General features: G+C 61.4%; 55 protein-coding genes and 1 pseudogene (2 of these 56 cut by a window edge). 27 read left to right on the top strand and 29 right to left on the bottom strand.

The window, feature by feature from the left end:
* From L9O85_RS08685 to ilvD, 3 genes and pseudogenes are all read right to left on the bottom strand, one after another.
* Positions 1-453 carry the 5' portion of a hypothetical protein gene (locus tag L9O85_RS08685; protein WP_108981127.1) on the bottom strand. The gene continues 138 nt to the left of window position 1, outside the view, so 453 of the gene's 591 nt are visible here — the first part of the coding sequence; its start codon is at positions 451-453; its stop codon lies beyond the left edge, outside the window.
* Positions 450-926: an RNA polymerase sigma factor gene (locus L9O85_RS08680; protein ID WP_050624070.1), complete on the bottom strand. Its 477-nt coding sequence runs from the start codon at positions 924-926 to the stop codon at positions 450-452. The genes L9O85_RS08685 and L9O85_RS08680 overlap by 4 nt, the downstream gene beginning before the upstream one ends.
* Positions 927-1398: 472 nt before the next feature.
* Positions 1399-3082: pseudogene (gene ilvD / locus L9O85_RS08675) on the bottom strand (dihydroxy-acid dehydratase).
* Positions 3083-3220: 138 nt separating this feature from the next.
* On the opposite strand from ilvD, the gene L9O85_RS08670 reads away from it, so the two are divergent.
* Positions 3221-4144, top strand: a complete 924-nt coding sequence (locus L9O85_RS08670; RefSeq protein ID WP_108981129.1) for a LysR family transcriptional regulator — start codon at positions 3221-3223, stop codon at positions 4142-4144.
* Between the two features lie 331 nt (positions 4145-4475).
* On the opposite strand, the gene guaA is transcribed toward L9O85_RS08670, so the two are convergent.
* From guaA to L9O85_RS08650, 4 genes are all read right to left on the bottom strand, one after another.
* A complete protein-coding gene (gene guaA, locus L9O85_RS08665; RefSeq protein WP_301578407.1) occupies positions 4476-6017 on the bottom strand; it encodes a glutamine-hydrolyzing GMP synthase in 1542 nt (513 codons plus the stop codon).
* Between the two features lie 261 nt (positions 6018-6278).
* On the bottom strand, positions 6279-7175 hold the full coding sequence (locus L9O85_RS08660) for an immunoglobulin-like domain-containing protein (protein ID WP_301578406.1): 897 nt from the start codon (positions 7173-7175) through the stop codon (positions 6279-6281).
* A gap of 124 nt (positions 7176-7299) precedes the next feature.
* Positions 7300-10509: a carbamoyl-phosphate synthase large subunit gene (carB, locus tag L9O85_RS08655; protein ID WP_108981141.1), complete on the bottom strand. Its 3210-nt coding sequence runs from the start codon at positions 10507-10509 to the stop codon at positions 7300-7302.
* Positions 10509-11591 carry a carbamoyl phosphate synthase small subunit gene (locus tag L9O85_RS08650; protein WP_108981142.1) on the bottom strand — a complete coding sequence of 361 codons (1083 nt, stop codon included), beginning with the start codon at positions 11589-11591 and terminating at the stop codon, positions 10509-10511. Before L9O85_RS08650 ends, carB begins: the two co-directional genes overlap by 1 nt.
* A gap of 206 nt (positions 11592-11797) precedes the next feature.
* Between L9O85_RS08650 and L9O85_RS08645 the strand changes: the two genes are divergently transcribed.
* Together L9O85_RS08645 and L9O85_RS08640 are read left to right on the top strand one after the other, a co-directional pair.
* On the top strand, positions 11798-12529 hold the full coding sequence (locus L9O85_RS08645) for a YetF domain-containing protein (protein ID WP_242850353.1): 732 nt from the start codon (positions 11798-11800) through the stop codon (positions 12527-12529).
* A 3-nt stretch (positions 12530-12532) separates the two neighbouring features.
* Complete coding sequence (locus L9O85_RS08640) at positions 12533-12922, top strand: DUF4363 family protein (protein WP_050624987.1); 390 nt, start codon at positions 12533-12535, stop codon at positions 12920-12922.
* Positions 12923-12984: 62 nt separating this feature from the next.
* On the opposite strand, the gene L9O85_RS08635 is transcribed toward L9O85_RS08640, so the two are convergent.
* The 3 genes from L9O85_RS08635 to L9O85_RS08625 are packed head-to-tail and all read right to left on the bottom strand — an operon-like array spanning position 12985 to position 14211.
* Complete coding sequence (locus L9O85_RS08635) at positions 12985-13431, bottom strand: hypothetical protein (protein WP_301578405.1); 447 nt, start codon at positions 13429-13431, stop codon at positions 12985-12987.
* A 5-nt stretch (positions 13432-13436) separates the two neighbouring features.
* On the bottom strand, positions 13437-13820 hold the full coding sequence (locus tag L9O85_RS08630) for a hypothetical protein (RefSeq protein ID WP_301578404.1): 384 nt from the start codon (positions 13818-13820) through the stop codon (positions 13437-13439).
* Positions 13813-14211 carry a PadR family transcriptional regulator gene (locus L9O85_RS08625; RefSeq protein WP_301578403.1) on the bottom strand — a complete coding sequence of 133 codons (399 nt, stop codon included), beginning with the start codon at positions 14209-14211 and terminating at the stop codon, positions 13813-13815. Before L9O85_RS08625 ends, L9O85_RS08630 begins: the two co-directional genes overlap by 8 nt.
* A gap of 233 nt (positions 14212-14444) precedes the next feature.
* Here L9O85_RS08625 and L9O85_RS08620 point away from each other — a divergent pair, with 233 nt between their 5' ends.
* Together L9O85_RS08620 and L9O85_RS08615 are read left to right on the top strand one after the other, a co-directional pair.
* Entirely contained in the window at positions 14445-15071 is a 627-nt protein-coding gene (locus L9O85_RS08620; RefSeq protein WP_301578402.1) for a hypothetical protein, read from the top strand.
* A gap of 39 nt (positions 15072-15110) precedes the next feature.
* Positions 15111-15716 carry a hypothetical protein gene (locus L9O85_RS08615; protein ID WP_301578401.1) on the top strand — a complete coding sequence of 202 codons (606 nt, stop codon included), beginning with the start codon at positions 15111-15113 and terminating at the stop codon, positions 15714-15716.
* A gap of 73 nt (positions 15717-15789) precedes the next feature.
* Here the strand turns inward: L9O85_RS08615 and L9O85_RS08610 are convergent, their stop codons facing one another.
* From L9O85_RS08610 to L9O85_RS08595, 4 genes are all read right to left on the bottom strand, one after another.
* A complete protein-coding gene (locus L9O85_RS08610; protein WP_301578400.1) occupies positions 15790-17112 on the bottom strand; it encodes an MATE family efflux transporter in 1323 nt (440 codons plus the stop codon).
* 310 nt (positions 17113-17422) lie between these two features.
* Entirely contained in the window at positions 17423-18514 is a 1092-nt protein-coding gene (gene buk, locus L9O85_RS08605; RefSeq protein WP_050624986.1) for a butyrate kinase, read from the bottom strand.
* Between the two features lie 25 nt (positions 18515-18539).
* Positions 18540-19442 (bottom strand): bifunctional enoyl-CoA hydratase/phosphate acetyltransferase, encoded by a 903-nt coding sequence (locus L9O85_RS08600; RefSeq protein WP_301578399.1) that lies wholly within the window; start codon positions 19440-19442, stop codon positions 18540-18542.
* Positions 19443-19589: 147 nt separating this feature from the next.
* Positions 19590-21224 carry a class I adenylate-forming enzyme family protein gene (locus L9O85_RS08595; protein ID WP_301578398.1) on the bottom strand — a complete coding sequence of 545 codons (1635 nt, stop codon included), beginning with the start codon at positions 21222-21224 and terminating at the stop codon, positions 19590-19592.
* 650 nt (positions 21225-21874) lie between these two features.
* Between L9O85_RS08595 and L9O85_RS08590 the strand changes: the two genes are divergently transcribed.
* The 8 genes from L9O85_RS08590 to L9O85_RS08555 all read left to right on the top strand — a co-directional run bounded on the left by L9O85_RS08590 (position 21875) and on the right by L9O85_RS08555 (position 27445).
* The gene (locus L9O85_RS08590) at positions 21875-22198 is read left to right on the top strand and encodes a YerC/YecD family TrpR-related protein (protein WP_050624983.1); all 324 of its coding nucleotides are present in this window, start codon (positions 21875-21877) and stop codon (positions 22196-22198) included.
* 61 nt (positions 22199-22259) lie between these two features.
* Positions 22260-24002: an indolepyruvate ferredoxin oxidoreductase subunit alpha gene (iorA, locus tag L9O85_RS08585; protein WP_050624982.1), complete on the top strand. Its 1743-nt coding sequence runs from the start codon at positions 22260-22262 to the stop codon at positions 24000-24002.
* 3 nt (positions 24003-24005) lie between these two features.
* Positions 24006-24578 carry an indolepyruvate oxidoreductase subunit beta gene (locus tag L9O85_RS08580; RefSeq protein WP_050624981.1) on the top strand — a complete coding sequence of 191 codons (573 nt, stop codon included), beginning with the start codon at positions 24006-24008 and terminating at the stop codon, positions 24576-24578.
* A gap of 15 nt (positions 24579-24593) precedes the next feature.
* Positions 24594-25157, top strand: a complete 564-nt coding sequence (locus L9O85_RS08575; RefSeq protein ID WP_108981147.1) for a GNAT family N-acetyltransferase — start codon at positions 24594-24596, stop codon at positions 25155-25157.
* Positions 25154-25357 carry a hypothetical protein gene (locus L9O85_RS08570; protein ID WP_301578397.1) on the top strand — a complete coding sequence of 68 codons (204 nt, stop codon included), beginning with the start codon at positions 25154-25156 and terminating at the stop codon, positions 25355-25357. Before L9O85_RS08575 ends, L9O85_RS08570 begins: the two co-directional genes overlap by 4 nt.
* A gap of 45 nt (positions 25358-25402) precedes the next feature.
* Positions 25403-25615, top strand: coding sequence for a hypothetical protein (locus L9O85_RS08565; protein WP_050624978.1), 213 nt, complete (start codon positions 25403-25405; stop codon positions 25613-25615).
* A gap of 72 nt (positions 25616-25687) precedes the next feature.
* A complete protein-coding gene (locus tag L9O85_RS08560; protein ID WP_050624977.1) occupies positions 25688-26989 on the top strand; it encodes a phenylacetate--CoA ligase family protein in 1302 nt (433 codons plus the stop codon).
* Between the two features lie 24 nt (positions 26990-27013).
* Complete coding sequence (locus tag L9O85_RS08555; RefSeq protein WP_050624976.1) at positions 27014-27445, top strand: acetolactate synthase; 432 nt, start codon at positions 27014-27016, stop codon at positions 27443-27445.
* Between the two features lie 61 nt (positions 27446-27506).
* On the opposite strand, the gene L9O85_RS08550 is transcribed toward L9O85_RS08555, so the two are convergent.
* The 3 genes from L9O85_RS08550 to L9O85_RS08540 form a co-directional block, all read right to left on the bottom strand.
* On the bottom strand, positions 27507-28292 hold the full coding sequence (locus L9O85_RS08550) for an enhanced serine sensitivity protein SseB (RefSeq protein ID WP_301578396.1): 786 nt from the start codon (positions 28290-28292) through the stop codon (positions 27507-27509).
* Positions 28293-28359: 67 nt separating this feature from the next.
* Entirely contained in the window at positions 28360-28590 is a 231-nt protein-coding gene (locus tag L9O85_RS08545; RefSeq protein ID WP_256181961.1) for a DUF4177 domain-containing protein, read from the bottom strand.
* 93 nt (positions 28591-28683) lie between these two features.
* Positions 28684-29532, bottom strand: coding sequence for an amidohydrolase family protein (locus L9O85_RS08540; RefSeq protein ID WP_108981150.1), 849 nt, complete (start codon positions 29530-29532; stop codon positions 28684-28686).
* Between the two features lie 224 nt (positions 29533-29756).
* Here L9O85_RS08540 and L9O85_RS08535 point away from each other — a divergent pair, with 224 nt between their 5' ends.
* From L9O85_RS08535 to nrdR, 3 genes are all read left to right on the top strand, one after another.
* Positions 29757-30347 (top strand): hypothetical protein, encoded by a 591-nt coding sequence (locus tag L9O85_RS08535; protein ID WP_301578395.1) that lies wholly within the window; start codon positions 29757-29759, stop codon positions 30345-30347.
* A gap of 235 nt (positions 30348-30582) precedes the next feature.
* Positions 30583-32070 (top strand): glutamate--tRNA ligase, encoded by a 1488-nt coding sequence (gltX, locus tag L9O85_RS08530; protein WP_301578394.1) that lies wholly within the window; start codon positions 30583-30585, stop codon positions 32068-32070.
* A gap of 150 nt (positions 32071-32220) precedes the next feature.
* A complete protein-coding gene (gene nrdR / locus L9O85_RS08525; RefSeq protein WP_050624970.1) occupies positions 32221-32676 on the top strand; it encodes a transcriptional regulator NrdR in 456 nt (151 codons plus the stop codon).
* A 303-nt stretch (positions 32677-32979) separates the two neighbouring features.
* Here the strand turns inward: nrdR and L9O85_RS08520 are convergent, their stop codons facing one another.
* Positions 32980-33411, bottom strand: coding sequence for a hypothetical protein (locus tag L9O85_RS08520; RefSeq protein WP_276852680.1), 432 nt, complete (start codon positions 33409-33411; stop codon positions 32980-32982).
* 187 nt (positions 33412-33598) lie between these two features.
* Between L9O85_RS08520 and purF the strand changes: the two genes are divergently transcribed.
* On the top strand, positions 33599-34984 hold the full coding sequence (gene purF / locus L9O85_RS08515; RefSeq protein WP_301580130.1) for an amidophosphoribosyltransferase: 1386 nt from the start codon (positions 33599-33601) through the stop codon (positions 34982-34984).
* An 87-nt stretch (positions 34985-35071) separates the two neighbouring features.
* On the opposite strand, the gene L9O85_RS08510 is transcribed toward purF, so the two are convergent.
* The 6 genes from L9O85_RS08510 to glnA all read right to left on the bottom strand — a co-directional run bounded on the left by L9O85_RS08510 (position 35072) and on the right by glnA (position 40590).
* Entirely contained in the window at positions 35072-35611 is a 540-nt protein-coding gene (locus L9O85_RS08510) for an FUSC family protein (protein WP_050624967.1), read from the bottom strand.
* 250 nt (positions 35612-35861) lie between these two features.
* Positions 35862-36371, bottom strand: a complete 510-nt coding sequence (locus L9O85_RS08505) for a hypothetical protein (protein ID WP_277117643.1) — start codon at positions 36369-36371, stop codon at positions 35862-35864.
* A gap of 143 nt (positions 36372-36514) precedes the next feature.
* Positions 36515-37738, bottom strand: a complete 1224-nt coding sequence (locus tag L9O85_RS08500; protein WP_256181956.1) for an LL-diaminopimelate aminotransferase — start codon at positions 37736-37738, stop codon at positions 36515-36517.
* 67 nt (positions 37739-37805) lie between these two features.
* A complete protein-coding gene (gene dapF / locus L9O85_RS08495; RefSeq protein WP_276756856.1) occupies positions 37806-38600 on the bottom strand; it encodes a diaminopimelate epimerase in 795 nt (264 codons plus the stop codon).
* Positions 38601-38682: 82 nt separating this feature from the next.
* Entirely contained in the window at positions 38683-39222 is a 540-nt protein-coding gene (locus tag L9O85_RS08490) for an ANTAR domain-containing response regulator (protein ID WP_050624963.1), read from the bottom strand.
* A gap of 36 nt (positions 39223-39258) precedes the next feature.
* Positions 39259-40590, bottom strand: a complete 1332-nt coding sequence (gene glnA, locus L9O85_RS08485) for a type I glutamate--ammonia ligase (protein ID WP_050624962.1) — start codon at positions 40588-40590, stop codon at positions 39259-39261.
* 509 nt (positions 40591-41099) lie between these two features.
* Here glnA and L9O85_RS08480 point away from each other — a divergent pair.
* The 8 genes from L9O85_RS08480 (at position 41100) to L9O85_RS08445 (ending at position 50660) form a co-directional block, all read left to right on the top strand.
* Complete coding sequence (locus L9O85_RS08480; protein WP_050624961.1) at positions 41100-43208, top strand: glutamine synthetase III; 2109 nt, start codon at positions 41100-41102, stop codon at positions 43206-43208.
* A gap of 205 nt (positions 43209-43413) precedes the next feature.
* On the top strand, positions 43414-43980 hold the full coding sequence (locus L9O85_RS08475; RefSeq protein ID WP_050624960.1) for a sugar O-acetyltransferase: 567 nt from the start codon (positions 43414-43416) through the stop codon (positions 43978-43980).
* 2 nt (positions 43981-43982) lie between these two features.
* Positions 43983-44510 (top strand): GrpB family protein, encoded by a 528-nt coding sequence (locus tag L9O85_RS08470; protein WP_301578393.1) that lies wholly within the window; start codon positions 43983-43985, stop codon positions 44508-44510.
* Between the two features lie 337 nt (positions 44511-44847).
* Positions 44848-46680, top strand: a complete 1833-nt coding sequence (gene glmS, locus L9O85_RS08465) for a glutamine--fructose-6-phosphate transaminase (isomerizing) (protein WP_276852687.1) — start codon at positions 44848-44850, stop codon at positions 46678-46680.
* 89 nt (positions 46681-46769) lie between these two features.
* Entirely contained in the window at positions 46770-48215 is a 1446-nt protein-coding gene (locus tag L9O85_RS08460) for a M48 family metalloprotease (protein ID WP_301578392.1), read from the top strand.
* 24 nt (positions 48216-48239) lie between these two features.
* Complete coding sequence (locus L9O85_RS08455) at positions 48240-48890, top strand: RNA polymerase sigma factor (RefSeq protein ID WP_301578391.1); 651 nt, start codon at positions 48240-48242, stop codon at positions 48888-48890.
* 71 nt (positions 48891-48961) lie between these two features.
* Entirely contained in the window at positions 48962-49300 is a 339-nt protein-coding gene (locus L9O85_RS08450) for a PadR family transcriptional regulator (protein ID WP_301578390.1), read from the top strand.
* On the top strand, positions 49293-50660 hold the full coding sequence (locus L9O85_RS08445) for a permease prefix domain 1-containing protein (RefSeq protein WP_301578389.1): 1368 nt from the start codon (positions 49293-49295) through the stop codon (positions 50658-50660). The genes L9O85_RS08450 and L9O85_RS08445 overlap by 8 nt, the downstream gene beginning before the upstream one ends.
* 187 nt (positions 50661-50847) lie before the next feature.
* Here L9O85_RS08445 and L9O85_RS08440 read toward each other — a convergent pair whose 3' ends face one another.
* Positions 50848-52173: an Ig-like domain-containing protein gene (locus L9O85_RS08440; RefSeq protein ID WP_301578388.1), complete on the bottom strand. Its 1326-nt coding sequence runs from the start codon at positions 52171-52173 to the stop codon at positions 50848-50850.
* Positions 52174-52614: 441 nt separating this feature from the next.
* Between L9O85_RS08440 and L9O85_RS08435 the strand changes: the two genes are divergently transcribed.
* Positions 52615-53475, top strand: a complete 861-nt coding sequence (locus L9O85_RS08435; protein ID WP_050624952.1) for a patatin-like phospholipase family protein — start codon at positions 52615-52617, stop codon at positions 53473-53475.
* On the opposite strand, the gene L9O85_RS08430 is transcribed toward L9O85_RS08435, so the two are convergent.
* From L9O85_RS08430 to L9O85_RS08420, 3 genes are read right to left on the bottom strand one after another with little or no spacing between them, the layout of a single operon-like run.
* Positions 53456-53659 carry a hypothetical protein gene (locus L9O85_RS08430; RefSeq protein WP_301578387.1) on the bottom strand — a complete coding sequence of 68 codons (204 nt, stop codon included), beginning with the start codon at positions 53657-53659 and terminating at the stop codon, positions 53456-53458. The genes L9O85_RS08435 and L9O85_RS08430 overlap by 20 nt on opposite strands.
* A gap of 55 nt (positions 53660-53714) precedes the next feature.
* A complete protein-coding gene (locus L9O85_RS08425; RefSeq protein WP_301578386.1) occupies positions 53715-54149 on the bottom strand; it encodes a hypothetical protein in 435 nt (144 codons plus the stop codon).
* On the bottom strand, positions 54146-54718 hold the full coding sequence (locus tag L9O85_RS08420; protein ID WP_050624949.1) for a helix-turn-helix domain-containing protein: 573 nt from the start codon (positions 54716-54718) through the stop codon (positions 54146-54148). The genes L9O85_RS08425 and L9O85_RS08420 overlap by 4 nt, the downstream gene beginning before the upstream one ends.
* Positions 54719-54860: 142 nt before the next feature.
* Here L9O85_RS08420 and L9O85_RS08415 point away from each other — a divergent pair, with 142 nt between their 5' ends.
* Positions 54861-55568 (top strand): ClpP family protease, encoded by a 708-nt coding sequence (locus tag L9O85_RS08415; RefSeq protein WP_256181940.1) that lies wholly within the window; start codon positions 54861-54863, stop codon positions 55566-55568.
* A gap of 256 nt (positions 55569-55824) precedes the next feature.
* On the opposite strand, the gene L9O85_RS08410 is transcribed toward L9O85_RS08415, so the two are convergent.
* A protein-coding gene (locus L9O85_RS08410) for an acetyl-CoA hydrolase/transferase family protein (RefSeq protein WP_301578385.1) crosses the window boundary here: on the bottom strand, positions 55825-55976 show its 3' portion. 1177 nt of this gene lie beyond the right edge of the window; the window shows 152 of its 1329 coding nt (coding positions 1178-1329); its start codon lies off the right edge, out of view — the gene reads right to left on this strand; its stop codon occupies positions 55825-55827.

The following is a 55976-nucleotide window of genomic DNA, read 5'->3' as shown; positions in this document are numbered from 1 at the left end:
GATGTCCAGCTTCTCTCCGTAATAGTAGATCCACACCGAGCCGTCATCCTCATAGGAGACCTCCGGCGCGTTGAGATGCTCCATCAGCTCCTCCGGGGTGAGCGGCCGTTCGGTGCCGTCCGGCTCAAAGGCCACACCGCCTCCGCCGCGCTGCTGTGTCTCGCCGTTTTCATCTGTGTACTCCAGCGTATAGTGCCCCGGCTCTACTGTCATGACTGCGTCTGTCTGATCGCCGTGGAGCCAAAGCTGCACCCTGCGCTGGATGCTCCCCAGGTCGGCCGCATAAGCCGCACTTCCCGTAGCCAGCAGGAGTGCGGCCGCGAGGGCGATGACTGCGGTCCTGCGGCCGCTCTTTCTATGCGTCTGCTCTGTCATTTTCATTACCTCCGTCAGTGTGTCGGAGGGGGCATGCAGTGGGGCAAATGCCCTCTGAAACCGTTCCTGCTCTGTCATGGTGATTCCTCCTCCAAAATCGTTTTGAGTTTTGCCCTTGCCCGGAACAGCCTGGTGCTGACCGTTTTTTCCGGGATACGGAGCATGGATGCCACTTCCGCTGTGGAGTACCCCTCATAGTAAAAGAGCAGCAGCGGTACACGGTATTTCTTGTCCAGGGACATGACGCTTTTGAACAGCTCCTGGTCCCGCTCATGCTCAAATCCCAGCGTCTCGGTGTAGTCATCGATGTTCTCCAGCCTGCGCCACGGTGAGCGGAAGAGCATCTTACAGCGATTGACGGTGGCGCGGATGAGCCAGTTTTTGAGGTGGGCGTCCGATTCAAACGCCTTTTCTGTCTTGTACAGCTCGATCAGTACATCCTGCGTCACATCATTTGCGTCATCCGGATTTTTCAGCCAGCCATAGGCCACGCGATAGATGGTGTCCATGTACCGCTCCGCGGTTCGGGCAAATGCTTCGTTTGAAAACATATATGTCTCTCCTTGAAAGGCCTTACACCCTATATGTGCAGAAGGAAGCCGATTCCTTTCACTTTGGAACAAAATTTTTTGTCCCGGCTGCCGAAGCTGCGGGCAAAGCGGGACGGAAGCAGCAGAAGACCTCCCTGCGGAACAGCAGCTCCAGCAGGGAGGTCTTGTCTCGACTCTCGTGGTCATTCTTTTGTATGCGGGCCTGCGCAGGGGAGAGGGCCGCCGTCTCGTTATCTCAGGGTGGGATTGCCCCCCTGCCCGGTGGGAATGTCCAGCAGGATGTCCTTGTTCTTTCCCGCCCGCAGCACATAGCTGTCTCCCGGGTGGCCCATGGGCCCCTCAGCGCGCAGTCCCGTAGCCCTACCTCGCAAACGGTGATGCGCTCAGGCAGCTTCATACCATATCACACTCCAAATCATATCAGGCAGAATATGTTCAAACACGGATGCTTACACCGAAACAGCTGTAGCCGTCACCGCTCCCGGGGCAGCTGGAGCACCGCGCCCTGATCGGCACTGGTGACCAGGGCCGCGTAGCGCTCCAGCGCCGGGGTAGCCGGCTTGTGGATGTGCCGGACCCGCTCCAGGCGGCGCTGGATCTCCTCCTCCGGGACACAGAGGGTCAGGGTGCGGTTGGGGATATCGATGATGATTCTGTCACCCTCTTCCACTGCGGCGATGGGGCCGCCGGCGGCAGCCTCCGGGGACACGTGGCCGATACAGGGCCCCCGGGTGGAGCCGGAGAAGCGCCCGTCGGTGACCAGGGCACAGTCCTCGTCCATCCCACGGCCTACAATAAGGGAGCATGTCATGTGCATCTCCCGCATCCCAGGACCACCCTTGGGCCCCTCGTACCGGATGACCAGCACGTCCCCCTTTTGGATCTTGTCGTTGGACACCGCCCAGCTGGCCTCCTCCATGGAGGTGAAGACCCGGGCCTGCCCCTCAAAGTAGTGCATGCTGGGCTTGACCCCCGCCTGTTTCACCACTGCGCCCTTGGGGGCCAGATTGCCGTGAAGAATAGCCAGGCCGCCCTCTGGCTTCTTGGGGTGGTCCAGGGAGAAGATGACATCGTTTTCCACCAGCTCAACCCCGGCGAGATTTTCGCCCACCGTCTTTCCACTGACCGTCATCTGCTCCAGGTCCAGCTTACGCTCCAGGGCCTTCATCACCGCAGGGACCCCGCCCTGCTCCTCCAGTACACTGAGGGGGTACTGCCCGGAGGGCTTGATATTGCAGAGATAGGGGATCTCCCGGCTCAGCTCATCAAAGTCATCCAGGGTGATGTGGATGCCCGCCTCATGGGCGATGGCGGGCAGATGTAAGGTGCTGTTGGTGGATGCTCCCATGGCCATGCTTACTCTGATGGCGTTGCGCAGGGCCTCCCGGGTCATGATCTTACGGGGCGTCAGGTCCTCCTTCACCATGGCCACGATCCGACGGCCCGACTGCTTGGCGATGCGCCGTTTTTTTCGCGCTCACCGCGTGGGCCAGGCCGCAGCCGGGCAGGCTCATGCCCAGGGCCTCGGCCAGACAGCTCATGGTATTGGCTGTGCCCAACATGGCGCAGGTGCCAACGCCGGGCAGGGCGGCCTCCTCGATCTTCATCAGCTCGTCCTCGGTGAGCCTGCCGGTCTGGGTGCGGCCGATCAGCTCCCGCATGTCGGTGAGAGTGATCGCCTCCATGTCCTTGTACTTTCCAGGGAGCATGGGTCCGCCCGGGACGACGATGGCAGGGATGTTCAGCCTCATGGCGGCCATCAGCATGCCGGGGACGATCTTGTCGCAGCCGGGGAGCATCACCATGCCGTCGAACTGATGGGCCTCGATCATGTACTCGGCGGAGTCGGCGATGAGTTCCCGGCTGGGCAGGGGATAGCTCATCCCTTTGTGCCCCTGGCAGATGCCGTCGCAGATGGCGATGGTGCTGAACTCCCGGGGGATGCCCCCCGCCTCGATGATCCCCTGCTTAACGAAGTCCGCCAGCTCCCGCAGGTGAAAGTGGCCTGGTACCATCTCGGTGAAAGAGTTGACCACTGCGATCATGGGTTTGCCCAGGTCCTCCCGGTCCAGACCGGTGCTGTACAGCAGCGCCCGGTGAGCCGCCCGCTCAATCCCGTTGGTCAGCATCCCGCTTCGGTAATCCTTAAAGTGCATCTTCTCCTCTGGCATGTTCAGCGCTCCTTTCCTGTGCGGCTGTTTTCATCTAGCAGTGTACCAGCGGATTGACAAAACCGCAAACACATTTTATATTTATTTTATAAACAAAAAAGTTGTATTTAGGGAGGGAGAGCGGTGAATATCAGTCTGGAATACTTTCTGGCCGTGGCGGAAGAGGAGAGCATCAGCCGGGCTGCGGAGCGGGTCATGGTGAGCCAGCAGGATATGAGCAACCATATCCGGCGTCTGGAAAAGCAGTACGGGCTCCTGTTTGAGCGGCGGCCCAGATTTGCCCTGACCCCAGCAGGGGAGGCCGTGCTGGCCACCTACCGGCAGGTGCGGCTGCTGGAGGAGAGCCTGGAAGACCGGCTCCGGGACCTGAGGGAGGATACAGAGGGGACCATCCGCCTGGGGATGCACATCGCGCGGGCGCGCATCCTGGTCCCCCCGGCGGCGGCCAGATTCTGCCGGGAGTTCCCCCACGTGCGCCTGGAGGTGGTCCACGGGGACACGGCCGTTCTGGAAGACAAGCTGGGGCAGGGGACGCTGCACCTGTTCCTGGGTGTAGATCCGGAGGAGCGTCCCCACTTCTGCTTCACGCCGGTGGGCTCGGAGACAGTCTATCTCGTGATTGCCGGGGCCCTGCTGGACCGCTGCTTCCCTCAAGGGGGCGCGGGGGATACCATTGACGAGACGCAGCTATCGCGCTTACCGTTGATCTTCAGCCCGACCATCAGCAAGACTCAGGCCCGGATCACAGACTTTTTCCGGCAGCACGGGCTCGCCACCGCATTTCAAATCACGGCGGGGGACTATGACCTCCAGCTCCGGCTGGCGGCCCAGGGCCTGGGGGCCTGCTTCTGCCCGGCTATGCACCTGCGGGACGTCCGGCACCTTTTGGAGGGTCCGGAGCCCATTCTTCGGCGGCTGTATGTCCCGGATCTGGACGTGCGTAACGAACTGAAGCTGGTGACCAACCGGCGGATGTATCACCCCCGCTATCTGGACGTCTTTGCCGGGATATTGGAGGAGGAGGCCAGGCGCGCCCTATTGTGCTGAGCGTCCCATTCCAGGCCGGACATGGGCCAATGGGCTCCAAAGCCGCCCCCTCCGCCCGAACAGGGCGGAGGGGGCGGCTTTGGGCGTTAGAAGTATGAATAGTAAGGGGAAAAGTAGAAAAAGAAAAAATTATATGAAGTATATCACAACTTTACTTGTAAGTATACTCTTTTACCGTTCCCTTCCCAATTAACGGAACGCCTAAGTTGCTTGCCGGCCTCCCACGCCGCTTCCAGATGTTCCGGGCTAAAGACCCGCTTGACTCGCTCATAGTCGGCGGAGCATAAAAGGACCGCAAGTCCCGACAAAAGAGACTTGCGGTTATCATGATTTATTCCCACTCGATGGTGGCCGGGGGTTTACTTGTGATGTCGTAGACGATGCGGTTGATGCCCTGGACCTCATTGACGATGCGGGTAGAGATCCTGTCCAGTACGTCGTAGGGGATTCGGGCCCAGTCGGCGGTCATGAAGTCGCTGGTGGTGACGGCACGGAGGGCCAGGGTATAGTCATAGGTCCGGCCGTCACCCATGACACCCACCGAACGGGTGTTGGTGAGGACGGCAAAATACTGGTTGATGGAGGCACCCAGGCCGGCAGCGGCGATCTCCTCCCGGTAAATGGCATCGGCGTCCCGCAGGCGGTCCAGCTTGTCCTTGGTCAAGTCTCCGATGACCCGGATGGCCAGGCCGGGACCGGGGAAGGGCTGACGCATCACCAGATATTCCGGCAGCTTCAGCTCCCGACCCAGCTGACGGACCTCATCCTTGAACAGCAGACGCAGGGGCTCGATGATCTCCTTGAAGTCAACGTAGTCGGGCAGCCCTCCTACATTGTGGTGGCTCTTGATGACGGCGGCATCTCCGGCTCCCGACTCGATCACGTCTGGGTAGATGGTGCCTTGGACCAGGTAATCCACCCGGCCGATTTTCTTGGCCTCCTCCTCAAAGACCCGGATGAACTCCTCGCCGATGATCTTCCGCTTGTGCTCCGGCTCAGATACCCCGGCCAGCTTGATGAGGAAGCGCTGCTCCGCGTCCACGCGGACGAAGTTGATGTCCCACTTGGAGAAGGCGGCCTCCACCTCGTCTCCCTCATTTTTCCGCATGAGGCCGTGGTCCACAAACACGCAGGTGAGCTGACTGCCCACCGCCTCGGCCAGCAGGGCCGCGGCTACGGAGGAGTCCACTCCGCCGGACAGGGCCAGCAGCACTTTCCCGCCGCCGATCTTCTCCCGGATCTGAGCAATGGCGGTCCGGCAGTAGTCCTCCATAGTCCAGTCGCCCTTGGCGCGGCACACCTCATAGAGGAAGTTGTGGATCATGTCGATGCCGTGCTGGGTGTGGTTGACCTCGGGGTGGAACTGGACCCCATAGAAGCCCCGGGCCTCGTCCGCAATGGCCACATTGGGGCAGCTGTCGCTGTGGGCGGTGAGAGCGAAGCCGTCAGGCACCTTGGCCATGTAGTCCCCGTGGCTCATCCAGGAGATACCCTCCTGAGGCAGGCCCTTGAAGAGGGGAGAGGTGGTGTCGTAGTAGGTCTGGGTCTTGCCGTATTCGCGAGCGGAATCGTCCTGGGCCTCGGTGACCTGGCCGCCCAGGGTGTGGGCCATGAGCTGGCAGCCATAGCAGATGCCCAGGATGGGCACTCCCCAGGTGAAGATCTCCGGGTCCACGTGGGGGGAGGAATCCAGATACACACTGTTGGGGCCGCCGGTGAAGATGATGCCGATGGGGTCCATGGCTTTCAGTTGGGAAAGGGGCGTGGTGCAGGGCATGACCTCGCAGTACACATTGAACTCCCGGACCCGGCGGGCGATTAGCTGATTGTACTGGCCGCCGAAGTCCAGAACGATGACGGTCTGATGGGACATAGACTCATCCTTTCTTCAGTGAGTAGATTTTACAGAAATTTCACCAAACTTCCCTTGTATCCCCGGGAAAAGAGGAGTATGCTGAAGGCAGACAGAGGGAAAGGAGATGATCACATGATGCAATTCCAGGAAAACAGCCGGATTGACCTGGAGGACCTGCTCTACGACGGACAGGAGCCTGCGGTCAGCGAGCGGTAAAGGGGGCCCCCTGCAAGGAACCACACCACTTTGGTGTGGGTTTTTTGTTTTCAGCAGACAGACCTATGATATATCCGGACAGAAAAACAGGCTGTCCTGTATCTGAAATTCTGCCGCAGAAAATCCGGCATCCTGATATGTATCGGTTTTACGGTCATAGATGTGGTAATGCAATACGATGCGGTAACGGCCATCCGGAAAGCCGTCTCCGTAATGCTGGGGCAGCTGGGATATGGAGGTCCGGCCGCCCGGTTCTAAAGTGTAGGACTCTGCGGTGACACCGTAGTTCAAATCTGTTTTCCACGGAACGCCATACCACAGACCATCCAAAAGGACTTCTAGACCCGCGCTGCCGGAATTCCCGTGTAAAAGGGCGTCATTGCTTTGATTGGAGACGCTCCATTCCAGCGTATGGCCCGCAGGGGAAGAGAGAATCATGGGGACGTCTGCTCTGGGCGTCCCCAGGGAACCCTCCGGCAAAAACCGGCAGTCCCACTGACCTGACAGAAGGGCAAGCTCACGAAGGCAGGGGAGAGAGGACATGCCCTCCCTGGTATGGGTGTCAACAGAAAGCTGCTCCCAAAGAGAGGAAAGGTCCAAATCAGTGGAGAGGACCCGGCCGCTGTTATCGATCCAGAGACCGTCCCATACAACGGCATCAAAGTCTTTGCGGACACCAGCGACAGAGAGACCATACACGGGCTGGGAAGCATCAGCATGCTGCTGAAGCTGAGCGGGCCGAGCCCCGGCTGTCAAGAGTGTAAAATGAAATTTCAGCATGTCCTGCCATGTATAGATCAATTTCTGCTGGGTCGTTTCACCGTTGTAGGCAGTAAGAGTGACACTCTGGCCGGGCCAAATAAAGGGAAGCGCGAAAAAATGCCTCCAAATCAGAAGACTGGCCAGCAGGAGCAAGACGATTGCGGAACGAAACCGGCGCGCAGACTGAAAGAACTTCATGGCAGGCACCTCCGTTTTTGTGTTCTGTCTTATGAGACGATCCAAAAACAAAAAAGTTCCATAGGAGGCGGGGAGGTCCGTCAGGGCATCTCCCCGGGCCCAAACGGGCCCGGGGAGATGATGGTCAGATCTGCGTGATGTCGATGGGGGTAAGATCCTCGCTGCGGCTCTGCTGACGGACAGTGAGGATGGCCCGGGCGGTGTCGATGGCGGTGATGCAACCCACGGAGTGCTCCACCGCAGAGCGGCGGATGCGGAAGCCGTCGGTGTCGTGCTTGCGGCCCTTGGTGGGAGTGTTGATGATCAGGTCCACGGTGCCGGAGGCGATCATATCCAGAATGTTGGGGTGGGCCTGAGAGACGCGGTTGACCCGCTTGCACTCGATGCCCGCCTCCTGGAGCACGTCGCAGGTGCCGGAGGTGGCAAAGAGCTCGATGCCCATCTCTTCAAAGCCCCGGGCGATGCCCACGATCTCCTGTTTGTCCTCGTCCTTGACAGTGATGATGATACGGCCGCCACGCTTGGGCGCCTTCAGACCGGCCCCCTTGAAGGCCTTCAGCAGGGCCTGAGGGAAGGTCTCGGCCAGGCCCAGCACCTCGCCGGTGGACTTCATCTCCGGGCCCAGGCCGGTGTCCACGTCAGTGAGCTTTTCAAAGGAGAAAACCGGGGCTTTGACGGCGTAGTAGTCGGCTTCCCTGTAGATGCCGGTGCCGTACTCCAGGTCCTTCAGCTTCTGGCCCAGCATCACTTTAGTGGCCAGATCGATGATGGGCACGCCGGTGACCTTGGAGATATAGGGGATGGTGCGGGAGGAGCGGGGATTGACCTCGATAACATAGATGTCGTCGTTATAGAGGATGTACTGGGCGTTGATCAGTCCAATGACGCCCAAGTGCTTGGCCATGTTCTTGGTGTGCTTCAGGATCAGCTCCCGATGCTTGTCCTCCAGGTGGAGGGGGGGATAGACCGCGATGGAGTCGCCGGAGTGGACGCCGGCCCGCTCCACATGCTCCATGATGCCGGGGATGAGGATGTCCTCCCCATCGAACACGCCGTCCACCTCCAGCTCCCGGCCCATAAGGTACTTGTCGATGAGAATGGGATGCTCCTGAACGGTCAGGTTGATGATCCGCATGAACTCCTCGATGTTCCGGTCGGAGTAGGCGATCTCCATACCCTGCCCGCCCAGTACGTAGGAGGGCCGGACCAGCACGGGGTAGCCCAACTCATTGGCCGCCTGAAGGGCCTCCTGGGTGGTAAAGACGGTGCGGCCCTTGGCCCGGGGGATGGCGCACTTCTCCAAAATCTCGTCAAAACGCTCCCGGTCCTCGGCGGCGTCCACGCCGTCGGCAGAGGTGCCCAGGATCTGCACCCCCATCTCAGTCAGCGCCTTGGCCAGCTTGATGGCGGTCTGTCCGCCGAACTGGACCACGGCGCCCCAGGGCTTCTCCAGCTCCACGATGTTCTGCACATCCTCGGCGGTCAGCGGCTCGAAGTACAGCTTGTCCGCCACATCGAAGTCAGTGGAGACGGTCTCGGGGTTGTTGTTGATGATGATGGTCTCATAGCCCATGCGGCGGAAGGCCCACACAGAGTGGACAGAGCAGTAGTCGAATTCGATGCCCTGGCCGATGCGGATGGGGCCGGAGCCCAGCACCAGCACCTTCTTCTTGCCGGAGCCGTTGTCCACCGCCTCGTTCTCTCCGTCATAGGTGGAGTAGTAATAGGGGGTCTCGGCGTCGAACTCGGCGGCGCAGGTGTCCACCATCTTGAAGGAGGGGATGATGCCGTACCGCTCCCGCAGGGCCTTCACCTGGGCCTGGGTCATGCCGCACAAGGTGCCGATATAGCTGTCGGCGAAGCACATCTCCTTGGCCCGCTTCAGGGTGTCCATATCGGGCTCACCCTTACAGCGGGACAGCTCGTTCTCCATGTCGATGATCCGCTGGAAGCCGTCCAGGAACCAGATGTCCATCTTGGTGATGTGGTTGATCTTCTGGGGGGAGAAGCCGCGGCGCAGGGCCTCGGCCACCACAAAGAGACGCTCGTCGGTGACCTGGACCAGCAGGTCCTCGATCTCGTCGGTGTACAGGCCCTCCAGCTTGTCCAGCTTCAGGGCCCGCACGTTCAGCTCCAGGGAGCGGATGGCCTTCATCAGCGCGCCCTCGAAGGAGTTGGCGATGGCCATGACCTCGCCGGTGGCCTTCATCTGAGTGCCCAGGGTACGGCTGGCGGTGGTGAACTTGTCAAAGGGCAGGCGGGGGATCTTCAGCACGCAGTAGTCGATGGTGGGCTCGAAACAGGCGGTGGTCTTGCCGGTCACCGCGTTGGGGATCTCGTCCAGGGTGTAGCCCAGGGCCACCTTGGCGGCCACCTTGGCGATGGGGTAGCCAGTGGCCTTGGAGGCCAGGGCAGAAGAGCGGGACACACGGGGATTGACCTCGATGACTGCATACTCGAAGGAGTCCGGGTTCAGGGCGAACTGCACGTTGCAGCCGCCCTCGATCTCCAGGGCGGAGATGATGTCCAGGGCGGCGGAGCGGAGCATCTGGAACTCCCGGTTGGCCAGGGTCTGGGTGGGGGCCACCACGATGGAGTCGCCGGTGTGGACGCCCACGGGATCGATGTTCTCCATGGAGCAGATGGTGATGACGTTGCCGGCGGAGTCCCGCATGACCTCGAACTCGATCTCCTTCCAGCCGGCGATGCACCGCTCGATGAGCACCTCGTGGACCCGGGACAGGTTCAGGCCGCGGTCGCAGATCTCCCGCAGGGAGACCTCGTCGTAGGCGATGCCGCCGCCGGTGCCGCCCAGGGTATAGGCGGGGCGGACGATCACAGGGTAGCCGATCTCGTTGGTGAAGGAGACGGCATCCTCCACGGTGTTGACCACCTTGGAGGTGACGCAGGGCTGGCCGATGGACTCCATGCAGTCCTTGAAGCCCTGGCGGTCCTCCGCCTTGTGGATGGAGGCGGGGCTAGTGCCCAGCAGGCGCACGCCGTACTTCTCCAGGGTGCCGTTCTCATACAGCGCCATGGCCAGATTCAGGCCGGTCTGGCCGCCCATGTTGGGCAGAAGGGCGTCAGGGCGCTCCTTCTCAATGATCTGAGTGATGGAGGGCAGGTTCATGGGCTCGATATAGACGTGGTCGGCGATGTCCTTGTCCGTCATAATGGTGGCGGGGTTGGAGTTGATCAGGACGACCTCCAGGCCCTCCTCCTTCAGCGCGCGGCAGGCCTGGGTGCCGGCATAGTCGAATTCGGCGGCCTGGCCGATGACGATGGGGCCGGAACCCAGCACCAGGACCTTCTTGATATCGGTGTACTTCGGCATTACTTGGCACCTCCCATGGAGTCGATAAAGCGGTTGAAGAGGTATTCCGTATCCTTGGGGCCGGCGTTGGCCTCGGGATGGAACTGAGTGGTAAAGCAGTTGGGGCGCTTGTACTTCAGTCCCTCGCAGGTGCCGTCGTTGACGTTGATGTGGGATACCTCGGCCACGGCAGGGTCCACCGTGTCAGAGAGGACCATATAGCCGTGGTTCTGGCTGGTGATGAACACACGTTCCTTCTCCAGGTCACGGACGGGGTGGTTGCCGCCCCGGTGGCCATAGGCCAGCCGGCCTGTCTTGGCGCCGGTGGCCAGGGCCAGAAGCTGGTGGCCCATGCACACGCCGAAGATGGGGATGGTGCTGTCATAGAGCTTGCGCAGCTCTGCGATGATCTCAGTGTTCTCAGCGGGATCGCCGGGGCCGTTGGAGAGCATCACGCCGTCAAAGCCGCTGGAGAGCACCTCGCTGGCGGGGGTGTAGGCGGGCAGGGCCACGACCTTACAGCCGCGGCGGCGCAGGCACTCGATGATGTTCTGCTTCACGCCGTAGTCCATCACGGCCACCAGGTGCGTTTCCTCGCCATAGGCGTCAAACACCTCGGGCTCGGTCCGGGTCACCCTGCGGATGGTGTCTTTCACCTCATAGGAGCGCAGCCGCTCCATGACCTCGGCCACATTAAAATGCTCCGCACAGGTGAGCATACCGTTCATGCTCCCCTGACTGCGGAGTATTTTCGTCAGTGCCCGGGTATCCACGCCCTGGATGCCGGTAATGTCGTATTGTTTCAGATAGCTGTCCAGTGTGTCCTCACAGCGGAAATTACTCCCCTGGGGAGACAGATGGCGGACAACAAGGGCCTCCACCCAAGGGCGGCGGGACTCGTTGTCCTCGTGGTTGACGCCGTAATTGCCAATGAGGGGATAGGACATCACCACGCCCTGTCCAGCATAGGAGGGGTCGGTCAGGATCTCCTGATAGCCGGTCATGGAGGTGTTGAACACCATCTCACAGATCCGGTCGGAGGTGCCGCCGATGCTGGTCCCGGAAAAAACGCTTCCGTTGGCCAGGATCAAAGTCGCTTTCATCAATTCTCTCACACGCCTTCCGTTCCAGGTTCTCATACGCATTGCTTCAGGAGGGCATGACCCTCCAGTTTGCTTCTTAATATTTTATCGGAAAACGACCCGCAATGCAAGATGTCGTTTCTCCTTTTTTCGAAAAAAAACACCGGCGGCTTTTGGAGAAAACGCACCGAAGAATTAAAGAATAATAGGGCCGGAGAAGGGCAAGAATGAGAGGGATGGAACGAAGCGCCCGGCGGGCCGGGGGCGGACAGGAGGAAGCCATGTTCACCGCGCTGATCCGTACCGTGATCCTATACATCCTCATCATCGCCGGGGTGCGGCTGATGGGCAAGCGCCAGGTGGGGGAGCTGGAGCCCTCGGAGCTGGTGCTCTCCCTGCTCATCGCGGACCTGGCCTCGGTGCCCATGCAGGACCTGGGCATCCCCCTCCATGCCGGGGTGGTGCCCATCCTGGCCCTGCTGTCCCTGACCATGATCCTCTCGGTGCTGACCATGAAGAGCATCCGCTTCCGCACCCTGATGTGCGGCCGGCCCAGCATCGTGGTCCGGGACGGAAAAGTGGACCAGGGGGAGATGCGCCGCAACCGGCTGACGGTGGATGAGCTTCTGGAGGAGCTGCGGGGGCAGGGCTACACCGATCTGGCTGGGGTGAAATACGGCATCCTGGAGACCAACGGCCGGCTGTCCGTCCTGCCCTACGCCGAGCAGAGGCCGGCCACCGCCCGGCAGCTGGGGCTGGAGAGCCGGGAGACTGGGCTGCCCGTGGTCATCATCAGCGACGGGCGCATTTTGCAGGACAACCTGAAGCGGCGGGGGCTGGACCTGTCCTGGCTGGACAAGCAGCTGGCGGAGCACGGGTATCCCGACTTCCGGGACGTGTTCCTGCTGACAGTGGACGAGGCCGGGGGCGTGTATTTCGTCCCCAGGGAGGGAAAGTAGGGAATGGGAGAGATGAAGCGCCTTTGGGCGGCGGTGGGCATCCTGGCCGCTCTGCTGGCCGCCGCCCTGGGTACCGGCTGGTGGGTGGACGGACTGACTGCAGATTATGTTTCCCGGCTGGAGCAGGCCCAGGCCATGAGTGAGAGGGGCGACTGGGAGCGGGCTGCCCAGGTGACGGGAGGGGTGTACCGGAACTGGCAGGAGAGGAGCTTCTGGCTCCATGCCCTGCTGCGACACAGCGACACGGACCAGGTGCTGCTCCTGTTCCGCTCGGTGGAAGAGTACCTGAAGCTGGAAGAGATGGACCAGTACGCAGCCGCCAACGCCCAGCTCATCGCCCAGCTGGAGCTGCTGGCGGAGATGGAGGACCCCTCTCTGGAAAATGTGCTGTAAGAGAGGACCGGCCCGGACATGGCATCCATGTCCGGGCCGGTCTTGCTGCCTACAAAAGAAATTCAGCTGATTTTGCCGGAGGGAGAACAGGTCATAGAGATCTCCACAGGAATATCAGAATAGGGATATTTGGAGAGTTCCGCTGTCAGGGTCGCAGTGCCGCCGTCCTTGTCAATGGACTGTCCGCCGTAGGACCACCCCCCGCTGGTGCTTTTGGAGGCGCTGGCGCTGATTACCCAGGCCTCAGAGCCGTCATAGCCGAAGGTGGCTTTTAGGGTGACTGTGGCGATCAGATTCCCGCTTGAATATACCTTTTTCGTTTTTTCTGCGGTTCTGCTGGAACTGCGAAGAGAGTCATAGACAGTCAAAATGGTTTCCACCTGCAAGTCTCCATACTCCTCTATCCAGACCGTGGTGCTGGGGGCGCTCTGGGCCGCTGCGCCAGCCGGCAGTATCAATACAGAGGCCAATACCAGGATGGACAGGATCAAGGACATCATTCTTTTCATTCCGCTCACAACTCCTTTTCTGAATAGATCACAAGTGTATCGGTCATCGTGATTTCCAAAGGCTGGCTTTTGACAAAATAGATGTAAATACCGCAAATCAAAAAGACAGCCAGGCCAATGGCAAGTAAAACGGAAACGATCCGCTTCCATAAATGCGTCTTTCTGCGATATTGCGCCAATTTTTTCTGGTCCTCACATTCCAGCATGACCAGAGCCAGGTCCTCGGGGTTCCCCAGGTAGGCCTCGGCCTCCGGCCACCCCGTGTCCGGGTTTTCCGCCTGAAAGTCCTGTACGGTCTGATAGACATGGTCTAGCAGCCTCCGGCGCAGCGGGGCGGGGCAGTTCAGCGCCCGGGAGAGGGCCTTCTGGTATTGGTAGAAGTTACGCATGAGATGTTCCTCCTTGTCCGTTCCGATCCAGCCCCAGGATCTTGTCTACCGCACCGGTGAAGTCCCGGTACTCCTGGATGAGCTGCTCCAAATAGGCCTCCCCCGCGAAGGTAACGGCAAAGTAGATGCGCATCCGGTTGCCCGCCACCACCTTATCGTGCTCCGCAATATATTGAAAGCCTTGAAGCCGGTAAATGGCCTGGTAGAGCGTGTTGAAGGTGATCGCTCCGCCGCTGAGCGTGTCGATCTCCTGCATCATCTCATAGGTGTACATGGGCCGCTTTCTGAGAACAAAGAGGACGAGCATCTCTGTGACAGATTTTTTTAAAGACTCCCGGATGCTGGAAGGGGTCCCGCTGCGGACCCGCAGGTCCTGGTCGTTTTTTTTCATGCATATCTCCATACAAAAATCAGTACTGATAAAAATAGTATAACTTAATAGAAAAAATTTGTCAATAAGATAATATTTTTTAACTATATAATTGTTATTGACAAATATATTGTTAAAGAGTACAATGTGGACAAAGAGATACTAAAGGAGGAGGAGTCCAATGGTTTTATAAGACACATTCTTAGGGTGATGTAAGCAATAACTGTTTCAAAGAAAAGCAGGAGGAAAGTTGCATGAAAAGAATTTTTGGAGCTTTAATGGTGATTGGTTTGTGTTTATCAATGGCGATAGTAACATATGCAAGAGATTTTTCAGAAGAACAAAGAGAACTTTATGGTCAATATGTGGAAATTGTAGAATCAATTTCAAAAAAATATGAAGCAGACGTTACGATTGTCCCGATGGAAAGTTTTGATTTTGAAGAAGCTCAAAACCCGGAATATTTTAAGGACACACTGGAAGCCATTGCACAATTAACTGATCCTCAGCAACGCTATTTAAACAACGTAGAATATCGTATGGAACTTCCCCACACCCGAGCAGGAAATACATACACTAAATACGCTGAGGTAAATGCAGGAGCTAGGACAATCAGTATCAAGGTAACGGGGGATTTTGTTACAGTTTACAATGAAAAAATGGATTCACAAGTATTTGACAGTGCAACATTTACAACAAAAGCAAATAATACAGGATACACATGGATTCCTACTACGCCCATAGATGCGGAAATTGACAGTGATACATTACGAACTTATTATGTAGGGCAAGATGGTGACATTGAAAGTGGTACTACAATCTGGAAAAATAGAAGTATTCAGGTGGAGTTTTATTGCTCATGGATAGGACAGATTTCTTAATGAATCATGAGACAAGTTTGAGATAAAAGGAGAAATAGTATGAAAAAAATTCATTTTATAACTGGATGGTTCTTCATATTTGTCTTAGCTCTCGGTATGATAAGCCCGGTTTTTGCAAATGAATCACAAAATGATCTGTATGACAAATATGTAGAGATCGCAAAAAAAGTGTCAGAGCAGTATGACGCAGAAATCACGCTCGAGCCATTTGGAACGTTTGACATGCAACAGGCTGGTACTTTGGAAGAGTTTGAAGATCATCTGTATGCGATAGGGGCGCTCATCACACAGGAAATGACGGTTACTTCCACCACCGCTGGAAACAGCTGTACTGGAATTGCACAAGCTGATTATGGATCTGCGCATATGTATGTTGCAGTTACAGGAGAATTTGTAACAGAATATGACCTTGATAGGAACAGTCAGGTAATGGTTGATGCGGAGTTTTCTACAAAAAGTCACAGTGCAGGATATACATGGACTACGTCAGAAGAAAATCATACATTTTATGATGGAGGAAAAGAATGTGTCTATGCGGCATCGGGGACAATAGGATTGCCCGGTGGAGGCAAATGGTCAAACGCGGAGATTTCCGTCACATTTTTCTGTAATGCAAAGGGGAAAATTACGGCTGGAGCGGGATGATTAGGATGGCAGAAGGCCCGTCCCATGTGGGACGGGCCTTCTGCTACTTTAATAAATAAACAGGGAAAACACCTTACAGCTTTGCCCTGCCCCTGCGGGCATAGAGGGCGTAAAATCCAGCGCCCAGGGCCGCGGTGACGGCTTCGGTGAGGGGAAAGGCCAGCCAGACGCCCGTCATGCCCCAGCAGGCGGCCAGCAGGAAGGCCATGGGGAGGATCAGGAGGAAACCCCGCAGCAGGGAGGTGATATGGGCAGGCAGGGCCCGCTCCACCGAGGTGAAATACATTGACAGGATGATGTTGAACCCGGCAAAGAGCGCGCCGGTGAAATAGAGCCGCAGGCCCTCTTCGGCGATCTGCTGGAGCCGGGGGTCCCCCTCACTGTTGAAGATCAGGGCCACCGGTCCGGCAAAGAGGAACAGCAGGAGGTAGAGGGCGGCGGACAGGACCAGGAGGGTGATCAGGGCATAGCGCAGGTACTGGCGGATCAGACCGGGACGGTCCTGGCCGTGGGCGGTGCTCACCAGAGGCTGGATGCCTTGAGAGATGCCGGTGTACACGGCGGTGACCACCAGGGAGATGTTGGCGATGACGCCGTAGGCCGCCACTCCCGTGTTGCCCTCCAGACCCAGGATGATGCTGTTGAAGGCGATCATGACCACGGCGGAGGACAACTGGGCCAGCAGGGAGGGCAGGCCCAGGGAGAGGGCAGAGGCTGTGGGGCCGGGGGAGAGAGGGCCGGGGACCAGGCGCAGATCTCCCTTTTTGCGGATACAGTGAGGAAGCAGGATGAGGATGCCCAGCACGGGGGACATCCCGGTGGCCAGCACCGCACCGAAGATGCCCATCCCCATGGGGAAAATAAAGATGTAGTCCAGCACGATGTTGGCCAGGCTGCCTGCTGCAGTGGCCAGCATGGACAGCCGGGGGTCCCCGTCGTTGCGGACGAAGCAGAGCAGCACGTCGTTGACGAGGGTGGCGGGGGCGAAGAGGAGCAGCACCTGGAGATAGGTCCGGGTCATCTCAAACACAGCTTGGTCGGCCCCCAGGAGGACGGTGATCCCATGGGAGCAGAACAGGCCCAGCAGGAGGAAGGGGATGGAGAAGAGGACGGACAGAAGAAGCATGCCGGTGAACATCCTGGAAGCGCCGCCGGGGTCCCCCCGGCTCTGATGAATGGAGTATTTGGTGGCCCCGCCCATCCCCAGCATCAGGCCGGTGCCGTGGATGAAGTTGTAGATGGGGATAGCCAGATTCAGGGCGGCCAGCCCGGCAGTGCCCAGGCCCTGGGCCACGAAGAAAGTGTCGGCCAGGATGTAGCAGGACACCGCGATCATGCCGCAGGAGCTGAGGGCGGAGTAGCGGACAAACTCCCGCAGAGGAGTGGACTGTGACATATTCTGCACCTCTTTCGGTAAGGTCCAGCCCCGGCCGCGCCAGGGCAAAGAAAAAGCGCTGTGATCCCGTATCTTACAAAGGCCTAACGATACAGGAAAACAACGCATGGGGCCCACCCGGCGGTGGACCGTCTATCCAATTTGTACTCTTAAGATACCAGAAGAGGGCGGGAATGTCAAGGCCCTTCCAGGAGGAGAAGGGAGCTGGCGGGTTTGGTCTGGACCGATCCCGCCGGAGGAGTCAGGCGCGGGGGGATGGGGCGGTCTGCCCATCTGGGCAGGGCGGGCCGGAGAAAGAAAACAGAGCTGCCTACGGGATAACAGACAAATCGCAGGCGGGGGCGAAGGTGTGCACCGGCTCCTCCCCCCGCAGCAGGCGCAGGCCGCCCAGGGCCAGGGCCTCCATCTCATTTTCCCCCGGGATGACCACCACCCGGGCCAGGTTGTGGAGGTAGCCGATGACCATGTCGGTGAGCATCTTGGAATAGGCCAGCCCGCCGGTGAGGATCACTGCGTCGATCAGTTCGGTGAAGCAGCCCAGCAGGGTGCCAACCCCCTTGGCGATCTGGAGGGCCTGGGCCTTGTACACCAGGGCGGCCCGCTCGTCTCCCGCCTGGATGCGCCTCTCGATCTCCCGGCAGTCGTGGGTGCCCAGCAGGGCGGACATGCCCCCCTCGCCCCGCAGCTTTTTCAGCATCTCCGCCTTGGTGTATTTGCCGGAGTAGCACAGGTCCACCACATAGAGGGTGTTGGTGCTTCCCGAGCGGTCGGGGGAGAAGGGGCCGGCGTCATCGGATACCGAGTCGATGATTCGGCCGTGGCTGTGGGCACTGATACTGATGCCGCCCCCCAGATGGGCCACCACCAGATTCATGTCCTTATAGGCCAGTCCCCGGCTCTCGGCGTACTTGTGGGCGGTGGCCCGGGCGTTGAGCACATGGCAGAAGCTGGTGCGGGTGACCCCCTTGAAGCCGGTGATCCGGGCCTCGGGCAGCAGCTCGTCGCTGGTGACGGCGTCATAGATGTAGGCGGGGATGCCCAGGGGCCGGGCGAAGGCCAGGGCCATCACGCCTCCCAGGTTGGAGGCGTGCTCAAAGACCGGATAGTGGAGCAGGCAGTCCACCAGGGCGTCGTTCACCTGGTAGCCCCCGGCCACGATGTTGGGCAGGATGCCGCCTCGGCCCACCACGGCGGTGAGGGTGGACAGGTCCACCCGCTCCTGGGCCAGCAGGCCCCGGACCAGGGCCACCCGGTAGTCCAGCTGGTCGTTGAGGGTGGGGAAGGGGGCAAGGTCCTGATTGGAGTGGGGGATGCTCCGGGAAAAGAGAGGCCGGGTGCCGTCATACACCGCCGCCTTGGTGCTGGTGGAGCCGGGGTTCAGGATAAGCAGCCGTTCCGGCATGAGAAACGCCTCCTTTTTGGCAGGATCACCGCCGGGACATGGCGGCGCAGATGAGGATGGAGTTATATTTCTCCTCCCAGGAAGCCCCCCGGGAGTTGAGGGCGATGGGCACCGAGGCGCCCAGCACCACACCGGCCATCTTCCCGCCGGCCAGCCCATAGAGGGCCTTGCCCAGCAGATTGCCGGCGGCGATGGAGGGGACGAGAAGGATGTCCGCGTCCCCCGCCACCGGGCTGCAGTAGCCCTTGAGGCGGGCCGCCTCAGCACTGGTGGCCAGATCCAGAGAGATGGGGCCCTCCACCAGGCAGGGGCCGAAGTCTCCCCGCTCCCCCTCCTCCCGGAGGGCGGCGGCGTCTCCGGTCTCGGGCATGCGGGGGCTCACCGTCTCCGCAGCACACAGCGCCGCCGCCTTGGGCCTCTCATACCCCAGAAAGCGGCACAGTGACAGGGCGTTGCGGAGGATGGCCCGCTTCTCCTCCAGGCCGGGAGCGATGACCAGCCCGCCGTCGGTGATGTAGAGTAGCTTGTGGTAGGCGGGGACCTCCAGAATGGCCACATGGGAGAGCAGCCCCTCCCCGCGGATGCCGCCGGCGCGGTCTACTACGGCCCCCAGCAGGGCGCCCGTGGACAGACGGCCCTTGATGAGCAGACTGCCCCGCCCCTGGCGGACCAGGGCCACGGCCCGGGCGGCGCACTCCGCCTCTGTTCCGGCGGGGACCAAGTCCTCCTCCGGGACCGAAGCGCCCAGACGGTCCAGCAGGGGGCGGAGCTGGTCCGGGGGCCCCACCAGGATGGGGTGGATCAGGCCGTCCCGCCGGGCGGCCAGCACGGCCTGGAGGGTGTGCTCATCCTGGGTGGCGGCCACCACGGCGGACCGGGGACCGGACTGATGGAGCTGCTGCCGGAGCTGGGCAAAGGATGAAAGCATGGAAAAAACCCTCCTTTTTCGGATAGTTTACCACGGAAGAGGAAAAATGTACATCATTTTTCTCTGGGAGGCCTGGGCGGAGGATAGGGGGAAACAAAGACCGCCCGCCCCCCATCGGGGAGGCGGGCGGTGGATCAGGCGGTCAGTTCATCCTCGGTTCTGGGCCTCCACCAGGCGGACGCCGCAATACTGCTCCCGCAGCTTGGGCTTTTCAATCTTGCCGGTGGCGTTACGGGGGACGGGGGCGAAGATGATCTTCCGGGGGCGCTTGTACCGGGGCAGGTCAGTGCAGAACTGGTTGATCTCGCTCTCTGTGCAGGTCATGCCCTCTTTGATCTGGATGATGGCGGCGGCGATCTCCCCCAACCGCTTGTCGGGCAGGCCGATGACGGCCACGTCGTGGACCTTGGGGTAGGCGGCCAGGAAGTCCTCGATCTGCACCGGGTACAGGTTCTCGCCGCCGGAGATGATGACGTCCTTTTTCCGGTCCACTAAGAAGTAGAAGCCGTCCTCATCCTGCTTGGCCATGTCGCCGGTGTGGAGCCAGCCGTCCTTGAGCACCTCGGCGGTGGCCTCCGGATTGTGGTAGTAGCACACCATGACGCCGGGGCCCTTCACACACAGCTCCCCCACCTGGCCGAAGGGGACGGGCTGGTCGTTCTCGTCGGTGATCTTCACCTTCCAGCCGCAGCCGGGGACGCCGATGGCCCCCACCTTATGGAGATTGCCCAGGCCCAGGTGGACGCAGCCCGGTCCGGTGGACTCGGACAGGCCGTAGTTGGTGTCGTACTGGTGATGGGGGAAATAGCTCATCCAGTGCTTGATGAGGGAGGGGGGCACCGGCTGGGCGCCGATGTGCATCAGCCGCCACTGGGACAGGCGGTAGTCCTCCAGCTTCAGCTCACCACGGTCCAGGGAGGCCAAAATGTCCTGGCACCAGGGCACCAGCAGCCAGACGATGGTGCAGCCTTCGTTGGAGACGGCATCGAAGATGGCCTTGGGGGAGTTGCCCTTGAGCAGGACGGCCCGGCTGCCGGTGAACAGGGAGCCGAACCAGTGCATCTTGGCGCCGGTGTGGTACAGGGGCGGGATACAGAGGAATACGTCCTCGTGACAGGTCTCGTGGTGGACGGCCTCCATCCGGGCGGACTGGAGCAGGGCCTGATGCTTGAGGAGGATGGCCTTGGGGAAGCCGGTGGTGCCGGAGGAGTAGTAGATGGCCGCGTCATCCTCATCCTGGATGAGCACCTTAGGGGGCTCACTGGAGCAGTTGGCGGTGGCGGTGTGGTAGTCCTCGGCAAAGGAGGGGCAGTTCTCTCCCACAAAGAAGAGCAGGCGGCCCCGGGACAGGGAGGGCGCCACGTCCTCCACCCGGCCGATGAACTCCGGGCCGAAGAGGAGCACATCCACGTCGGCCAGCTGGACGCAGTACTCGATCTCCTGGGCGGTGTAGCGGAAGTTCAGAGGGACGGCGATGGCTCCGGCCTTCAGAATGCCGAAATAGATGGGCAGCCACTCCAGGCAGTTCATCAGCAGGATAGCCACCTTGTCCCCCTTATTCACCCCGCGGGAGAGGAGCATGTTGGCCACCCGGTTGGCCTTCTCGTCGAAGACGCCCCAGGTGATCTCCCGGCGGTAGGGGACGGTGGATGCGGGCTCGATGAGCTCATATTCCTTCCACGTGACCCGGTGCTTTTCCTGGATCTCCGGGTTGATCTCCACCAGGGCGGTCTCGCCGCCGTAGAGCTTGTGATTGCGCTCCAGCAGGTCGGTAATGGGCATTTGCCTCGGTCCTTTCCAAAAGGCGGCGGTGCCGCCTGACTTCATTGGTTTTACTCGTTAAAGTATCATAGCGAATTTTTTCCCGAATGTCAAGAGGAAAGGTCCTTTCTTTCCCAAACGCCTCCTGCTGGCGGGATCTTTCAGAGGCAGCGTCTTTGGAGCGAAGGAGGGGCCCCCTGCCTGGAGACACAGAAAATCCCGCTTGACAAATGGGAAGAGAGGTGTATAATGCAAACCAACAAAGGCGCAGACGGAGACAGCATAGAGCGCGGAGAGAGCCAGTCAGAGAGTTCCCGGTAGGTGCGAGGGGCCTGGTTCCGCAGCTTGAAATTTCCTCTCCCGAGCCGTCCGAGGAACGCTCCCTCCGGGGGCAAGTAGAGCGGAACCGGGTCCTCCCGTTACAGAGGCTGGGTATTGCTGGATACCCATTGAGGCCGCACTCGCGAGGGGGCGGTAAAAAGAGGTGGTACCACGGGGCACGCCCCGTCCTCTGGCGGCAGTCGCCAGAGGTTTTTTTGTACCCTTTTTCAAAAAACGGTCCCCGCCAGGGCGGTTTTCTCTTTACCTTCACGCTTTGATGTGCTAAAATCACTTTAAACCATTGAACCACGGGCGTCCCTTTGCCCGCGGCGCGAAAAAGGAGTGACACTATGCCCAAAGCGGAACATCAGAGGGGCCGCAGCATGGCCCTGTACGAGACAATCCTGAAGCTGAAGGACCTGGACGAGTGCTGCCGTTTTTTTGACGACCTGTGCACCCCCACCGAGCTGCGCTCCCTGGAGCAGCGGTTCGACGTGGCGGTCTACCTCCAGCAGGGGTTGGTCTACCTGGACATCCTGGAGAAAACGGGGGCCAGCAGTGCCACCATCAGCCGGGTCCGCCGGGCCATGCTGGACAACGGCGCCGGCGGTGTGATGCAGGACGTCATCATCCGGGAGGGCCTGGGAGAGCCCAAAGCAGATCCTGAGCCGTGACGGTGCGGGAAGCCGTCCGGCATTGCGGGGAAGAACAATACAGAAAGCAGGGAACAGATTCATGAAACAACTGATGTTGGGCAACGCCGCCGTTGCCCGGGGACTTTACGAGGCGGGCTGCTGCGTGATCTCCAGCTACCCCGGCACCCCCAGCACCGAGATCACCGAGGAGGCCGCCAAATTCGACGATATTTACTGTGAGTGGGCCCCCAATGAGAAGGTAGCCATGGAGGTGGCTTTCGGCGCCAGCCTGGCAGGAAAGCGGTCCTTCTGCGCCATGAAGCACGTGGGCCTCAACGTCGCCGCTGACCCGCTGTTCACTGTGGCCTATACCGGCGTCAATGCGGGCATGGTCATCGCGGTGGCCGACGACCCGGGGATGCACTCCTCCCAGAACGAGCAGGACTCCCGGCACTACGCCATCGCCGCCAAGCTGCCCATGCTGGAACCCGCCGACTCCGCCGAGGCCCTGGCCTTCACCAGGCGGGCCTATGAGATCTCCGAGGAGTTCGACACTCCGGTGATCCTGAAGATGTGCACCCGGGTGGCCCACTCCCAGTCCATCGTGGAGACCAGCCCCCGGACCGAGGGGCCGGAGCGTCCCTATGAGAAGAACATCGCCAAGTATGTAATGATGCCGGGCAATGCCATCCGCCGCCACCCGGTGGTGGAGGACCGGATGCGCCGCCTGGCCCAGTACGCCGAGACCTGCGATCTGAACCGGGTTGAGATGGGGGACACCAAGCTGGGCATCATCACCTCCAGCACCTCCTACCAGTATGTGAAGGAGGTCTTTGGGGAGGAAGCCTCTGTCCTCAAGCTGGGGATGGTCCACCCTATGCCCGAGGGACTGATCCGGGACTTCGCCGCCAAGGTGGACCGACTGGTGGTGGTGGAGGAGCTGGATCCCATCATCGAAAACTACTGCCGTCAGCTGGGCCTGACCGTTTCCGGCAAGGAGGCCCTGCCCCTGGAGGGGGAGTTCTCCCAGAACCTGGTGGCCGCCAAGCTGGGCGGCGCGGTACATACCGGCACCGCCCTGGAGGACGCCATCCCGCCCCGCCCGCCGGTGATGTGCGCCGGCTGTCCTCACCGCGGACTGTTCTACACCCTGGCAAAAAACAAGTGTACCGTGCTGGGCGACATCGGCTGTTACACCCTGGGGGCGGTGGCCCCTCTGAACGCCATGGAGATGACCCTCTGCATGGGCGCCTCCATCAGCGGCATCCACGGCTTCAACAAGGCATTGGGGGAGAAAAGCGAGGGGAAGACGGTGGCCGTCATCGGAGACTCCACCTTCATGCACTCCGGCATGACCGGCCTGGCCAACATCGCCTATAACCAGTCCAACTCCACGGTCATCATCCTGGACAACTCCATCACCGGCATGACCGGCCACCAGCAGAACCCCACTACCGGCTACAACATCAAGGGGGAGCCGGCGGGAAAGATCGATTTGGAGCAGCTGTGCCGGGCCATGGGCTTTGAACGGGTCCGGGTGGTGGACCCCTATGACCTGAAGGCCACCGACCAGGCGGTGAAGGAGGAACTGGCCGCCCGGGAGCCCTCCGTCATCATCAGCCGCCGGCCCTGCGCCCTGCTGAAGTATGTAAAGCACCAGGCCCCTCTGGCGGTGGATACGGACAAGTGCGTGGGCTGCAAGAGCTGCATGCGCATCGGCTGCCCCGCTATCTCCATGAAGGAGGGCAAGGCCCATGTGGACAACACCCTGTGCGTGGGCTGCGGCGTGTGTGAACAGATGTGCGCATTTGGTGCCTTCCAGAGCACCGAGAAGGAGGGCTGAGCCATGAAGACCAAGAATATCATGATCGTAGGCGTGGGCGGACAGGGCTCCCTGCTGGCCAGCAAGCTGCTGGGCCATCTGCTGATGGAGCAGGGCTATGACGTAAAGGTGTCCGAGGTCCACGGCATGTCCCAGCGGGGCGGCAGCGTGGTCACCTATGTGCGCTACGGCGATCGGGTAAATTCCCCTGTTATCGACAAGGGGGAGGCTGACTACATCGTCTCCTTCGAGCTGCTGGAGGCCGCCCGCTGGCTCAGCTATCTGAAGCCCGACGGCCAGATCGTCACCTCCACCCAGCAGATCGATCCCATGCCCGTTATCACCGGCGCGGCCCAGTACCCGGAAAACCTGGTGGAGAAGATGAAAGCGGCCGGCGCCAAGGTGGACGCCCTGGACTGCTTGGCTCTGGCCGAGGAGGCAGGCTCCTCCAAGGCGGTGAACATCGTGCTGATGGGCCGGCTCTCCCACTACTTCGATCTGCCCGACGAGGCGTGGCAGAAGTCCCTGGAGGTCTGTGTGCCTTCCAAGTTCCTGGAGCTGAACAAGAAGGCATTCCAGCTGGGTAAGAACGCCTGAAAGGAGGGCGGAGAGATGGCGGAGGAGCGCGTCCCTTTGGAGATCCGCAGGGCAGAGCCGGAGGACGCGGCGGAGCTGCTGTCCATCTATGCCCCATATGTGGAGGAGAGCTGGGTGACCTTTGAGTGCGTCCCGCCCACGGTGGAGGAGTTCCGGCGCCGTATGGAGGAATTTTCCCGGCACTACCCCTATCTGGTGTGCTGCCGGGCGGGGGAGATCCTGGGCTATGCCTACGCCCACCGCCACATGGAGCGGGAGGCCTACCAGTGGAACGCGGAGCTCACTGTCTATGTGCGCCGGGGTCGGGAGGGCTTGGGGATCGGCACCGCCCTCTACGGGGCGCTCATCCCCAAGCTGCGGGAAATGGGGCTGGTCAACCTGTACGGGGTGCTGGGACTGCCCAACCCGGGCAGTGAGGCCCTGCACCGCCGCTTCGGCTTTACCCGGCAGGGGCTGTACCCTCGGATGGGATTCAAGCTGGGGGAGTGGCACGACGTGGCCCAGTACGGCCTGCGCCTCACCCCCCCGGACCGGCCGCCGGAACCCCTTTTTCGGACAGAAGGGGGGACGCAGGGATGATCTGGAAGTATCTGCTGCGGATCTGGGGCTGGGTGTGCCTGCTGGCAGCCGCCCTGCATGGGGCTTTGACCCTGTATGCGGCCGCTGTGCCGTACAATATCTATCAGCCGGGAGGCACCGGACTGGCGGAGTGGCTGGGCATGGGGCTGATCTCCCACGGCCTGGCCCATGTGATGGCCCGCCTGGACGAGCTGGGATGATCGCAGGGGGGTCCATAAAAAAATCAGGATAGAGGGGGGACATGGATGAAATTTGTCATTGTCATAGAGTGGCTTTTGGGGCTTTGGGGAGCATTTGCCCTCTATGTGGCTCTGGTGTGCGGAATTGCTTTTTTTGATGCGAGCACGCCGGAAAATCTGGCCATGTTCCTGTTGAGCGGGTGTGCCGCCCTGTTTTCCTTTGCTCTGATCGCGGTGCTGGAACTGCTTCGGAAAAAGCAGCAGACATCGCCTAAATAAAAGCCGAGAATTTCTTTGACTCTTTTTTGCATGAAAGAGAAGAAATATGAAAACGAGAGAGGGATGATTCCATTGGAACGCTATTATCAGCCGGAGATCGAGACTGCGTCCCGGGAACAGATCAAGGCCTGGCAGGACGAGCGCCTGGTAAAGCAGGTCCAGCATGTGTGGGACAACGTGCCCTACTACCGCAAAAAGATGGAGGAGAAGGGGGTCACACCGGCGGATATCAAGTCCAGCGACGACCTGTACAAGCTGCCCTTCCTCACCAAGTCTGACCTGCGGGATGCTTACCCCTACGGGCTGGTGGGGATGCCCCTGAAGGACTGCGTCCGCATCCAGTCCACCTCTGGCACCACTGGCAAGCGGGTGGTGGCCTTCTACACTCAGGAGGACATCGATCTCTGGGAGGACTGCTGTGCCCGGGCTATCATGGCTGCGGGGGGCACCAATGAGGATGTGTGCCAGGTGTCCTACGGCTACGGACTGTTCACCGGCGGCCCCGGCCTCAACGGAGGCAGCCACAAGGTGGGCTGCCTCACCATCCCCACCTCCTCGGGCAACACCGAGCGTCAGATCATGTTCATCAAAGACTTGAACGCCACCATCCTGTGCTGCACCCCCTCCTATGCCGCCTACATCGGCGAGACCATGAAGGAGATGGGAATGAGTCCGGAGGAGATCCCCCTGAAGGCGGGCATATTCGGTGCGGAGGCCTGGTCCGAGGAGATGCGCCAGGACATTCAGAATACCCTGGGCATCAAGGCATATGATATCTACGGGCTCACCGAGCTGTCCGGCCCCGGTGTCTCCTTCGAGTGCTCCGCCCAGAGAGGGATGCACATCAACGAGGACCACTTCATCGCTGAGATCATCGACCCGGACACCGGCGAGGTGCTGCCCGAGGGCAGCGAGGGCGAGCTGGTATTCACCTCCATCACAAAGAAGGCGTTTCCTCTGCTGCGCTACCGCACCCGGGACATCTGCACCCTCACCCGGGAAAAGTGTCCCTGCGGCCGCACCCATGTGAAGATGTCCAAGCCCAGGGGCCGCACCGACGACATGCTCATCATCCGGGGGGTCAACGTATTCCCCTCCCAGATCGAGACGGTGCTCCTCAATTACGGTTATCCCGCCAACTACCAGATCATCGTGGATCGGGTCCACTCCACCGACACCCTGGACGTGCAGGTGGAGATGACCCCGGAGATGTTTACCGACAAGGTGGGCGAGGTGGACCGCCGCCAGAAGGAGTTGGTGGACGGCCTGCGCTCCATGCTGGGCCTGTCCGCCAAGGTCACCCTGGTGGCTCCCAAGTCCATCGTCCGCAGCGAGGGCAAGGCGGTCCGTGTCATCGACAAGCGCAAGATCTGACTGATTTGACAGGAGGGAAGAGTTATGAGCGTCAAGCAGCTTTCCGTGTTCCTGGAGAATAGGCCCGGTGCCCTGTATGGGATGACCGGTATCCTCTCCCAGAACAAGATCGACATGCGGGCCCTCTCGGTGGCGGAGACCCGGGATTTCGGCATCCTCCGCATCATCGTGGACGACCCGTACAAGACGGCCACTGTCCTGAAGGACGCGGGCTATGTGTACAACATCACCCCCGTGCTGGGGGTGGCGATCCCTGACGTGCCGGGCGGATTGAACAAGGTGCTCCAGGTGCTCACCGATGCCAGGATCAACGTGGAGTACATGTATGCATTCCTGGGGGGCAAGACCGAAGCCGCCTATATGATCTTCCGGGTAGAGGACAACAATGCCGCGGCGGAGGCCCTGGCCTCCCGGGGCATCAAGACCCTGGAGGAAGCGGATATCCAGCGAATGTAAAGCGAAACAGCTTTCAAGAAAAAGGACAGACCGCGCGCCAGCCGGCGCGCGGTCTGCTTTTTCAGATCCGGTCGTAGAAGGGGGAGACTCCCTTGGAGGCGTCCTGGCCAAAGCGGGAGGAGCGGGGGACCAGATCCACCGTTTTTCCCTCCAGCCAAGGGCGGGCGGCCCCGGCAATGGCGGAAAAGACAGCGTCCTGCTCTCCATCCTGGTCCACTACCACCAGATAGCTGGGCTCCATCTCACCCTCCCGGACCATCAGGCGCAGGTAGAGTGCCTTTACAGCTGGGAGCTCACGGGCAGCGGAGCAGATGGCCTCCACCATCCGCTCCGGGTACTCCGCCGGGTCCCCCAGCATGACTCGGGTATCCTTCTGAATCACCTGCCGGACTGGTGGAGTGCCCTCTGCCTTCTGCCGGGCCAGGCGGGCCACCGTCTCCCGGTCCAGGGTGAGGCTGTCCCCGAAGGGATCGACCACAAAGCCGGCGGCCCGGCTGTCCCGCTGGAGCATAGAGGCATAGTCGTCGAAGGTGAGGACCAGGGTCTGCTGGTCCTGGGGGCCGCACAGCTTCCGCAGCTCCCCCCAGTTGGTGAAGGCGGGAAAGAAGGGACGGCCCTCCTGGCTGGAGATGAGCTGAAACTGGATGGCGGTGTTCTGCTCCAGTGTAGTCTGGCCGGAGACAGCGGGGGGCGGCGCGGGGGTGAGGACCACAGGCGCGAGCAGATGGGCCTGGGTCATGAGCTCCCTCAGCGCCCGGTCCTGGTTGGCGGGCGTGTTCTCCCGGTGGAGGGCGGCGAGGGCTTCAGACAGACGGGGATTGACGATGGGCTTTGTGACATCAACCATGGCGGTGACCTCCTTGTGTGTCATGGGTAGGGTGCGGGGCCTGACCTGCTTGTCTCTGCTTGGAGCCTCAGGAAATCTCCCGTTCAAAGATCACCTGATAGCACTGGGCGGGACCCACACCCCGCCCCTCACAGAAGGGGATCACGATCTGCTTGAATCGCCACCCATTTGCTGCCTCGTTTTCGATTACGTCCTTACAGGCATCGAAGGTAGACCCTGCTTTCGGGGGACGGGAAATGATCCCCTGGGTATTCCAGGCCACAGGGACCTGTATGAATTTGTACTCGTACTGCTTCATCAAGATGACCTCCCTGCGGGCTTTCTTGCCTGCTGCTTTATATACTGACGGCCTGGATCTCTCCGGAAAATGGAAGAAAAAGGCCCCGAGTGGCTACAGCCCCAGCAGGCGCTGGGCGTTGCCGCCCAGAATGGCGTCCCGCTCTTCTGGGGAGAGGGGCAGGGCGCGGATAGAGGCCACATCGGCGGATTGGTCCCCCCAGGGGCTGTCGGTGCCGAAGAGGAGGCGCTGGGCCCCAAATTTTCGGACAAAGCGGACAAACTGCTCCTGTTCCATCATGTGCAGCTGGTCCTCCGAAAAAGGGTGTCCCTCCAGGGGGGTGAGGTCGCCGTAGGAAAAGGCGGTATCCAGCAACACGCTGGACTGGGGGAGCAGGGCCTCTACCTGGTCCCACTGGCGCCAGCCTCCCATGTGGGCCAGGATCAAGGTCACCGGGCCCACCTGTTCCAGGGCGCGGAGCACCATCTCCGGGTCGCAGTAGGTGGGGGCGGGGATGCCGATGTCGATGCCGGCGTGGGTGAGGACCACGAGCCCCAGCTCGCCGGCCCGGTCCAGGATGCGCAGATAGCGGATATCGTCGAACCGGGTGGCCTGATAGGCGGGGTGGAGCTTGATGCCCTTCAGACCCAGGGCAGCGATCCGAGCCAGCTCTCCCCTGGGGTCCGGACAGTCCGGGTGGATGCAGCCGAAGGAGTAGATGCCGGTCCCGCGGCCCCGGGCGTTGATCTGAGCGGCGCTCTCGTTGACATGGGCCACCTGATGGGGGTTGGTGGCCACCGGCAGGACTACGGAGCAGTCGATGCCCGCCCGGGCCATGGAGGCGGCCAGGCCGGCGTTGGTGGCGTCGGTGAAGGCCCGGGTATGACAGGCACCCTGGAGCTTGCGGATGGTGGGGGCCGCAAGCTTGTCAGGGAAGGTGTGGGTGTGGATATCAATGACCATGGCGGTCCTTCCTTTCCTGGGAAATGATGCCGCAGCCAAGGGAGCGCGGCATGTCGGTCCCAAGCATACCACATTTTTCGCTCGGAGGCAACGACAGCCCGTTCGAGGTCCGTTTATCTTAAAACTCCAAACTCCGCTGGGGTTGAAGCGGCGGTTTCGTATTGCCATACAGAATCGGCTGCGGTATAATCAGGGCGGCAATCAAAAGCTGCGGAGGTATGTCCATGAAAACGATCTATGAAAAGTATATGGCATCGCCGATCGACAAGGAGCTTTTATGCTTGGAGCATGGCGAGATCACAGAGCCATATTTTTGCTACCCTGTCAATGCAGAGCCGATAGGATTTGAAGGGTGTATCCTGTACTGCTTTTTGCCGGAGTATGGAGAGATGGTATTTGCCTGCGACCCGGAAAGCTGTGCAGATCGGAATGTATATCCACTGGCAAAAAATTTCGAGGATTTTCTCCGTTTGATCCTGGCGTGCGGCACCGCTGATCCAGTGGAGCAGATTGTTTGGATGGATAAAAGGCAATTTGAGGAACACATGGAACACGAAGAAAAAATTTTGACACAGGAGCAGAGGGCGGCGGTACAGCAGCTTCAACGCGAAATGGATCTGCTGCCAATGGAAACCCCGTTTGAATATGTCAAGGCGATCCAAAAAGACTTTGATGACAGTAAAATACAGTACAGCGATGAATATTACGAGGTGACTGGCAGAGAGGCCCCGAAAGAAACAGACACGCCCAACAAAACTTTATTGGAATTTCAGACTGTCACAGTTGAAGTTCGCGGCCAAAATGATAGAGCCTGACAACTTCTGATCTATCTGGCAGTTACCCGATAAGGGCAGCTGCGGCTTGACTGTTTTGTAAGGAGCATTTCCAAAACTGCTTCTCAGCTAAAAAGAGGAAAAGGGGACCGCCCCGGCGGGCGGGGGATGGGAGGAGCGGTGCCGGACTGCGTTCCGGCCCTTGCCAAATGGCGGGAAAGCATCTATAATACCAGTAAAACAACGGCAGAACGTCTGCCGCGATGGAGGGAACGACATGGCTCTGGATATGAAGTATTTTGAGGAGATGGAGGCCAAGATCCCAAAGGGGAAGGTCCGCACCCGGTTTGCCCCCTCTCCCACCGGCTATATGCACGTGGGCAATCTGCGCACCGCCCTTTACACCTGGCTCATCGCCCGGCACCATCAGGGCACCTTTATCCTGCGCATCGAGGACACTGACCAGACTCGGCAGGTGGAGGGTGCCACAGAGGTGATCTACCGCACCCTGGCGGAGTGCGGGCTGGACCACGACGAGGGCCCCGACGTGGGCGGCCCGGTGGCCCCCTATATCCAGACCCAGCGCCGGGACACCTATGGAAAGTACGCCCGGCTGCTGGTGGAAAAGGGACACGCCTACTACTGCTTCTGTGAAAAGACCGAGTCGGAAGAGGACTCCGGCCAGTTCGACCGGGCTTCGGACCCCTGCCGCGCCCTGAGCCAGGAGGAGGCTCAGGCCCGGGTGGACGCGGGCGAGCCATACGTCATCCGCCAGAAGATCCCCAGCGGCGGGACCACTACCTTCCATGACGCCATCTTCGGGGACATCACCGTGGAGAACGACACCCTGGACGACCAGGTGCTCATCAAGCGGGACGGCCTGCCCACCTATAACTTCGCCAATGTCATCGACGACCACCTGATGGGCATCACCCATGTGGTCCGGGGCAGCGAGTATCTGTCCTCTGCTCCCAAGTATGATCTGCTCTATCAGGCCTTTGGCTGGGAAGTGCCCACCTATGTGCACTGTTCCCCCGTGATGCGGGATGCCCACAACAAGATGTCCAAGCGCCACGGGGACCCCTCCTACGAGGACCTGAAAGCCCAGGGCTACCTCACCCCCGCCATCCTGAACTATGTGGCCCTGCTGGGCTGGTCCCCCAGAGGAGAACTGGCGGAACAGGAAGTATTCTCTCTGGAGGAGCTGGTGGCCGCCTTTGATCTGGCGGGTGTATCCAAGTCCCCGGCCATCTTTGATATTGAGAAGCTCACCCACTTCAACGCCCTGTACCTGCGGGCCATGGAGCCGGCGGACTTTGCCCGGGCGGCAGAGCCCTATATCCGCCAGAGCGTGAAAGACCCGGCGCTGGACGCGGCGGAGATTGCCGGCCTGCTCCAGGCCCGGTGTGAGCGGCTCACTGACATCCCGGAGAAGGTGGACTTCTTCGATGCCCTGCCTGACTATGATGGGGCTCTGTTCACCAACAAGAAGTCCAAGACCGACCCGGAAGTGGCCCGGGCCATGCTGGAGGCCGCCATCCCCGCCCTGGAGCGGCTGGACGGCTGGACCACGGAGGGCATCCACGACGCCCTCATCGCTCTGGCGGAGAAGCTGGCGGTGAAGAACGCCACCCTCATGTGGCCGGTGCGCATCGCCGCCGCCGGAAAGGCGGTCACTCCCGGGGGCGCGGTGGAGATCTGCCACGTGCTGGGCCGGGAGGAGACTCTGCGCCGCCTGCGCCTGGGGCTGGACAAGCTGCGATAAGATCCACCTGTCCCCGGCGGCCTGTGCCGCCGGGGACATTTTTTCCGAAACAGGAAAAAACAGGCTGTTCAAGGCTGGGCCGGGATGGTATAATAGCGGAGAAAACACATGCCCGCGGCAGCCGGGCAACCACAGAATGGAGGAATCGAGATGAAATGCCCCTTCTGCGCCTATCTGGAGAGCAAGGTGGTGGACTCCCGTCCCGCGGACGAGGGAGCCAGCATCCGCCGCCGCCGGGAGTGTCTGTCCTGCCATAAGCGCTTCACCACCTACGAGACCATGGAGAGCCTGCCCCTGATGGTGGTCAAAAAGGACGGCAGCCGCCAGAGCTTTGACCGGAACAAGGTGATGAACGGCCTGATCCGGGCCTGTGAAAAGCGGCCGGTCTCCTTCAGCACCATGGAGGAGATCGTCAACGAGATCGAGCAGACCCTCCAGAACGAGATGGAGCGGGAGGTCAGCTCCGCCGAGATCGGAGAGCTGGTGATGGAGCGGCTGAAAAAAGTGGACGAGGTCTCCTATGTGCGCTTTGCCTCCGTCTACCGCCAGTTCAAGGACATCAACACCTTCATGCGGGAGCTGAACAAGCTGCTGGAAGATAAGTGAGCAATCCGGCCCCGGGACCACATGGTCCCGGGGCTCAAATTGTCGCAAAAGGCCGTCGGGTCTTTTGCGACGAAGGGCTGCATGACAGATGAGGCCTATTTTTGCAGGAAAAAGCCGCCTCATCTGTCATGAGAGGTGTCATTTTCCAGAAGCATGTCCCGGGAAATAATGCTTTTTGATTTGATCCTGTCTTCCACGGACGACAGAACTCTTTGGGGCCCCCTCTGGGGGAGATTTTTCACTAGCGGAAGCGGGGGGCCGAGCCATCGGCCTCCCGCTTTTTGTGCCGCGCCAGGGCGGAGCTTAAAGGAACCGCTTCATCTGCTGGATGTTCTGTTCCTCGGTGTGCAGCAGGCGGCTGCCCAGGGCCAGCAGCTCCGGGTCCGCCTTGCCGGTGTACTGGTGGATGCGCCGGGTCATCTCCACAGTGCCCATGGTGCTCCCCTGGATCATCAGCTGAGCCAGCTTGGAGGTGGTGTGGTCGGCGGCAGTGCGGGCTTTGAGCATGGCACCGGACATGGCCCGGACAGTCAGACCCGGGGTATGGAGCCGGGCACCATGCTTCCGGGCATAGGCCTGTGACTGGGCGGCGATGGTCCGGTATTCCTGGAGCTGGCTGTTCAGGGCCTGGCCCATGGCCCGGCTCTGGGGCAGGGACAGCACCTGGGGGATGGCGCTCACCCCCATAGCCGCGTTTTTATGAATGAAAGACAAAAACTGCTGATCGTGATCCATGAAATTTCTCTCCCTTCCTCCATATTATCTGAAAAATTCTGCAAAATATACGAGAAAGAGCAGGGATTTTGTAAAAATATTTGAGATCCTGTCCTTGATGGTCGGAGCGGGGGGCGCTATAATAAACTATCTTTTTCCCGGGGCACGCGAGGCGCCGGAGTCGAAAGGGGCGGAGAATATCGTGAGTATGGAAGACATCCGGCTGGAGCAGGGGCTCCACGAGGAGTGCGGTGTATTCGGGATCTATGACCCGGAGGGCAGCTGCGCCCAGACCACCTATTACGGGCTGTACGCCCTCCAGCACCGGGGGCAGGAGGCCTGCGGCATCGCGGCCATCAATGACCGGGAGCAGTCCTTTTATAAGGACGTGGGACTGGTCAGCGAGGTCTTCGACCGGGAGACCCTTCAGCGCCTGAATGGGACCATGGCGGTGGGCCATGTGCGCTACGCCACCACCGGCGCTGGGGCGCGGGAGAACGCCCAGCCCCTGACCATCAAGTATGTGAAGGGAACGCTGGCGGTGGTCCACAACGGCAATCTGGTGGACGTGGACCGGCTGCGGGCCCGGTTTGAGTACCAGGGGGCAATCTTCCACACCACCAGCGACTCGGAGCTCATTGCCTACGCCATTGCCCAGGCCCGGCTCCACGGGCCCAGCGTGGAGGAGGCGGTGTGCCGGGCTGTGGGGGAGCTGCGAGGGGCGTTCTCCCTGATCGTCATGTCCCCCCGTAAGCTCATCGCCTGCCGGGACCCCTGGGGCTTCCGCCCCCTGTGCATGGGCCGGAAGGGGAAGGCGGTGCTGTTCGCCTCTGAGTCCTGCGCCATCGAGAGCGTGGGGGGCACCCTGGAGCGGGAACTGGACCCAGGAGAGATCGTGGTGGTGGAGGAGGGGCAGGTGCGCTCCATCCGAGACAACTGCAGGGGCCAGTCCCACATGTGCATCTTCGAATATATCTACTTCGCCCGGCCCGACTCGGTGATCGCCGGGCAGTCAGTCCACGAGGCCCGGGTGAACGCCGGCCGTCTGCTGGCCCGCCGCCATCCAGTGGAGGCCGACCTGGTGGTGGGGGTGCCTGACTCCGGGCTGGACGCCGCCCGGGGCTATGCCCAGGAGAGCGGCATCCCCTACGGGGTGGGCTTTGTGAAAAACCGCTACGTGGGCCGCACTTTCATCACTCCAGACCAGACCAGCCGGGAGCAGGCGGTGCGCATCAAGCTGTCTGCCCTGCGCAGTGAGGTGGAGGGCAGGCGGGTGGTGATGATCGACGACTCCATCGTCCGGGGAACCACCTGCCGCCAGATCACCAACCTGCTGCGGGAGGCCGGGGCGAAGGAGGTCCACATCCGGGTGTCCGCGCCCCCCTTCATCGCCCCATGCTACTTTGGAACCGATATCCCGGACCGGGAACGGCTCATCGCCTGCCAGCATTCCCTGGAGGAGATCCGGGAGATCGCCGGGGCGGACAGCTTGGGCTATCTGCCTCTGGAGGACCTGCACCAGCTGGCCCCCAAGGCGGCCTGCGGCTTCTGTGACGGCTGCTTCACTGAGCGCTATCCGGTGGACCTGGAGTGAAAAACGAGCCCGCGCGCCTGCAGTGTTCTGCGGACGCGCGGGCCTGTTCTTTTTTGGTGGGTTCTTGCTGACAAGGAGTTCAGCCTGTCACTTATCCTGGGGCTGTGGATTTCTGGTGGGGAGCAGGGAGTTGATGAGGAAGGCCACCGTTACTCCCACCACCGTCTCCGACACCCGGGCGGCGGCGTAGTAGTAGCGCTGGATGCCGGACACGTCACCGGAAATGAGCATGACGCAGGGGAGGATGCAGGCCATGCCGCAGGCCGCGGGCCGGTTGAAGAGCATGCAAAGCCAGATCCCGCACACACAGGCGGCTCCCAGCATCAGGACGATGCCCACCCAGTGGGACAGCAGGGGCTCCAGGAGCAGCATAGCCACCCCCAGGATGGCACCGATGAACACCCCCACAAAGCGGGAGAGCCCAACCTGGAGGGTCTGCTCCAGGGAGCTCTGCATGCACACGATGCAGGCGATGCAGGAATAGGTGGGGCCCACATAGGCCAGCACCCCAGGGTAGCTCTCGTTATAGAGGAGGCCGAAAGGGACAAAGATCAGGTAGGAGAGCATCACTGCCACGGCGGTCTTAGTGGTGCGCATCCCGATATGTGGGAACTTGAACTGTTTCATGGGGAAGACCTCCTGCTGTGTCCTGTTGTGCCAGGCCCCGCAGCCGGGGCGCCCTGCTAGGATGCCCGGAAAGTCTGAGCAGTAACAGGGGAGAGGGTAGAGTTTGGGAAACAACTCGATTGTATCCTGAGGCGGGGGGAAAGTCAAGCCGTCCACGCCCTGTACCCTTTTCCCCTCTGGACCGGTCTTCAGGACAGAAACCCTCCCCGCGTCCATTCAGATGAGGGGGATCTGCTCCAGGTCACACGGGTCAATAAGCAGAAGGCGAATTATCATTCGCTCTAGTGATCTCAATCACTTCTAATTGCAGATGATATGTGTTTTCCTCTCCATCCAGATCAACTGTTTTCAGCTCAAACCAAAGACCATCAACTAAATTATCAATATCATCAGGGATAAGAATGTCCCCGGTTATTTTTCCTATATCCTCGGAAATATTTATTGCGCCTCCTGTTTTATCTTCAACTCTATTGGACATTAAAATATTCTCTTCACCATCTGATGTAAGATAAATGGTAGCTGAGTATGAAGCAATATCCGTAAACTTATCTTTTCTTGTCTCCAAATTACCGCCATAACAGATCTCTTCTTCAGCGTCTAAAACGATGACCCCATTTGAAACAGAAATAAATTCATTTTCCCCGCTAAAAGAATAGACTGCTAGCGGCTGCCCTTGCCTGCTTTGAGAAGAAATACTGCACCCTGCGAGCAGCAAAGCGCAGAATACGATTGCCATCAAAACTGGTGTTACCTTTTTCATGACACCACCCACTTAAAATATTGATTTATCCCTTTTTGCTTTCATTAACGGGATGAAAGGGGGAAGTCGTCCTCTGCCGCTCCAAAGGGACCGCTCCCTCCGGGCAGGAAAAAATTCCCCGTGCCAGGGGCACGGGGAATGGATCACTTGCGGACAGCGGCCTTCACCCGCTCCACGGCTTCCACTGTGGCGGCGGCGTCGCCAAAGGCGGTGAGGCGGACGTAGCCCTCACCGCTGGGGCCGAAGCCGGCGCCGGGGGTGGTGGCCACATTGGCCTGATCCAGCAGCAGATCAAAGAAGTCCCAGGACCCCATACCGCCGGAGGTCTTGAGCCAGATATAGGGAGCGTTGACCCCGCCGAACACCTGGAGCCCGGCAGAGGTGAGGCCCTCCCGGATGACCTGGGCGTTTTTGCGGTAGTAGTCGATGGAGGCGCGGGTCTGCTCCCTGCCCTCGGGGGTGTATATGGCGGCGGCGCCCCGCTGGACCACATAGGGGACCCCGTTGAACTTGGTGCACTGGCGGCGGTTCCACAGGCTGTTCAGCTTGGCACCGTCCCGCTCCAGCTCCATGGGGACCACGGTGTAGGCGCAGCGGTTGCCGGTGAAGCCGGCAGTCTTGGAGAAGGAGCGGAACTCGATGGCGCAGGTTCGGGCACCCTCGATCTCAAAGATGCTGTGGGGGACATCCTCCTCGCAGATGAAAGCCTCATAGGCGGAGTCGTAGAGGATGACGGAGCCGTTGGCGTTGGCGTAGTCCACCCACGCCTTCAGCTGCTCCCGGGTGGCTACCGCGCCGGTGGGGTTATTGGGGAAGCAGAGGTAGATGATGTCCACCTTCTCACGAGGGGGAACAGGGGTAAAGCCGTTCTCCTCCACACAGGGCATGTAGACCAGCTTGTTCCATCGGCCCAGCTCCTCCTGGTAGTCACCGGCCCGGCCGGCCATGGCGTTGGTATCGACATAGACAGGGTACACCGGGTCGCACACCGCCACCACGTTGTCCAGACCGAAGATGTCGCCAATGTTGCCGCAGTCGCTCTTGGCGCCGTCGGAGACAAAGATCTCCTCCGGCTTGATGTCCACGCCCCGGGCGGCGTAGTCGTGCTGGGCAATGGCCTCCCGCAGGAAGTCGTAGCCCTGCTCCGGGCCATAGCCGTGGAAGCCCTCGAAGGTGCCCATCTCGGTGACGGCCTGGTGCATAGCCTCGATGACAGCAGGGGCCAGGGGGCGGGTCACGTCGCCGATGGACAGCCGGATGATCTTGGCGCCGGGGTGGGAGGCGGAGTAGGCGGTGATCCGGCGGTTGACCTCGGAGAAGAGGTAGCTGCCGGGCAGCTTCAGATAGTTTTGGTTGATGTGGGCCATGGGGAGACCCCTCCTTTGCAGAAAAACTTACAAACTATTATGGCGGAATTTTGCCCCGCTGTCAATCCTAACCTCCGGGCCACTCCCCCTCGAACACGGTGACGGCGGGGCCGGTCATGCGGATGTGCCCGCTGGCTGTGTCCAGAGACAGGACCAGGGAGCCTCCGGGGAGAAGGGCGGTGACCTCTGGGGGGCACAGTCCCAGGAAGTGGGCGGCAGCCAGGGCGGCGCAGGCGCCGGTGCCGCAGGCCAGAGTCTCGCCGCTGCCCCGCTCCCACACCCGCAGCCGCAGCTGATCCCCCTCCACGGCCACAAATTCCACGTTGGTCCGGTCGGGAAAGACGGGGTGGTGTTCCAGGGCGGGGCCCAGCACGTCCAGGGCGATCTCCTCCGGGTGGGGGCAGAAGAGGATGCAGTGGGGGTTGCCCATAGAGACGGGCATGACGGAGTAGGTGAGCTCCATCAGAGGGATGGAGATCTGGGGAAAGACGGAGGGCTCCCCCATGTCCACCTCCACCTGTCCGATGCCGGCGGGGCCGGGGAGGAGCCGGAGGGCACGCAGGCCGGAGTCGGTGTCCACCTGGAGGCTGGTGCGGCGGGTGAGCCCCTTGTCGTACACATACTTGCCCAGGCAGCGGATGCCGTTGCCGCACATCTTTCCCCGGGAGCCATCGGCGTTGTACATCTCCATGGCAAAGTCCCCCCGCCGGCCGGGGCAGACGCAGATCAAGCCATCCGCCCCCACACCAAAGTGGCGGTCGGAGAGCCGGACCGCCAGCCCGGCGGGGTCGGGGGGACGGCGGGAGAGGCAGTTGAGGTAGATGTAGTCGTTTCCCAGCCCCTCCATTTTGGTGAAGCGCATGCCATCACTCCTTTTCGGGGCGCGGCGGGCGCGCCCGGTCTGGAGGATGGATATGCGCCGGCAGGCGGGAATATGCCGCAGCTCAGCCTCCGCCCTGGGCGAGGGTCCGCCGGGCGGTCTGGACCAGTGTGAGGCCCTGGTCCATACTCCGCTTCTGGAGGGTCCGGTGGGCCTGTTCCTCGGTGAGCCCGTCCCGCTCCATGAGCAGGGCCTTGGCACGAGCGATGAGATCCTGCTCTAAGGGGGAGCGGCGGTGGCGGGTATAGCGCTCCATCCGGTGTCCGAACTGGAGCAGCAGGGAGACGGTGGAAAGGGCCTCCTCACGGCGGATGGGGGTCGGCAGCTTGAATATGTCCGGGTCAGAACACAGGGCCAGCTGGTGGGCGGGCCCCACCATCAGCAGGGAGCAGAAGGGGGGCAGATCCCCGCACAGCCACTCCGCCGGGCCGTCGGACAGACGAGTGCCGCAGACCACGCAGTAGATGGGCTGGGCGGCGGCGGCGCGGCGCACCTGGCTGCCCGAGTGGCAGATGAGGCAGGCGGCGGAGCCGGAGCCCTCCAGCAGATCCCGGAATTTGCGGCAGAGGGAGTCACTCTCAAAGGCGACGATGACCGTATCCAATGGGGGGCTTCACTCCTTTCAGCGGGGGGACGGGGCTCAGTAGGTGACCAGATACTTCTCCAGTTCCCAGTTGGACACCCGGATGCAGTACTCGTTCCACTCCTTCATCTTGCCGTGGATGTAGTGAGAGGCCACATGGCCGCCCAGTACGTCCATGATGACGGGGTCGGCCTCCATCTCCCGCAGGGCCTCCTCCAGGGAGGAGGGCAGGGCCTGGATGCCGCTGGCGGCCCGGGTGCTGTCGTCCATCTCATAGATGTTGCCGGTGATCTCAGGGGGAGGGGTGAGGCCCCGCTGGATGCCGTCCAGGCCGGCGGCCAGGCAGGCGGCCACCGCCAGATAGGGGTTGCAGGAGGGGTCAGGGCTGCGCAGCTCCACCCGGGTGGACTGGCCCCGGGCGGCGGGGATGCGGATGAGGGCGGAGCGGTTGGAGGCGGACCAGGCGCAGTAGCAGGGAGCCTCGTAGCCGGGGACCAGCCGCTTGTAAGAGTTGACCAGGGGGTTGGTGAGAGCGGTGAAGCCCTTCACATGCTCCAAAAGGCCGGCAATAAAGGAGTAGGCCAGGGAGGAGAGCTGTTTTTCCCCCTTCTCGTCAAAAAAGATATTTTTTCCGTCCCGGAACAGGGACATGTTGATGTGCATGCCGGAGCCTGCCAGCCCGAACAGAGGCTTGGGCATGAAGGTGGCGTGGAGTCCGTTCTTTTGGGCAAGGCTCTTCACCGCCAGCTTGAAGGTCATGATCTTGTCCGCACAGTCCAGGGCTTCATCGTACTTGAAGTCGATCTCATGCTGGCCCCGGGCGCACTCATGGTGGCTGGCCTCGATCTCAAAGCCCATCTGCTCCAGATTCAGGCAGATCTCCCGGCGGGTGCTCTCACCGTGGTCCAGGGGGCCCAGATCGAAGTAGCCCGCCTCGTCCCGGGTGAGGGTGGTGGCGTGGCCCTGGTCGTCAGTCTCAAAGAGGAAGAACTCCAGCTCCGGCCCGATGTTGAAGGCATCAAAGCCCATGTCCCGGCTGCGCTGGAGCACCCGGCGGAGCACCCCGCGGGGGTCGCCCACAAAGGGGGTTCCGTCAGGGTTATACACGTCGCAGATCAGCCGGGCCACCTTGCCCTGGGCGGGCCGCCAGGGGAAGATGGCAAAGCTGTTCAGATCGGGGTAGAGGTACTGATCGGACTCATTGATGCGGGTGTAGCCCTCGATGGAGGAGCCGTCAAAGGTGATCTGGTTGTTTACCGCCTTTTCAATTTGGGAGGCGGTGATGGCCACATTCTTCAGCTGTCCGAAGATGTCCACAAACTGCATCCGAATGAATTCGATGTCCTCCTCCTTCACGATGCGGATAATGTCTTCCTTAGTATAGCTCATGGTGTGTCTGCCCCTTTCTCACCGCCCCAGGGACGGAAAATGTTTGGATAAAACAGTATTGCACTGAAGGGGGGCGGCTGTCAAGACTTTTCCGAATGGGAGTGCTGGAGAGGACGAGTACCGAGCCCGCCGCGCAGGGCGCGGCGGGCCGGCAAATGGATGGGGCGGACTTCATTGGGGCACTTTGCGGGCAAAGGCGGCCCCGCGCGGCCACCCGGTCTCCGGGAACCTGCCGGCGCCATCTCACGGGAGAGGGATTTGTGCGTTTTCGCAACTCCTGCCCCAGAGGGCCCCAAAAAAATGGGCGTTATGGTGGAAATGAAAAAAACACTTGCAAAAACTTCCGGAAAGGAGTATGCTGTCAACCAGAAAGCAGTCCGGTCCGCCGGTCCGTTTGGGAACGAATGAAGACAAAGACGTCTTGATAGGATGTCTTTGTCTTTTTTGTTTTTGCGGCTGGGAGATCAGGAGCGGCTTGGAATTACGGAAATGGAAAGGGTTGACTGGAAATGAGTACTGCGATCACCGAGCTGTTTGGCACAAATGTGTTCAGCGTCTCCGTCATGCGGGAGCGCCTGCCCAAAAAGGTGTTTGCCGAAGTGACCAATGTGATGGAGAATGGCGGCAGCATCAGCATGAGCACCGCCGATGTGGTGGCCAACGCCATGAAGAATTGGGCGCTGGAGAAAGGGGCTACCCACTATACTCATTGGTTCCAGCCCCTTACCGGCATCACTGCGGAGAAGCACGACTCCTTCCTCACCGCCCCGGTGGAGGGCAAGACACTGCTCCAGCTGTCGGGCAAGCAGCTGATCCAGGGGGAGCCGGACGCCTCCTCCTTCCCCTCCGGGGGCCTGCGGTCCACCCACTACGCCCGGGGCTACACCGCCTGGGACATGACATCCCCCGCCTTTGTGAAGGAGATGTCCTGCGGCACCATCCTGTGCATCCCCACCATCTTTGTCTCCTACACTGGCGAGGCACTGGACAAAAAGACTCCCCTGCTGCGCTCCATGGAGGCCATCAACACCCAGGCCCTGCGCATCCTGCGGCTGTTCGGCAACACCGAGGCCCACAAGGTGACCCCCTCCGTAGGGCCGGAGCAGGAGTATTTCCTGGTGGACCGGGAGAAGTACCTGAAGCGTCGGGACCTGATCTACACCGGGCGGACCCTGTTCGGTGCCCCTGCCCCCAAAGGGCAGGAGCTGGATGACCAGTACTTCGGCGTCATACGGGAGCGGGTGGGCGCCTTTATGAAGGACCTGAACGTGGAGCTGTGGAAGCTGGGCATCCCGGCCACCACCCAGCACAACGAGGTGGCCCCCGCCCAGCATGAGATGGCCCCCATCTATTCTATGTGCAACTTAGCGGTGGATCAGAACCAGCTGGCCATGGAGACCATGAAGCGGGTGGCGACCCGCCACGGTCTGGTCTGTCTGCTCCATGAGAAGCCCTACGCCGGCGTCAACGGCTCGGGTAAGCACAACAACTGGTCCATCGGCACAGATACCGGGGAGAACCTGCTGGACCCCGGGGACACCCCCAATGAGAACATGCAGTTCCTGCTGGTGCTCTCCTGCATCATGAGAGCGGTGGACCGCCATGCCGACCTGCTGCGCCAGTCCGCCTCCTGCGTAGGCAATGAGCACCGTCTGGGTGCCCAGGAGGCCCCTCCCGCTATCATCTCCATCTTTTTGGGGGATCAGCTGGACGATGTGGTGAGCCAGATCGTCTCCAACGCGGACTCCATCAAGCTGCTCACCTCCAGCGGACTGGATACCGGTGTGTCCACGGTTCCCGTCATCAAGAAGGATGCCACCGACCGCAACCGCACCTCCCCCTTTGCCTTCACGGGCAACAAGTTCGAGTTCCGCATGGTGGGCTCCTCCGACTCCATCGCCGACGCCAACACCACCCTGAACGCCATCGTGGCGGAGTCCTTCTGTGAGGCGGCAGACGAGCTGGAAAAGGCGGCGGACTTTGACTCCGCCTGCACCAAGCTTATTCACGATATGATGACGGAGCATCAGCGCATCGTATTCAACGGCAACGGCTACTCCGACGAGTGGGTAGAGGAGGCGGAACGCCGGGGCCTGCCCAACCTGCGCTCCATGGTGGACGCGGTGCCCGCTCTGCTCACCCCCAAGGCGGAGGCTCTGTTCACCAAGTTCGGCATCTACACCAAGGCGGAGCTGGAGGCCCGGGCAGAGATCATGTATGAGACCTATGCCAAGGTGCTGAAGATCGAAGCCAAGACCATGACCCACATGGCAGGCAAGCACTATGTCCCCGCAGCCATCACCTATACCACCCGGCTGGCCGAATCCATCACCGCCGTCACCGCCGCCTGTCCCCAGGCCGACCTGACGGTGCAGCGGGAGCTGCTGGAGAAGGTGAGCCTGCGCCTCACCGCCGCCACCAAGGCCCTGAACAGCCTGACCGAGCTGGTGGAGCAGGTGGACGCCATGGAGGATGTGAAGGAGATGGCCCTGGCCTACCACGACCAGATCGTCCCAGCCATGGCCGCGCTGCGCAAGCCGGTGGATGAGATGGAACTGCTGGTGGATAAGTCCATCTGGCCGGTGCCCACCTACGGCGACCTGATGTTCGAGGTGTAAGGACCAGCAGAGATCCTGATGCATACAGAGCCCCGGCGTCTGACGGCGCTGGGGCTCTTTCCGCTCAAAGAAATCTGCCTTTTCAGAACGGCGGAAAAAGAAAAAGATTTTCAATGGCGGAGGGTATTTACTCCAGGCCACCGGTCTCGTATAATAAAGCGTCCCACCCGAGCTATGAAGCAGGAGGGAGACAGGAGGAGAAGCCATGACTGAGCGGGAAAAGATGCTGTCCGGCGCACTATATGCTTCAGAGGACCCGGAGCTGGCCGCGGCCCGCATCCGGGCCCGTACCCTGTGCGGCAGGCTGAACCAGACGCCGCCGGAGGAACGGGAGGCGCAAGAGGAGATCATCCGCAGGCTGTTCGCCTCGGTGGGGGAGAACAGCACCGTCAATCCTGTCTTCTGGTGTGACTATGGCAGCAACATCACCGCTGGGGACAATTTTTATGTCAACTACAACTGTGTCATCCTGGACTGCGCACCCGTCACCTTTGGGGACAACGTATTCATTGCCCCCAACTGCGGCTTCTATACCGCAGGCCACCCCCTGGACGCCCCTACCCGGAATGCCGGACTGGAGTACGCCAGGCCCATCACCGTGGGCAGTGACGTGTGGTTCGGAGGAAACGTGGTGGTACTGCCCGGGGTGACCATCGGCTCCGGCTCGGTGATCGGCGCGGGCAGCGTGGTCACTAGGGACGTGCCGCCCGGGGTGCTGGCGGCGGGCAACCCCTGCCGGGTGATCCGCCGCCTGGTACCGGAGGAGGGGTGAGCATGCCGCAGCACGTGCGGGTGGTCCCGCCGGACCCGGCCTGGGCGGAGGGCTATCGCCGGGAGCGGGCCCTGCTGATGCCAGTCTTCGGGCCGCTGCTGGTGGAGCTGCACCACATCGGCAGCACGGCGGTGGAGGGACTGTGGGCCAAGCCCATCCTGGACCTCATGCCGGTGGTCACCAGCCTGGAGGCGGTGGACCGGCTGGACCCGGAGCTGGAGGCCCTGGGCTACCAGTGCATGGGGGAGTTCGGCATCCCGGGCAGGCGGTATTTCCGCAAGGGCGGGGACCATCGGACCCACCAGCTCCACGTCTTTCAGGCGGGCGACCGGAAAAATATCCTCCGGCATCTGGCGGTGCGGGACTACCTGCGGGCCTGCCCGGCGGAGCGGGAGGCCTATGGGGCGCTGAAGCGGTGGCTGGCCGGACAGTACCCGGAGGACATTGAGGGTTACTGCGACGGAAAGGACGCCTTTGTCCGGGCGCTGGAGCGGCGGGCCCTGGACTGGTACGACGAGAAACGGCCGTGATATGAGATATGAGGGCCCGCCGCCCCTGGCGGTGGCCTTGATATACCAGCTTCGCAGAGAGAAAGGAGGACCATGGGCTCTGGCCCATCAGAAGCGCCAGCGCCCTTCCCGGCAGAACGCCCGGGGAGGGACGACGAGGGGAAGGGAGTATCGAGGGGGAGCGCCGCCGGCACAGGGGGCGCTCCGGTTCGGCGGATGCCCTTCCGCGCCGCTCCGGGCGCGTGACATGGCTCGAAATATGCGGGCGACCGCAAAACAGAGGGGCCGTGACCGGGGAACGAGGTGCAAATGGCTGCGAGTTTGTCCTCCATTTCAATTCAGGAGGATCATCATTGCAATGTGTGGTATCGTAGGATATATTGGAACGGAAGAGGCGGCCCCCATCCTGCTGGAGGGGCTGCGCCGCCTGGAGTACCGGGGGTATGACTCCGCGGGGCTGGCGGTGCTGGACCCAGAGCAGGGGCTCCAGGTGGCCAAGGCCAAGGGGCGGCTCCAAGTGCTGGCCGACCTCACCGGTCAGGGGCAGAAGCTGACCGGACACATGGGGCTGGGGCATACCCGCTGGGCTACCCACGGGGCGCCCAACGACGTCAACTCCCACCCCCAGGTGAGCCAGTCCGGCCGGATCGCTGTGGTCCACAACGGGATCATCGAGAACTATGCCCGGCTGAAGGAGTTTTTGGAGTCCAAGGGGATAGCCTTCGTCTCGGAGACAGATACGGAGGTGGTGGCCCAGCTGCTGGACTACTACTATGAAGGCGACCTGCTGGACGCGGTGGGCAAGGTGCTCCACCGCATCGAGGGGGCTTATGCCCTGGGCATCGTCTGCGCCGACGAGCCAGACCGGCTGGTGGCAGTGCGGAAGGACTCGCCCCTGATCTTGGGATACGGGGCGAACTTCCACATGCTGGCCTCTGATGTCACCGCCGTCATCCAGCACACCCGGGAGGTGTGCTATCTGGAGGATGGGGAAGTGGCGGTGCTTACCGCCCATGGGGCCCAGGTGTACAACTCCCTGCTCCAGCCGGTGGAGAAGGAGATCTCCCATGTAGATTGGGAGATCTCTGCCGCGGAAAAGGGGGGCTATGAGCACTTTATGTTCAAGGAGATCATGGAGCAGCCCAAGGCCCTGCGGGACACCATTTTCCCCCGCCTGCGGGACGGGGAAGTGGTGCTGGACGAGGTCTCCCTCACCCGGGAGGAGCTGGAGAGGCTGGACCGGCTGTACGTCATCGCCTGCGGCTCCTCCTACCATGTGGGGGTTGCGGCCAAATACACCCTAGAGCGGATGCTGCGCATCCCGGTGGAGGTGACACTGGCCTCAGAGTTCCGCTACTGTGCCCCCATCGTCACCCGGCGCACCCTGGCCGTCGTCATCAGCCAGTCCGGAGAGACTATCGATACCCTGGCCGCCATGCGGGAGGCCCGGAGGCTGGGAGCCCGGCTGCTGTCCATCGTCAATGTGGTGGGGTCCACCATTGCCCGGGAGTCGGACGACGTGATCTACACCTGGGCCGGGCCAGAGATCGCCGTAGCCACCACAAAGGCATACTCCACCCAGCTGGCGGTCATCTATCTGCTGGGCCTGCGTTTTGCCCATCTGCTGGGCACAGTGGGGGAGGAGGAGTACGCCGGCATGGTAGCCCAGCTGAGGCAGCTCCCCGCCAAGGTGGAGGAGATCCTGTCCGACACAGAAAAGATCCAGTACTACGCCTCTATCTACTTCAACCACGACTCCGTGTTCTACATCGGGCGGAACATCGACTATGCGGTGGGGCTGGAGGGGTCTTTGAAGCTGAAGGAGATCTCCTACATCCACTCGGAGGCCTACGCCGCCGGGGAGCTGAAGCACGGCACCATCTCCCTCATCGAGGACGGCACCCTGGTAGTGGCCCTGGCCAGCTGGGGGGACCTGTTTGACAAGCTGATGAGCAATGTGAAGGAGGTAAAGGCCCGGGGGGCGGACGTGGTTGGCATCACCACACGCAGCCATGGGGCGGAGCTGGCCAAGAGCGTGGACAGCGCCATCCAGATCCCGGACACCCACCCCATGTTCCTCCCCTCCCTGGAGGTGGTGCCCATGCAGCTGTTCGCCTACTATGTGGCCCTGATGCGGGGCTGTGACATCGACAAGCCCCGGAATCTGGCGAAAAGCGTCACGGTGGAGTGACGGCCCGGGGCTGCACAGAAAAACAGGAGCGCGCGTCTCCTTCTGACGCAGAGGGGGGCGCGCGCATTTTTGCGGAGGAAAAGAGAGAGATGGGACATCTGCTGTGTTTTTATCTGCTGGAGCTGGGGATGGCGGCAGCCTGGTGCCGGTGGGTCATCTGCCGCGAGGTAGACCTGCCCGCCCTGCTCCGCACCGCCCGGACCGTGTGGAGCGGGGAACGGCAGGTGCTGGGGGAGCTGCTGCTGGTCCGCCGCCGCTGGACAGAGGGGGAGGAGACAGAGCGCTTCCGCCAGGCCTGGCGCAGGATCGCCCTGCGCCTGCTCCCGCCTCTGCTATACCTCACCCTGGGTGGGGCGCTGGCCCCAGTGCTGGCCTGGAGAATGTTTCCGGAGGGGGCCGGCCAGCTGGCGATGGGCTGCTGTGTGCTGGCGGGGCTGGCAGGCGGCTGCTTCAAGGCGGGGACCCAGAGGACCGTAGAGGAGCTAAGCTGGATGCAGGGGGAGCTGGAGGGCCTGCGTTCCCGACCTGGGTTTCTGAAAGAGCACACGCGGCCGGTGGAGTGGGACCAGAAAAAGAGAGGGCTCCTTGTCTTGCTCCTGCTGGCTGCGGCGGCCGTTTTTGGAACCATCTGGGGGCTGAGCCACAGTCTGGCCGCCGCCGGTCCGGTGGGAGAGGCGGCGGCCCTGGTTCTGCTGGCCCTGCTGTGGCTGCTCTCAGAACAGCCCTGGCGGAAGAAAAAGGGGAGGAGCGCAGCAGCAGAGCCGGGCGTGACCATCCAAGGGAGCAGCCTGGAGCGGTATCAGGAGGCGCTGGAGGACTCCTGCCGGGCGATGAAGATCCCGGCCCTGCTGGTAACGGAGACCCAGGAGGGGACGGTCAACGCCAGCGCCCGCCTCTCCCCAGGCCAGGTGCCCGAGCTGCGGGTGACCGGGGGACTGCTGAAGCAGGCTGAGCTCCTCTTCCGGCGGACGGGAAACCTGGAGCAGATGGACCGGACAGTGCTTTCCATCCTGGGCCATGAGCTGAGCCACATCGCCCACCGGGATGCCCTCCAGCTGGAGCGGCGGGCACGGAAGGCGGCACTGGTCAGCGGAGGCATCTTCCTGCTACTGGCGGGATCGGTCCTGCTCCTGCCGGCGGCTGCCCCACTGCCCGCTCTCCTGCTGGTCCTCTATCTGGGGGCAGACCTGCTCTTTGGGAAGATCCTGACGGACCGCCGGTTCTGGGGACAGATGTGTGAGCTGCGGGCGGACCGGACCGGCCTGCGCCTGAGCGGGGCGTCCGGGGAGGAGTGGATGCAGTTCTGGGAGATCGCGCGGCTGCTCCAGGCGGAGGAGAAGCGGCAGGCGCGGCTGAGAGGGGAAAATGTGCTGTACCAAGGTTACCGGCGCTATCTCAGAGTGGAGTTCCACCCTTCCCTCCGGCGGCGAAGAGCCATGATGGAGCGGGGGCGGCCCTGGGGGTGGCGGGACTATCTGGATCAGCTCTGGTATCTCCGGATGGCTCTGTGGCAGGGGAGGGGCTGGAATGAGTGAGAGACATGGGGAGGAGAGCCGCATATGAGTTTGGAGCGGGCCCGGCAGGCCGCCCTGGTCCAGGCTGCCCTGCGAGGAGACGAGCATGCCCGGGAGGAGTTGGGCGCGCTGGCAGAGGAATATTTGCGCCGCTGTTTCTTCCGGCACGCACGGCGGTGCTATGGGGACGGTGTGAAAGAGGAGTTGGAGGACATCGCATCCGATGCGGTGGAGAAATGCCTGGCAAGGCTGGACCGGTTTCAGGGGGGAAGAGCTCTGTTCACCACCTGGGTCTATGGGTTCGCGAAGAATGTTCTTCGGAACCACCACAGGAAGAGGGCACGCCGAGATCAAATCTGGGAGGAGGTGCGGAAGGATCAGAGTGCATGGTGGCATGAGCCGCCACCGGATGAGCCCCACTTCGGCGGCGACCCGCTGAGGTGGGTGATCCATCAGGAGAAACTGGAGGCCCTCCACTTGGCTATGGCGGATCTTCCAGTCAACGATGAGGTCATTTTGACGCTGAGGGTGGCAAAGGCACGGCCTGAGGCAGAGACAGCCAGACAGCTGAAGCTGGAGGATGAGGAGGCGGAAAAGCTCTATCGGTGCGCCCTGGAGCTGCTTCGGGAGCGGTTTTTCCGTTACTATTACGGAGTCCCCAGGCGGAAGAGAGCGGGGCAGCCGAAGTCGGCCTGAAAAAATTGTCCTTGACAAAAGGATGGGACCGCCTTTAATATATAGATATCCGATATATAGGAGGTCTATCTATGGGCATCGATAAAGGATGGATGGCCGGGAGCACAGCGATGCTGCTCCTCCGGCTGCTGGAGGAGAGAGACCGGTACGGCTATCAGATGATCGAGGAGCTCCGCCGCCGCTCAGACCATACGTTTGACTTGAAAGCAGGAACACTTTACCCTTTGCTTCACGGGCTGGAGGAGAAGGGGTGGATCACCTCCTATCAGGGGGAGGGGGGCGGCAGAACCCGAAAGTATTATCACTTAACAGAAAAGGGAAGGCGGGAGCTGAAGGAGAAGCGGGCGGAGTGGGACCGCTACACCCGGGCGGTGTCCCGGGTGCTGGAGGGGGGCATCTGTTTTGGATGACTTTTTTGCGGATTACATGGATCAGGCCATGGAGCAGGTGCGCTGGAGGCGCGCCCGGCCCGCTCTGGCCCAGGAGCTGCGCACCCACCTGCTGGACCAGCGGGACGCCTGCCTGGCCCAGGGGATGAGCCAGACGGAGGCGGAGGCGGAGAGCCTGCGGCAGATGGGGGACCCGGTGGAGGTGGGTACCCAGCTGGACCGGGTGCACCGGCCTGCGCCCCAGTGGGGCATGCTGGCCCTGGTTGGGCTGCTGCTGTGCTCCGGATTTTTCATCCAGGCCACCGTGATGCAGCAGCTAGGCAGAGTTCAGCCCTATATGCCTACCGTGATCGTAAGCATCCTCCTGGGGGTCGCCGCTATGGCGGCGGTGTACCTGGGGGACTATACCCTGCTGGGACGGCGTCCGGTCCTCCTCTATTCTTTGGGCATGGCTGCTCTGGCTGTTTTGATACAGAGGGGCGGAATGAGAGTAGGAGGGATCAGCTACACCCTGCTGGGGCCGGTGCTCTACGCCCTGCTGATCTATGGCCTGCGAGGGAAGGGCTGGCGGGGACTGCTCCTGGCTCTGGCGGGGCTGGTCCCGCCGGTGGTCCTGCCCTGCCTCATCCCGAATTTCACCAGCGGTGCCATCGCCGGCCTCAGCGGAGCAGCGGTGGTGCTCACCGCGGCGTGGAAGGGCTGGATGGGGGTGCCCCGGAAGAAGGGGGCAGCCGCCGTGGCCGTTGGGCTCCTGGTATTGAACGGGGCCGCGCTGTGGCATCTGTCTCAAAGCCCTTATGCGTTGGAGCGGGTCCGATTCGCCCTCCACCCGGAGCTGGACCCCCTGGGGCTGGGATATTTCCCCATGATGGTCCGGGAGATGCTCTCCGGCGCCCAATGGCTGGGGAAAGGGGAGCTGGGGGAACTGAGCGGAGCGGCTGGCTATCTCCCTGGCGTTTCGGATTACTGGCTGGCCCGGGTGATCCACGAGCTGGGCTGGGCCGCTGGGCTGGCCCTTCTGGCCCTGATGACTGCCCTCTTCGCACTGGGGCTGCGGCGCTGTATGCGGCAGAGGGGGATGCTGGGACGCCTGCTGTCCACCGCGGCCCTGACGACTCTGGTCCTGGAGACAGTGTGCTTTGTGGTCTATGATCTGGGATTCCCCCTGGCCGCGCCGCTGGTGCTCCCCTTCCTGTCCACCGGCGGGCGGTATATGGTGGTCAATCTGCTGCTGCTGGGGCTGATGCTGTCCGCCTTTCGGGAAGAAAGGCTCCCGCAGGGGCAGAAGGGGCCCGCCGCACAGTCAAGCCGGGGCCGCCCTCTGATCTCCTGGAGGGACGGGGATCTGGTCATCGCCTTGGGCAGAAGGACGGGAAAATGACCGCAGGGGAAGTCTCCGACGCATCTTGAATAAAAGGCCCTCCAGCGGGGATTATCTGGAATTTTGTTTTTTCCCGGGACATGTGTCTGGGAAGGGACATCCCATACAAAAGATGCCTCAGACAGACAAAACCTCCGGCTCAGCCGGAGGTTTTGTCTTAAAAGTGGAGCTGTTTCGGATCTCCGCATCAGGACCAGCTGAACCAGATGCTGCCGTCCTGATCTGCCATCACGTCCATCGCGCCGTCCAGCAGCTCGGCCACGTCGGCCCGGGTCAGCGGGTCGGCCATGGCCTGGGCGCTGTCGTCCCCGCCGTGGATAACGCCTGAGGCGGACAGGTTGGCCGCGGCCTGGCCGGCCCAGTGGCCGCCGCTCTCAGAGGCAAAGACCTCCGCGGGCACGTCCAGGATGCCCATGAGGTTATCCAGCATCACCGTGGCCTCCCCCCGGGTCACCGGCTCACCGGAGCCGAAGACGGGCTGGCCCTCCTGGTCCAAACTGCCTTGGATAGCCCCTGCCTTCAGGGCAGAGGAGACATAGCCCTTGGCCCAGGTGGGGATGGCCTCGTCGTCATAGAAGCCGGTGAGGGTCACGTCCTCCAGGGGTTCCAGGCCGGTGGCCGCCATGGCCATGGTCAGAAATTCCGCCCGGCTGACCGGCTGGTCTGGGTCAAAGAAATAGCTTCCGTTGACATAGGAGCCCACAAAGATGCCCTCTTCGGCCAGGCGGATGGAGGCCTTGTGGGCAGGGTTGCCCTCCATATCAGCGTAGGTCACCTTGGTGTCCGGCTTTTCGATCTGGATGGATACCTTGGCCTCGGGAGATACGTTGCCCGCCGGGTCCACCGCCACATAGGTGAAACTATCCTTGCCAGTCTTGTTCTCATAGGGGGTATAGACGAACTGGCTGGAGCCGTCCTCCGCCACAGTCACGGCCCCCCGGGCGGGGGTGGAGGTGAGCTGGAAGGTGAGGGAGTCCCCTTCGCCGTCCTCCGCGTCGAACCAGCCGGTGATAGCCACATTTTTATAGGTGGACAGGTCCATATTCCGGGCGATGGGGGCCTCGTTGGCCTCGGTGAGCAGATATAGGGTGACGGTCACCTCCTCACCGGTCTCTCCGGTGGTAAAGGAGGGAAGGAAGGTGAAGGCAGTCTCGTTGACAGAGGGGGTGGGCAGAGCTTGGAACTGGAGCCCGCTCAGGGCGGAGGCGTCCACCAGGGCGCCCTCGGTCAGGGGCTGTCCTCCTACGGTGAGCATCCCTGTGCCGATATCGGGCAGAGTTTTCAGCGTAATGGCGGCCAGCGCGGTCCCACCGCTGCCGCCGGAGACAGGGAAGTCCTCGGCAGAAAAGGAAATGACCTGCCCCACCATGCCGTTTTTGGAGAAATCGGAAACGCTGGGGACATCAGTTTTCTTGTTCCAGAAGAAGGCGGAGGCGGGCAGGGACAGGGTACAGACCAGCGCCAACGCCAGCACCGGGGCGAGCATCCTGCGGAAAGCTGGGGAATGATTCAAAGGAATGACCTCCTTACTTTGTTGATGTGCCCTTATTTTCTGTGCTAACAGGAAAAATATGCGGGCCCACATGCCGGAAAAGCCCATGGAAGATATTGAGAACCAGCAAAAGGAAGTGCAAAAGGAGCTTTGAGGCAGATCCTCCACATCATCTTATTTAGATACAGAACGGGCAGAACGAAGTGCTGCCGTGATGAATGAGGGGGATGTTCTTCCATCAGAACAAATCGCCGGGATCGGGCGTGTATGGGACACGCCCCTGTGTGAGACGGCAAGACCTGGCGCGCCGCGCCGGGCTCAGCGGTCAAAACCACCCGAAAGAGGGAAGATAATGACAGGTGCCTTGACGGGGGGCGGCAAAGGGGATACAATGAAAAAAACTATGGATGTCCACGGGATGCCGCCGGGGGCGCGGCACCGGCCTGGAAAGGAAGTTTCATCATGAAGACTGGATTGGTGCTGGAGGGCGGAGCTCTCCGGACGATTTTTTCCAGCGGGGTGTGCGACGCCCTGCTGGACGGCGGCGTGATGGTGGACTACGTGATCGGGGTGTCCGCCGGGATCGCCTATGGGGTGAGCTATATCTCCCGCCAGCCCCGCCGCAACCTGGAGATCGTGACCCGGTACGCCGGGGACCGGCGGTATATGGGGATGAACAACCTGGCGGACCGGCACAACAGGAGCTACTTCGGCCTGGAGTTCGTCTATGACACCATCCCCAACGAGCTTGTCCCCTTTGATTACCAGACCTTTGCCGCCTATCCCGGTCAGGTGGAGGCGGTGGTGACCAACCTGAACACGGGGGAGGCGGAGTATATGCCAGTCCCGCGGGAGGATGACAAATTCCTGCTGCTCCAGGCCACCTGCGCCCTGCCTCTGATGTTCCCCATCTACCATCTGAATGGACAGCCCTATCTGGATGGCGGCGTGGCCGACTCTATCCCCTATGAACGGGCTTTCCAGCAGGGGTGCGACCGGGTGGTGGTGGTGCTGAGCAAGACCCGGAGCTATGTGCGCCGGCCGGAGAAGCTCCAGCCGGTGATTGAGCGGACCTACCGGGAATATCCCAACTTCTGCCGGGCTATGGCGCGGCGGGCAGAGCAGTACAACACCTGCCGGGAGCGCCTGTTCCAGCTGGAGCGGGAGGGCAGGGTACTGGTGCTGGCCCCGGTGTCCACCCACAAGGTATCCCGCATCGAGCGGGATACCAAAAAGCTGAGGATGCTGTGGGGAGATGGGTATCAGCAGGCGGTGGACCGAATGGACGAGATCCGGGCTTTCCTCACGCCGGACAGGGCGTGACCTCGTCCTCCGCAGCTGGACAGCTGGGCTGGAGGGCCAGCAGAGCCAGGGCGTCCCCCAGCACAGTGAAGAAGGCGGCCATGCGGCCCCGCTCGTCCACGTCGGCCTCCCAGGCCAGGAGGACGGCCAGCAGGACGGCCGCCGCCAGAAGGATGTAGGAATTTCGGGAAAACATATGGGACAAAAAAGACCACCCCCCGCAGTCCATTCTATGTGGACGGCGGCGGGGCGGTCTCTTTTTAGTCAGAAAGTGGGGCGGTACAGTAGACCGTCACGCCCCCGGCAGTGAGATAGAGGGCGGCCTCCCGGCTGCCATCGGTGTGCTCTGTGATACCATACACCGCCCAGCCTGCCTCGGCGCCGGGGAAGGACAGGGGGTAGGCGGTAGTGCCGTCGGAGAGGGCCTCGCCGGGGGCGAGGGTGCCGCTCCATTGCTCTCCGGTCTCCGGTCGGGTGAGGACCACGCTGTCTGCCTCCACCTGGACGGACAGGGAGAGACGGGGAACGTCCTTTCCCCCTTCCCAGCCTGGGGCGGCGGAGAGCAGCGCGCCTCCCTTCTGGTCAGTGACGGTGAGGGCCTGCCAGTCCAGACCGCGGGGGATCCCATTCCCCAGCCCACAGCCGGGCAGGGGGAACAGGAGCAGCGTCAGCAGGAGAGGGAACAGGCGCTTCATTTCAGCCTCCTCTCCAGGCAGTGGAGCCGGAAAACCAGTACGCCGCAGGCGGCGCACAGGAGGGCCAGCAGTGCCGGCCGGAACCAGGCGGGGAACAGGGGAGCCGAGGAAGTGATGATAACGGTGGGGCCCTCCGCGCTGCCGATGACCCCCATCTGGGGCTCGATCACCCAATGAAAGTAGAGCTGGGAGACGCCGTAAACCAGGTACGGCAGCAGAAAGAGGAAGCAGAAGACCGCCGCGGCGGTGCAGACCCACCGGAACAGCCGGAGATAGCGCAGGACGGTGGTCTGCTGGTACTGGTCCATAGCGCGGGCCGCCACCTGTCCCGCCTCCTCTACGGACAGAGTGGGGGAAGAGGTCCGCTCCCCCTGGAGCAGCTCCACCAGAGAGACCTCCAGGGTCTGGGCCAGGGGCTCCAGCAGCTTCAGGTCGGGAAATCCCCGTCCTGTCTCCCATTTTGAGACGGCCTTGTCCGTCACGTGGAGCCGCTGGGCCAGCTCCTTCTGGGTCAGCCCCCGCTCCTTTCTCAGCTGGGCCACAAAGGACCCAAAGCGTATGTTGTCCATACAGCCCCTCCTTTTCTATTTTATTATGACATGGGGCGGAAAAAAGTCAACCTACGAAAAGTAGACAGGGCCAATGAGGGAAAATCAGGAGTAAAATTCCGGACTTCGGCGCAAGCTACTTCTGAAAAAGGAGGAATGCATCATGGAGGAGAACCAGCAGGGGGAGCAGCAGGAGATGGAGCAGGCCATCCAGCCCATCGTGGAGATGGGGTCCTCCACCATTCGGACCGGCCGCGGTACAGTCCATGTCCTCACCATCGTGGGGCAGATCGAGGGACATCAGCTGCTGCCTCCCACCAGCAAGAGCACGAAGTATGAGCATGTGATGCCGCTGCTGGCCATGGTGGAGGAGAGCGAGGAGGTGGACGGACTTCTGGTCCTGCTGAACACGGTGGGCGGGGATATCGAGGCAGGGCTGGGCATCGCGGAGCTGATCGCCAGCATGTCCAAGCCCACGGTGTCCCTGGTGCTGGGCGGAGGGCACTCCATCGGCGTGCCGCTGGCTGTGTCGGCCAAGCGCTCCTTTATCGCCCCATCCGCCGCCATGACTATCCATCCGGTGCGGCTGAATGGGCTGGTGATCGGCGTGCCCCAGACCTTTTATTATTTTGAGCGCATCCAGGAGCGTATCCTGCAATTTGTGACTGCCAACAGTTCCATAAAAAGGGAGACCTTTACAAAGCTGATGCTCCAGACCGGAGAGCTGGCCGCCGACGTGGGCAGCGTGATCTACGGTGAAGAGGCGGTGGAGCTGGGGCTGATTGACCGGATCGGCGGCTTGTCAGATGCCCTATCCTGTCTGCACGAGATGATTGAGGAACGGAAGAGCGGGGCCGCCCCTTCCCCGTAGGGGACCCATCAAAGCTGGTGCGGCCCGGAGGATACTTTCGGTTCTTGCATAAGGGAGGGGGGCCCCTCCCGCCTCCATCTTATAGGGGGAGTTGTCACGGCGGATGCAGTGACGGATGAGAGGACACCAGGGCAGTCAAAAAAGCTGTGAGGAATTTTCCTCACAGCTTTTTTTATAAATCGGTACTCTGAAGCTTTTCTGAAGAGAACAGTGAACTAAAGGGGAGGAGCGATAGACTGCGGGAAAGGCCAGGAGCCTATCTGGTCCCCAAATGTTCGCCAGCGTAGCGGAGGAGCTCCTCCCGGAAGCTTGGGTGGGCGATGGAGGCCATAGCCTGGGCCCGCTCCAGCAGGGACAGGCCGGTGAGGTTGACGACCCCGTACTCCGTCGCCACATACTGGATCATGG

The sequence above is a fragment of the Lawsonibacter asaccharolyticus genome, assembly GCF_022453915.1.
Classification (GTDB): Bacteria; Bacillota; Clostridia; order Oscillospirales; family Oscillospiraceae; genus Lawsonibacter; species Lawsonibacter asaccharolyticus.
This window is presented reverse-complemented; position numbering and strand designations above follow the sequence as displayed.

Coding starts and splice junctions, on each gene's coding strand:
- gltX (WP_301578394.1), top strand. CDS start 30,583: ATGGCTCTGGATATGAAGTATTTTGAGGAGATGGAGGCCAAGATCCCA.
- L9O85_RS08510 (WP_050624967.1), bottom strand. CDS start 35,611: ATGAAACAGTTCAAGTTCCCACATATCGGGATGCGCACCACTAAGACC.
- L9O85_RS08630 (WP_301578404.1), bottom strand. CDS start 13,820: ATGCGTAACTTCTACCAATACCAGAAGGCCCTCTCCCGGGCGCTGAAC.
- iorA (WP_050624982.1), top strand. CDS start 22,260: ATGAAACAACTGATGTTGGGCAACGCCGCCGTTGCCCGGGGACTTTAC.
- L9O85_RS08545 (WP_256181961.1), bottom strand. CDS start 28,590: ATGAAGCAGTACGAGTACAAATTCATACAGGTCCCTGTGGCCTGGAAT.
- L9O85_RS08500 (WP_256181956.1), bottom strand. CDS start 37,738: ATGGCCCACATCAACCAAAACTATCTGAAGCTGCCCGGCAGCTACCTC.
- L9O85_RS08540 (WP_108981150.1), bottom strand. CDS start 29,532: ATGGTCATTGATATCCACACCCACACCTTCCCTGACAAGCTTGCGGCC.
- L9O85_RS08595 (WP_301578398.1), bottom strand. CDS start 21,224: ATGCCCATTACCGACCTGCTGGAGCGCAATCACAAGCTCTACGGCGGC.
- L9O85_RS08590 (WP_050624983.1), top strand. CDS start 21,875: ATGCCCAAAGCGGAACATCAGAGGGGCCGCAGCATGGCCCTGTACGAG.
- L9O85_RS08660 (WP_301578406.1), bottom strand. CDS start 7,175: ATGAAGTTCTTTCAGTCTGCGCGCCGGTTTCGTTCCGCAATCGTCTTG.
- L9O85_RS08565 (WP_050624978.1), top strand. CDS start 25,403: ATGAAATTTGTCATTGTCATAGAGTGGCTTTTGGGGCTTTGGGGAGCA.
- L9O85_RS08520 (WP_276852680.1), bottom strand. CDS start 33,411: ATGGATCACGATCAGCAGTTTTTGTCTTTCATTCATAAAAACGCGGCT.
- L9O85_RS08455 (WP_301578391.1), top strand. CDS start 48,240: ATGAGTTTGGAGCGGGCCCGGCAGGCCGCCCTGGTCCAGGCTGCCCTG.
- L9O85_RS08610 (WP_301578400.1), bottom strand. CDS start 17,112: ATGTCACAGTCCACTCCTCTGCGGGAGTTTGTCCGCTACTCCGCCCTC.
- L9O85_RS08570 (WP_301578397.1), top strand. CDS start 25,154: ATGATCTGGAAGTATCTGCTGCGGATCTGGGGCTGGGTGTGCCTGCTG.
- guaA (WP_301578407.1), bottom strand. CDS start 6,017: ATGTCCCATCAGACCGTCATCGTTCTGGACTTCGGCGGCCAGTACAAT.
- L9O85_RS08425 (WP_301578386.1), bottom strand. CDS start 54,149: ATGAAGCGCCTGTTCCCTCTCCTGCTGACGCTGCTCCTGTTCCCCCTG.
- L9O85_RS08635 (WP_301578405.1), bottom strand. CDS start 13,431: ATGAAAAGAATGATGTCCTTGATCCTGTCCATCCTGGTATTGGCCTCT.
- L9O85_RS08625 (WP_301578403.1), bottom strand. CDS start 14,211: ATGAAAAAAAACGACCAGGACCTGCGGGTCCGCAGCGGGACCCCTTCC.
- L9O85_RS08680 (WP_050624070.1), bottom strand. CDS start 926: ATGTTTTCAAACGAAGCATTTGCCCGAACCGCGGAGCGGTACATGGAC.
- L9O85_RS08435 (WP_050624952.1), top strand. CDS start 52,615: ATGAAGACTGGATTGGTGCTGGAGGGCGGAGCTCTCCGGACGATTTTT.
- L9O85_RS08555 (WP_050624976.1), top strand. CDS start 27,014: ATGAGCGTCAAGCAGCTTTCCGTGTTCCTGGAGAATAGGCCCGGTGCC.
- L9O85_RS08420 (WP_050624949.1), bottom strand. CDS start 54,718: ATGGACAACATACGCTTTGGGTCCTTTGTGGCCCAGCTGAGAAAGGAG.
- L9O85_RS08450 (WP_301578390.1), top strand. CDS start 48,962: ATGGGCATCGATAAAGGATGGATGGCCGGGAGCACAGCGATGCTGCTC.
- nrdR (WP_050624970.1), top strand. CDS start 32,221: ATGAAATGCCCCTTCTGCGCCTATCTGGAGAGCAAGGTGGTGGACTCC.
- L9O85_RS08505 (WP_277117643.1), bottom strand. CDS start 36,371: ATGAAAAAGGTAACACCAGTTTTGATGGCAATCGTATTCTGCGCTTTG.
- L9O85_RS08475 (WP_050624960.1), top strand. CDS start 43,414: ATGACTGAGCGGGAAAAGATGCTGTCCGGCGCACTATATGCTTCAGAG.
- glnA (WP_050624962.1), bottom strand. CDS start 40,590: ATGAGCTATACTAAGGAAGACATTATCCGCATCGTGAAGGAGGAGGAC.
- L9O85_RS08535 (WP_301578395.1), top strand. CDS start 29,757: ATGAAAACGATCTATGAAAAGTATATGGCATCGCCGATCGACAAGGAG.
- carB (WP_108981141.1), bottom strand. CDS start 10,509: ATGCCGAAGTACACCGATATCAAGAAGGTCCTGGTGCTGGGTTCCGGC.
- L9O85_RS08620 (WP_301578402.1), top strand. CDS start 14,445: ATGAAAAGAATTTTTGGAGCTTTAATGGTGATTGGTTTGTGTTTATCA.
- L9O85_RS08415 (WP_256181940.1), top strand. CDS start 54,861: ATGGAGGAGAACCAGCAGGGGGAGCAGCAGGAGATGGAGCAGGCCATC.
- L9O85_RS08480 (WP_050624961.1), top strand. CDS start 41,100: ATGAGTACTGCGATCACCGAGCTGTTTGGCACAAATGTGTTCAGCGTC.
- L9O85_RS08550 (WP_301578396.1), bottom strand. CDS start 28,292: ATGGTTGATGTCACAAAGCCCATCGTCAATCCCCGTCTGTCTGAAGCC.
- L9O85_RS08580 (WP_050624981.1), top strand. CDS start 24,006: ATGAAGACCAAGAATATCATGATCGTAGGCGTGGGCGGACAGGGCTCC.
- L9O85_RS08600 (WP_301578399.1), bottom strand. CDS start 19,442: ATGCTTTCATCCTTTGCCCAGCTCCGGCAGCAGCTCCATCAGTCCGGT.
- L9O85_RS08640 (WP_050624987.1), top strand. CDS start 12,533: ATGGGAGAGATGAAGCGCCTTTGGGCGGCGGTGGGCATCCTGGCCGCT.
- L9O85_RS08650 (WP_108981142.1), bottom strand. CDS start 11,591: ATGAAAGCGACTTTGATCCTGGCCAACGGAAGCGTTTTTTCCGGGACC.
- purF (WP_301580130.1), top strand. CDS start 33,599: ATGGAAGACATCCGGCTGGAGCAGGGGCTCCACGAGGAGTGCGGTGTA.
- dapF (WP_276756856.1), bottom strand. CDS start 38,600: ATGCGCTTCACCAAAATGGAGGGGCTGGGAAACGACTACATCTACCTC.
- glmS (WP_276852687.1), top strand. CDS start 44,848: ATGTGTGGTATCGTAGGATATATTGGAACGGAAGAGGCGGCCCCCATC.
- L9O85_RS08470 (WP_301578393.1), top strand. CDS start 43,983: ATGCCGCAGCACGTGCGGGTGGTCCCGCCGGACCCGGCCTGGGCGGAG.
- buk (WP_050624986.1), bottom strand. CDS start 18,514: ATGCCGGAACGGCTGCTTATCCTGAACCCCGGCTCCACCAGCACCAAG.
- L9O85_RS08460 (WP_301578392.1), top strand. CDS start 46,770: ATGGGACATCTGCTGTGTTTTTATCTGCTGGAGCTGGGGATGGCGGCA.
- L9O85_RS08645 (WP_242850353.1), top strand. CDS start 11,798: ATGAGAGGGATGGAACGAAGCGCCCGGCGGGCCGGGGGCGGACAGGAG.
- L9O85_RS08615 (WP_301578401.1), top strand. CDS start 15,111: ATGAAAAAAATTCATTTTATAACTGGATGGTTCTTCATATTTGTCTTA.
- L9O85_RS08575 (WP_108981147.1), top strand. CDS start 24,594: ATGGCGGAGGAGCGCGTCCCTTTGGAGATCCGCAGGGCAGAGCCGGAG.